Below are 57,671 nucleotides of genomic sequence, written 5' to 3' on the forward strand. Positions count from 1 at the left end.
TCCTCCGAGGACATACCCGCAGCGACCAATTCCCAGAACTGACGCTGCACCGCCACCAACGAATGATGAGTCGCCATCAACACCCCTACCTACGAAGTGTTGCAACCACCCCTTTAACCCAAGTCGCACTTTTGCGCGCTGGCGTCGATCTCGACGCTTCGACCAACCGCTAGCCTCGACGTCATGAGCGATCTCGTCGAGCGCGTACGCGAGTTGTTGCCGTCGGTGCGCGACGATTTGGAAAACCTGGTCCGCATCCAATCGGTGTGGGCCGACCCAGCACGTCGTGACCAGGTGCACCGCAGCGCCCAGGCCACCGCAGACCTGTTGTCGCAAGCCGGTTTTGGTGACGTGCAGATTGTCAGCGAAGGCGGTGCGCCCGCCGTCATCGCGCGGCACCCCGCACCGGCCGGAGCACCGACCGTGCTGCTGTACGCCCACCACGACGTGCAACCCGAAGGTGACCCGGACCAATGGGTGTCGCCGCCGTTCGAGCCGACCGAACGCGACGGGCGACTCTACGGTCGCGGTAGCGCCGACGACAAGGCGGGTATCGCAACGCATTTGGCGGCTTTTCGGGCCCACGACGGCAACCCGCCGGTGGGAGTGACGGTGTTCGTCGAAGGCGAGGAGGAGTCGGGATCGCCTTCGCTGGGCCGGCTGTTGGCCGCCCACCGTGACGCACTGAAGGCCGATGTGATCGTGATCGCCGACTCCGACAACTGGACCACCGAGATCCCGGCGCTGACGGTCTCGCTGCGCGGGCTGGCCGACTGCGTGGTCGAAGTGGCCACCCTTGATCACGGTCTGCACTCCGGTCTGTGGGGTGGGGTGGTACCCGATGCGCTGTCGGTGCTGGTGCGCCTGCTGGCCAGCCTGCATGACGACGACGGCAACGTTGCGGTAGCCGGTCTGCACGAAAGTACAGCTGCCGCAGTCGAATACCCTGCTGACCGGGTGCGTGACGAATCGGGACTGCTGGACGGGGTGAGCGAAATCGGCTCCGGCTCAGTGCCGCAACGCATGTGGGCCAAGCCCGCGATCACCGTGGTCGGTATCGATACCACTTCTATTGCGGCGTCGTCGAATACGCTGATTCCGCGCGCCCGGGCCAAAGTCAGCATGCGCGTCGCCCCGGGCGGTGACGCGGCCGGGCACCTCGAGGCGCTGACCGCGCATCTGAAGCAGCACGCGCCGTGGGGCGCCCACGTCACCGTGACGCCGGGAGACGTCGGGCAGCCCTATGCCATCGACGTGACCGGCCCGGTGTACGACGCCGCGCGCGCCGCCTTTCGCCAGGCCTGGGGGACCGAGCCGGTCGACATGGGGATGGGCGGCTCGATCCCGTTCATCGCCGAATTCGCCGCCGCCTATCCAGACGCGGCGATTTTGGTCACCGGAGTCGAGGATCCGGGGACGCAGGCGCACAGCGTCAACGAGAGCCTGCACTTGGGCGTGTTCGAGCGCGCCGCGACCGCCGAGGCACTGCTGCTGGCCAACCTGGCCTAGTACCCGGCGTCACCCGACTTTGGTCAGCTGAAACTGAAGTGGGGGAAGCTCGATGCTGCTGCTCGTCCAGGCCCGGGTACCGGTCAGCGAATCGTTGTCGATGGTGATCACTCCGCCGGTCCACGTGTTGCCGTGCAGATGGACATCGAGGTCCGGCGACGCGCCGTCGTTTTCGCTGAGACGCATACAGCCTGAGCCGCATGAGGTGACTGTCCAGGCCTTCGGCGGCATGTCGTGCACGCTCGTCGCCTGCCAGGTGTACGAACCGGGGGTCAGGGCGGCCGATGCGACGCCGGACAACCCGACCGCCGCGCCGGCAAGGACAGCGCACACCGCTAGTGCGCGTGGAATCGTCGTCATCGGTGTCTCGTCCTAGACGGACAGCTCGCGGCGCAGCTTGGCGACGTGCCCGGTGGCCTTGACGTTGTACTGCGCCTCGGCGATCTTGCCCTTCTCGTCGACGACGAACGTCGAACGAATGACGCCCTGGACCGTCTTGCCGTACATCTTCTTCTCGCCGTACGCGCCGTAGGCCGTCAAGGTCTTGCGCTCCGGGTCGGACAGCAGCGGGAAGGTCAGCTTCTCGGCGTCGCGGAACTTGGCCAGCTTCTCGGGCTTGTCGGGAGAGATGCCGACGACGTCGATGCCGGCCCCGCTGAGTTCGCTCAGGCTGTCCCGGAAGTCGCAGGCCTGCTTGGTGCATCCGGGCGTCGACGCCGCCGGGTAGAAGTACACGATCACGCGACGGCCCTTGTAGTCGGCCAGCGAGATCTTGTTGCCGTCGGCGTCGGGGAGGGAGAAGGCGGGCGCTTTGTCGCCCGGTGCGAGGCGGGTGGAGTCGGTCACGAAGCTACCTTTCTGTTCACCGGCAGGTGGGACGGGCGCCGGCTGATCTAGGGTAGGTCCGGCAGGCACCAACCTAGACCGCGCCTGGTCCGGGGTCGCCGACGACAGGGAGGACGAGCGTGGCGGAGCGGGATCCCGACACCATCAAGCAGGAGATCGACAAGGCCCGCGATCAGCTCGCGTCGACCGTCGACTCGCTGGCTGTGCGGGCCAATCCCCGCCGACTCGCCGACGACGCCAAGGCCCGCGCGATCGGCTTTGTCACCAAGCCCGCGGTGGTGATCTCGCTGGCCGGGATCGCGGCGTTGGCTGCCGCTCTGGCGGTACAGCGCATCCGCAACAGATAGTCGGCTAGGCGGCTCGAGCCGCGTTCCTCCACGCCAGCGGATTCAATTCACGGAACGGGTCATCGGCCCGAATGGCCAACAGGTCGGCGAGGATTGTCTCCACCGCGTCTTGGGTCTGTGCCTTCAGCGATGCCGTCCAGGCGTCGGCCGAAATGCCGCTCGGCTTGGCCGTGGTGATGGGCGGGCCGAAGCGCAGGTACATCCGTTGCGGACGGGGGAGCAGGGTGGGGCCGACGCCGCGCATCAGCGGCATCGCCAGCTCTGGATTCCCGGTCATCTTGTTGCTGACCGCCTGGCAGAGCCGGCCGAGCAGGCCGTTGCGGCTGACCATGCTCTTGTACACGTCGTCACCGCCGACCAGGCCTACCGGAATGATCGGATAGTCGTGTTCGGCCGCGATCCGCGCGAATCCGGACCGGCCCGTCCAATTCAGTTGATATTCCTCGCCTTTGAACTTGGCGATCTCACGACCCCCGCCCGGAAAAACCAGGATGGTCTCGTTGTTGCGCATCAGTTCGTGCGCCGTTTCGCGTTCCCCCACCACGCCGCCGTAGGCGAGCATCACGTCACGGCTCAGGCCCGGCTGTCCGCCGATTCGTCGGTCGGCCAAGGGCCGCACGCGTGCACCGATCGCACGCCGCACGAAGTGCGGGATCAACAGGACCTCACCGCCGATGAACTGGGTGTGGTTGCCCACCAACAGGAACCGGCCGTCGGCCGGTAGTTGCTCCAGCCCGCTGATGTGCGGTTGATACAGGTCGATGAGGGGAGCGATACGGCTCTGGAGTCCGTCCAGTGCGTAACGCAACGCCTGCACTCGCCGCGAGGCGAGTTCTGGGGTGGACGAATCGGTGGGCTGATCCACAGCGATCTCCGTTTGATCGAAAGTCATGGGTACACGCTACCAAACGAACTAGTTCGTATGGTTAGAATCTTGCTGTGCGAACCACCACAGAGTTGCGGGACTCGATCCTGGCCGCGGCACGCTCCGAGTTCGCCCAGTACGGGCTGGCGGGCGCCCGGATCGACCGGATCGCAAAAGCCGCCTCCGCCAGTAAGGAACGCCTGTACGCGCACTTCACCGACAAAGAGGCGTTGTTTCGCGGAGTGGTGGCCATCGACATGGCGGAGTTCTTCGCCGCGGTGACATTGCGCGGCGACGCGGTACCCGAATTCGTCGGCGACATCTACGACCTGGCGTCGCGGCGGCCCGAGCACCTTCGCATGATGACCTGGGCCAACCTCGAAGGATTGGCGCTCGAGCCGCCGCGGATCGAGGGAATCGAATCCGTCGCCCTGCGCGACGTCGCCGTCATCGAAGCAGCGCAAGCCGCCGGCGATGTGGACGCGTCGTGGAACCCGATGGACCTACTGGTTCTGCTCTTCGGCGTCGGGCTGGCCTGGGCTCAGTCGCCGCATCCTGATGCTTCAGCAGCGGACCCGGCTGTCGTCGCGGCCCGGCGGGCTGCCGCGGTGGAAGCGGCGCGCCGGATAGTTGCTCCGGCATCGTGATACGCGATGTGGTGGGTGATGGTGCGCCGTCAGGGTTTCGAACCCCGGACCCGCTGATTAAGAGTCAGCTGCTCTACCAACTGAGCTAACGGCGCGTGCGCCCTACAGGACTGCGTCTGAGACAATAACAGCCATTCCGTCGACCGACGAAATCGTTGGGTCCGGGATCGGTTGCGGGTCACTGTCGACAGTCGTCTACACCCTAGAATATTCCGCAGAATCGCAGCACTACAGGTCGCAAGGAGGAACAGCGCAGGTGGCAGGTCGCTTTACCGGACTTCAGCACGCATGCCGCCGGTCGCTGGCAGTGCTGATGGTGCCGATTGCCGTTTTCGGCGCGGCCGCGTGCAGCGGCAACGGCGGCGCGCCGGCGCCCAAGGCCATCATGGACAAAGCCACCCCCTTCGGTGACCTGCTCGTTCCCAAGCTCACCACGTCGGTCACCGACGGTGCCGTCGGTGTCGCCGTCGACACCCCGGTGACGGTGAGCGCCGACAACGGTGTGCTGGCCTCGGTAGAGATGGTGAACGAGAACGGCGGGACGGTCGATGGGCAACTCAGCCCCGACGGCGTGCACTGGGCCACCAGCGAGCGGCTCGGCTATAACCGGAACTACACGCTGACCGCCAAGGCGCGGGGGCTGGGCGGGGTCGCGACCCGGCAGCTGTCTTTTCAGACCCATTCGCCGCACAACTTGACGATGGCGTACCCCAGACCAAGCGATGGCGAGGTGGTGGGCATCGGACAGACTGTCGCCGTTCAATTCGATGAGAACATCGCGGACCGCCAAGCCGCTGAGAAGGCGATCCGCGTCACCACGGACCCGCCCGTCGAAGGGGCGTTCTACTGGCTGAACAATCGCGAAGTGCGCTGGCGCCCAGAGCATTTCTGGAAGCCGGGAACGAACGTCGACGTCGCGGTCAACACCTACGGGGTCGATCTCGGTGACGGATTGTTCGGGCAGGACAACGCCCGGACCCACTTCACCATCGGCGACGAGGTCATCGCGACCGCCGACGACAACACCAAGATGGTCACGGTTCGGGTCAACGGCGAGGTCGTCAAGACCATGCCGACATCAATGGGCAAGGACAGCACGCCGACCGCCAGTGGGACCTACTTCCTCGGCGTGCGGTTCGCGCACATGATCATGGATTCGTCGACCTACGGCGTTCCGGCCAACTCGCCCAATGGATATCGCACCGAGGTGGATTTCGCCACCCAGATGTCCTACAGCGGCATTTTCGTGCACTCGGCTCCGTGGTCGGTCGGCGCCCAAGGTCACTCCAACACCAGCCACGGCTGCCTGAACGTGAGTCCGAGTAACGCGCAGTGGTTCTTCGAGCACACCAAGCGGGGCGACATCGTCGAGGTGCTCAACACCGTCGGCCCGCCGCTCTCGGGCACCGAGGGTCTCGGTGACTGGAACATCCCGTGGGACCAGTGGCACGCCGGTAACGCCAAGGCGTGACACTGATTCGCAACGCCATATTGGTTACCCGGCAACCTCATTCGCGCTCAGTTAATCGGATGGACGCCTGACGCGCCGATCTCATCACTCGTGCGCCCTGACGGGCGTGGACGCACTTAGCCTGAGTGGTATGGGTGAATCTTCCAGGCATCGCGGGGCATCCGAAGCACGAGGCCGCCTCGCCGTTTTCGGCGGCATTGTGTTGTGGCAAGTGGTCGGTGCGGCGGCGGGCGCCATCGGCTACGCCGCCGAGGCGGGCGGATTCGAACTCGAGATGCGCCGAGCCGCCCTGCGCAGCCAACGCTAGACGGCGACCTCGCAGCGCGCGGCGCCCCATTCGGGGTGACTGACGGGACTCGAACCCGCGACATTCAGGATCACAACCTGACGCTCTACCAACTGAACTACAGCCACCATTGCCGCCAGTCGAGCAGCGGCGCCGTCGATACTAACCGGTCGTGTCCCCGGTGGCCGAATCAGTTTCCTCCGGCGTGGCCGGAACCACCCCGAGCCCGTCTGCCACAGCGGCGATCTCGCTGGTCGTGGGCCCAGGCGGGGCGACGAATGCGGTGCCCCGGTAATACTTCAGCTCACGAATCGATTCGTGGATGTCGGCCAGCGCGCGGTGTGCCAGGCCCTTCGCCGGTTGGCCGTAGTAGATCCGCGGGTACCACCGGCGGCTCAGTTCTTTGATCGAGCTCACATCGATCATGCGGTAGTGCAGAAACGAGTCCAGCGTCGGCATGTCGCGGGCGATGAAGCCGCGGTCGGTGGCGATCGAGTTACCGGCCAGCGGCGCCGTCTTGGCCTGCTTGACGTGTTGACGGATGTAATCCAGCACCGCCGCCTCGGCGGTGGCGATGTCGACCGTCGAGGTTCGCACCTCTTCGATCAGCCCCGAGCGGGTGTGCATCTCGGTCACCACGTCGACCATCGACGTCAGCGCGTCGTCGTCAGCGTGAATCACCACGTCGACGCCGTCGCCGAGAATGTTGAGGTCGCTGTCGGTCACCAATACGGCGATCTCGATCAACTTGTCCGAGCCCAGGTCCAGCCCGGTCATCTCGCAGTCGATCCACACCAGTTCGTCCCGCACGGAGTTCACAGTAGGCAAAGTTAGCTGGCGGGCTCACAGCCACCCCGCCTGAGCGCGACAGCCAGTAAGGTCGGGCGTGATCTCGGACCACGGAAAAGGGGAGAGGCAACCGTCCTATGAGCTCTGATTCGACCACGACCCCTGCGAAGCAAATCGCGGCCGGCTACGCCGTGGAGGGCCAGGCTTTGGAGCTGGGCACCGTTGTCGTCGACGGGAAGACCGATCCGGCCGCGCAGATCCGCATTCCGCTGGCGACCGTCAACCGGCACGGCCTGGTGGCCGGGGCGACCGGGACCGGAAAGACCAAGACTCTGCAGGTGATTGCCGAGCAGCTCTCGGCCGCGGGGGTGCCGGTGCTGCTGGCCGACGTCAAGGGTGACCTGTCCGGCCTGGCGAAGCCCGGTGAGAGCAGTGATCGGATCACCAAGCGGGCCGAGGAAACCGGCGACAAGTGGGAAGCGAGCGGCTTCCCGGTGGAGTTCCTGTCGCTGGGCACCAAGGGAGTTGGTGTCCCGGTGCGCGCAAGCATTGCCAGCTTCGGGCCGATCCTTTTGTCAAAGGTGTTGGGCCTGAACAACACTCAAGAGTCCACTCTCGGATTGATTTTTCGTTGGGCCGATCAGAACAACTTGCCGCTGGTCCGACTACAAGACCTGCGCGCTGTCATCAGCTATCTGACCAGCGACTTGGGCAAGCCCGAATTGAAAACTCTGGGTGGTGTGTCCGCGCAGACGGCCGGCGTCATCTTGCGCGCTCTGGTGAATTTGGAATCCGAAGGCGCCGAAACATTCTTCGGCAAGCCAGAACTCGACCCCAAGGCGCTACTCAACTCCGACCAAACTGAATCCGGGACCATCTGGCTGCTCGAACTGGGCGATCAAGCATCACGCCCCGTGCTGTTCTCGACTTTCTTGATGTGGATGTTGTCCACGCTCTTCAGATCGTTACCGGAAGTCGGGGACGTCGACAAGCCCAAGCTCGTGTTCGTCTTCGACGAAGCTCACCTGCTGTTCAGCGATGCATCAAAAGCGTTCTTGGAACAGGTCGAGCAGACGGTCAAACTGATCCGCTCCCGGGGCGTGGGTGTCTTTTTCTGCACCCAACTCCCCACCGATGTTCCGAATGAAGTGCTGTCTCAGTTGGGTGCTCGAATCCAGCACGCGCTGCGGGCATTCACTCCTGACGACCAGAAAGCCCTCACCAAAACTGTTCGGACATATCCCAAAACCGACGTCTACGATCTGGAGACGGCACTGACTTCGCTCGGTATCGGCGAAGCGGTGGTGACTGTGTTGTCGGAGCGAGGGGCGCCGACGCCCGTCGCGTGGACGAGGCTTCGTTCGCCCCGCTCGCTGATGGCCGCCGTCGAGACCAGTGAGATTGTCAAAGCAGCGAAATCCAGCCCGCTGCAGGAGAAGTACGGCAAAGACGACAACTCTCCTGCCGCTGCCGAAAAGGTGGAGGAGATCATCGCGAAGGCGAAAGCTCAGGCCGAAGCCAATCAGCCGGCTGCGAAGAAATCTACGAAATCCACACCGGCGCCTGCCCAAAAAGAGAGCTGGCTCAGGACTTACCTCAGAAGCCGGGAAGGCCGCAGCCTCATAACAAAGCTGTTGAACCTAGCGCTGCAGGCATTCTCCAAACGCCGCTAGGTCAGCTGCCCATCTTCTTGTAGAAGCTCCCGACGATCGGCGCGACGATCGCGCGCGGCGCGTATTGGCTGGCTGCCGACATGGCCTTGGACGTCACGCCGGGGACTACGCGCATTTTGTTGCGCGCCAACGCATCCAGCGACTTCTTGGCTGTGTACTCGGTGGAGATCCACAAGAAGTCCGGCACCAGCTTCTCGACGATGGACGCCTCCGACGCGTCGGGCAGTTCGGTGCGTACCGGCCCGGGAGCCAGAACCGTAACGTGCACACCGGTTTTGCGTAGTTCGCCGCGCAGCGACTCGCTGAAGGTGTTCGCAAACGCTTTGGTCGCCGCGTAAGTCGCGTTGTAGGGAATCGGCGAATTACCGGCCGCCGAGCCGGAAATCAGGATGCCACCGGCTTTGCGTTCGACCATGCCGCGTAGTACTGCGAGCACCAGATCGTGCACGGCGACCGCGTTCAACTGAACCTGCGCACGTTCCACCTCGGGATCCAACGTCGACACCGAACCGAACGTCGCCGTGCCGGCGTTGGCGCACAGGATCGAGATGTTCCGCGTCGCAAGCTCGTCGACCAGTTTCGCGCGGTCGCCTGCATCGGCGAGGTCGGCCGCCCGCACTTCGACAGTGACGCCGTACTGCTCGGTGAGGCGGCTGGCCAGGGTGTTGAGCTGATCTTCGCGCCGCGCCGTGATGATCAGGTTGTGGCCGCGCGCGGCCAATTCGACGGCCAGCGCTTCGCCGATGTTCTGTGAAGCTCCGGTGACAACTGCGCGAGCGTCGGGACTGGGGGCGGGTACCGGCATGGATTAATGGTAGACAGACCAACGATGTCGGAAATCAGCAGTGACGTTTCGCAGGGAGCCAAGCGGTCTCAGGTGCTGGCCTGGGCACTGTGGGACACCGGTTCAGCCGGTGTGACCGCGGTCGTCGTCACCTTCGTGTTCTCGGTGTATCTGACCACCGCTGTCGGTAAGGGAGCGCCGCTGGGCGCGACGCCGGCGAGCTGGCTCGGTCGCGCACTGGCCATCTCCGGGGTGATCGTCGCTCTCCTGGCGCCGATGATCGGGGTGTGGGTGGACGACCCCCGGCGGCGGCGCCTCACCTTGACCGTCTTGACCGGGCTGGTGGTGGCCTTGATCAGCGCGATGAGTCTGGTGCGCGAGAGCCCGGGATACCTGTGGCAGGGGCTGGCGCTCCTGGGTATCGGTGCGGCCTGTGGCGATCTCGCCAGCGTCCCGTACAACGCGATGCTGCGTCAGCTCTCCACACCGCAGAACTCCGGCCGGATATCCGGGTTGGGGTTGACGGCGGCGTTTATCGGCAGCGTCGGCCTGTTACTGGTCGTGCTGTTCGGATGTATCTCCGGCGACGGTCCCACCCGCGGATTGCTGCGGCTGCCCGCGGCCGACGGGATGAATATCCGGATCGCAATGCTGGTGGCCGCCGGATGGCTGGCGGTGTTTGCGTTGCCGCTGCTGCTGACTGCGTATCGGCTGCCCGCACGAGCCGATAGCCCCGCACCCTCGCACGGACCCTTCGGGGGCTACCGGAAACTCTGGCGCGATCTGGTCGGGGAGTGGCACCGCGATCGCAACCTCGTCTACTACCTGCTGGCTGCTGCCGTCTTCCGGGACGGACTGGCCGGCGTCACTCAGTTCGGTGGCGTGCTGGGGGTCAAGGCGTACGGCATCTCACCTTCCGAGGTACCGATGTTCGGTGTCGCGTTCTGCATCGTGGCGGCAATCGGGGCCGTCGTCGGCGGATACCTGGACGACAGGTTCGGTTCCAAGCCGGTAATCGTCGGATCGCTGAGCAGCATCCTCGCGGCGGGGCTGGCCATGATGCTGCTCTCGGGGCCGAAGGCGTTCTGGGTCACCGGGTTGCTGCTGTGCGTGTTCATCGGTCCGGCGCAGGCGTCCGCCCGCACGCTGCTGCTACGACTTGCCAGTGAGGGCAAAGAGGGCGTGGCGTTCGGTCTGTTTACTATGACCGGGCGGGCTGTGACTTTTGTTGCGCCACTGCTGTATTCGATCTTCGTCGACCAATTTCACGCCGAGCGGGCCGGCATGGGCGGGCTGCTTCTGGTGGTGGGCGCCGGCTTGCTGGGCCTGCTGATGGTGCGCGCCCCGTTCCGCCGGGTCTAGCCGTTGCCGGTGCAGTTGGTCAGGCCCACGCCGCTGCGTTGATTGATCTCGACCCCGTCGATGGTCACTGAACATGTCACGTCGTGCCCGATGTTGACGATCGTGACGTTCGGTGTCTTGCTGCCCGACTCGGGCAAGCTGACTTCCTTCGTCCACGGCAACCCGACGTTGAATTCGGTCTGCATCATGCCGTCGTTGTCGACGTAGGTGATGCTGATGGCCCGGCCGTCGCCGCTGACGTTGTAGATCACGGTCTGCATCGAGCCCGGATCGGCGGGCTGGCCAGGCTCGGTGGTCGCCGGCCCGGGCGCCTGGGCCGACCGAGACGGCGAACGGGGCACCACCGGGACGGGCCGCTGCGAGTTCGGTGTCGACGGCAACGCGGGCACGGCGGTCTGCTTGCTGGCCGTGCCGTTCGCGATCACCAACGCGACCACCAGGGCGGTCACCAGCAGTACGGCCGCGACGGCCGCGATCCACAGCCAACGAGGAGCTTTCGGCTTTTCCGGGTCAGGGTCATGGGGTGGCTGGCCGGTCGGCGACTGAGCCTGAGTCCAGTACTGCGGCAGCCTGTCGGTGGGGTTTGCGGCGTTGGGGTCTTGCGCCGAGCCGCCGTAATGCGGCGGCGGGTATGACGGCTGGCCGCCGTAGGCAGGATCGATGTACGGCTGGTGCAGCCGCTGGGTTTGCTCGTTCCGCTCACCGGTCGAACGGGTGTATCCGGGATGACGTCGATCGCTCATGCCCACCTCATTTCTGCAGGGTACCTGCAGCGCAACCGTCGGCGCCGAAACGTCCGATGAACAGTGCAAAAGCCGCTAGTCCGCCGCTCGATGGCCGGTCAACGCGGCGACCGTCATCGCCCGCATGACCGCCCGCGATCGCGCGGCACCGTCGGGCTTGAGGCTGTGCTGCGTGGAGTTGAGCAGTCCGAACACAGCGTGCGCCATCAACCGGGCGTCGGCCTCGGCGAGCCCCGGGTCGATGCGGCGCAGCACGCCCACCCACACCTCGACATATTGGCGCTGGGCCCGACGCACCTGCCGCTCGGCCGCGGTCGGCAGATACGCCAGGTCGCGGTCCTGGATACGAATCAGGTCCGGCTCGCCCAGCGCAAAATCGAGGTGGAAGTCGATCAGCCCATCGAGCGCCGCGGTGGCGTCCGCCGCCTGCTGCGCCTCGACCTCGCGGGCGCCGGCCAGCAGTCGGGTGCTGATCCCCACCAACAGCTCGACCAGCAGCGACTCTTTGTTGGGGAAGTGCCGATAGATCGCCGGCCCGCTGACGCCCGCCGCGGCACCGATGTCCTCGAGTCGCACCGCCAGGAAACCGCGCTCGGCGAAGAGCCGCTCGGCGGCAGCCAGAAGCTGCAGACGGCGATCCGATTTGCGCCGACTGCGAGGGCTCGGCACCGGTGGCTGTGCACCATGCTCGGCCGGGGCGGATGCTGCCATCCAGCCTCCCTAGACAGTTCGGTTAATGGCCACTAACATAACACGAGTTAGTGACCATTAACCGAAAATGGCGTGTAACCGATGACTTCACCGGCCGAAAACCGCACGGCGCACACAACCCTCGTCGAGGAGTTGCGTGGCAAGCTCGCGACCGCTGCGCTGGGCGGCCCGGAGAAGTCACGTGCTCGCCATGTCGATCGCGGCAAACTGCTGCCGCGCGACCGCGTCGACGGCCTGCTCGATCCCGGCAGTCCACTGCTCGAGATCGCGCCGCTGGCGGCCGACGGCATGTACGACGACCAGTGTCCCGGTGCCGGCATCATCACCGGAATCGGCCGGATTTCCGGCCGGGAGTGCATGATCGTGGCCAACGACGCGACGGTCAAAGGTGGTACCTACTACCCGATTACGGTCAAGAAGCATCTGCGTGCCCAGGAGATCGCCACACAGAATCGGCTGCCCTGCGTCTATCTGGTCGACTCCGGTGGCGCCTTCCTGCCCCGCCAAGACGAGGTATTTCCGGACCGCGACCATTTCGGCCGGATCTTCTACAACCAAGCCAATCTCAGCGCACGGGGCATACCCCAGATTGCCGCAGTGCTCGGATCATGCACCGCCGGTGGGGCTTACGTTCCGGCGATGAGCGACGAAGCGGTGATCGTCCGCAACCAAGGCACCATCTTTCTCGGGGGCCCGCCACTGGTGAAGGCCGCGACCGGGGAAGTGGTCTCGGCCGAGGATCTCGGTGGCGGAGCGCTCCATTCGAAGACTTCGGGTGTCACCGACCACCTCGCCAACGACGACCGCGACGCGCTGCGGATCGTGCGGCGCATCGTATCGACGCTGGGGCCGCGTGAACGACCGATCTGGGACGTGTTGCCCACCGTGGAACCGATCGCCGAGCAGTCTGAGTTGTACGACGTCGTCCCGGTCGACCCGCGAATTCCCTATGACGTGCACAACGTCATCAACCGGATCGTCGATGGTGGTGAATTCGCGGAGTTCAAAGCCGAATACGGCAGCACGCTGGTCACCGGATTCGCTCACATCCATGGCCACCCCGTCGGCATCGTGGCCAACAACGGCGTCTTGTTCTCCGAATCCGCGGTCAAGGGCGCACATTTCATCGAGTTGTGTGACAAGCGAATGGTGCCGCTGCTGTTCCTGCAGAACATCTCGGGGTTCATGGTCGGCCGCGAATACGAGGCCGGCGGCATCGCCAAACACGGCGCGAAAATGGTGACCGCGGTGGCGTGTGCGCGGGTGCCGAAACTCACCGTGGTGATCGGTGGGTCGTACGGAGCCGGCAACTATTCGATGTGTGGGCGGGCATACTCGCCGCGCTTTCTGTGGATGTGGCCGAATGCGCGTATCTCCGTGATGGGCGGTGAGCAGGCGGCGTCGGTGCTCGCGACGGTACGCGGCGAGATGACCCCCGACGAAGAAGAAGCGTTGAAGGCTCCGATTCGCGCCCAGTACGAGCACCAGGGCAACCCGTACTACTCGACGGCCCGGCTCTGGGATGACGGGGTCATCGATCCGGCTGACACCAGAACGGTTGTCGGGCTTGCACTCTCGGTGACATCCACCGCGCCGGTTGAGCCGGTCTCCTACGGCGTCTTCCGGATGTGAGTGTGATGGGTACCAGGGAATTGCGAACCGTTCTCATTGCCAACCGCGGCGAGATCGCCGTGCGGGTGATCCGCACGCTTCGCGCGATGGGCATTCGTTCAGTCGCCGTCTACAGCGACGCCGACGTCAACGCGCGCCACGTCACCGAGGCGGACGTCGCGATCAACATCGGCCCGGCCGCAGCGCGTGAGAGCTACCTCAATATTTCCGCGATCGTCGATGCGGCCTTACGCACCGGAGCTGACGCCGTTCATCCCGGCTACGGGTTCCTCTCGGAAAACGCCGATTTCGCGGCGGCACTGGCGGTGGCCGGCATCGCGTTCATCGGTCCGCCGGTGGGTGCCATTCAAACGATGGGCGACAAGATCGCCGCCAAGGCCACCGTGTCGGCCTTCGGTGTACCGGTGGTTCCCGGCCTTGCCCGGCCCGGACTCAGCGACGCAGACCTGATCGCGGCCGCCGAGGACATCGGATACCCGGTTCTGGTCAAGCCGTCGGCCGGCGGCGGAGGCAAAGGCATGCGCATGGTCGAGCGACCGGACGACCTTGCCGCCGCGCTACTCAGCGCCCGGCGCGAGGCATCCGCCGCCTTCGGCGATGACACACTGTTCCTCGAGCGATTCGTGCTGCGGCCCAGGCATATCGAGGTGCAGGTGCTGGCCGACGGACAGGGCAACGTCGTGCACTTCGGCGAGCGGGAATGCAGCCTGCAGCGCCGACACCAAAAGGTCATCGAAGAAGCCCCGTCACCGCTGCTGGATGCCGAGACCCGCGCCCGGATCGGCGCCGCCGCATGCGACACCGCACGCAGTGTGGACTACGCCGGCGCCGGCACCGTGGAGTTCATCGTCTCCGCCGACCGTCCCGACGAGTTCTTCTTCATGGAAATGAACACCCGCCTGCAGGTCGAGCACCCGGTGACCGAACTCGTGACCGGGTGGGATCTGGTGGAGTGGCAGGTCCGGATCGCCGCGGGGGAGAAGCTCACCGTCGACCAGTCCGAGATCGCCTTGAATGGTCACGCGATCGAGGCGCGCATCTACGCCGAGGACCCGGCACACGGCTTTCTGCCCACCGGTGGCGACGTCCTCGCGGTGACCGAGCCGGGTGCGCCCGGCGTGCGGATCGACTCGGGTCTGTCCGCGGGTATGGCGGTCGGAAGCGACTACGATCCGATGCTGGCGAAAGTCATTGGTTACGGCCAGGATCGGGCCACGGCGCTGCGAACCCTTGATCGGGCGCTGGCCGACACTGCGGTGCTCGGCGTCGTCACCAACATCGAATTCGTCCGCTTCCTGCTCGCCGACCCGGACGTGGTCGCGGGTCGCCTCGACACGGGTCTGCTCGACCGTCGCGCCGCTGACTTCCGCGCCCGAGAGGCCTCCAACGAACAGTTCATCGCCGCGGCGGCGTTGCACTGGCTGCGCCTTTTTCCCGCGGCGGCCGCCGATTTGTGGGGGGTGCCGTCCGGCTGGCGGGTCGGCAGTCATGCTCCGGTGAGCATCCGGCTGCGGGCGGGCGAACGCATCGACCACGTCCACATCGTCGGCAAGCCGGAGGCCGCCCGGGTGTGGATTGCCGACGGCGGATGCCGGTCATTGCAAGCAGCTTTGGTGCACGACCAGCTGACGGTTGGTCTGGACGGGCTGCGTGTCACCTATACCGTCGCCGTGCAGGACGGCAAGATCTGGCTGGCCGGCGATGGCGCCGTCGGTGTGCTCGAAGAGGTGCGCGAGGCATCGGTTCGCGAAGACGAGGAACACAGCGGTGACGCCGAGTTGACCAGCCCGATGCCCGGAACGGTCGTCGCGGTCAGCGTCGACGACGGCGCCGAGGTCGCCGCGGGCAGCGCCGTGATCACCGTCGAAGCGATGAAGATGGAGCACGCGTTGACGGCGCCCGTCGACGGTGTCGTCGAACTGCTCGTCCGGGCCGGAGACCAGGTCAAGGTCGGCCAGCCATTGGCCCGAATTGCCGCCACTACGAACTCAACACAACAAGAGGACAGCAACACATGAGTGATTTCCTGTCGACCGGGACGCTCCCGGACGAGTATCAGCAGCTGGCCAAGACGGTCCGCGACTTCGCCCAGACTGTGGTCGCCCCGGTCGCGGCGAAGCACGACGCCGAACACTCCTTCCCCTACGAAGTGGTGGCCGGAATGGCCGAGATGGGCCTGTTCGGCCTGCCGTTCCCCGAGGAGTGGGGTGGCATGGGTGGCGACTACTTCGCCCTGTGCCTGGCGCTGGAGGAGCTGGGCAAGGTCGACCAGAGCGTGGCCATCACCCTCGAGGCGGGTGTCTCGCTGGGCGCGATGCCCGTCTACCGATTCGGCAGCGACGCTCAAAAACAGGAATGGTTGCCGCAGTTGGCAAGTGGAGCCGCCCTGGGTGCGTTCGGTCTGACCGAGCCCGGCGGCGGAACTGATGCGGGTGCGACCAAGACGACTGCTCAGCTCGACGACGGCAGCTGGGTGATCAACGGCTCCAAGCAGTTCATCACCAACTCCGGCACCGACATCACCAAACTGGTCACGGTGACCGCTGTGACCGGTGAGCGGGATGGCAAGAAGGAGATCTCGTCGATCCTGGTTCCGGTGCCCACGTCGGGATTCACCGTCGAGCCCGCGTACGACAAGGTCGGCTGGAACGCCTCCGACACCCACCCGCTGAGCTTCGACGACGTCCGGGTTCCGGAGGAGAACCTGCTCGGCGAGCGCGGTCGTGGCTACGCCAACTTCCTGCGGATCCTCGACGAGGGCCGCATCGCGATCGCGGCGCTGGCCACCGGTGTCGCGCAGGGCTGTGTCGACGAGAGCGTCAAGTACGCGCGGGAGCGTGAAGCGTTCGGGCAGGCGATCGGCCGGTACCAATCCATCGCGTTCACGATCGCCCGGATGGAGGCGCGCGCGCACACCGCCCGTACGGCCTACTACGACGCCGCCGCGCTGATGCTGGCCGGCAAGCCATTCAAGAAGCAGGCGGCGATCGCCAAGCTGGTCGCCAGCGAGGCAGCGATGGACAACGCCCGAGACGCCACCCAGGTGCACGGCGGTTACGGCTTTATGAATGAATTCACCGTGGCCCGGCATTACCGGGACAGCAAGATTCTCGAGATCGGTGAGGGGACCACTGAAGTGCAGCTGATGTTGATCGCCCGCGAGGTGGGCCTGTGAAGCTGAGTGAGCGGAACGAACGCAGTGAGTGACGGGAACGAGGCGAACCAATCGCCTGTGAAGCTGAGTGAGCGGAACGAACGCAGTGAGTGACGGGAACGAGGCGAACCAATCGCCTGTGAAGCTGAGTGAGCGGAACGAACGCAGTGAGTGACGGGAACGAAGCGAACACTGGGCCTGTGACCGGTGGCGATGACTACCGCGAAGTAGTTCAGCGTGGGTTGTGGTTCGAGGAATTCGAAACCGGTGTGCGATATCTACACCGGCCGGGCCGCACCATCACCGAGGCCGACAACGTCTTGTTCACGACCCTGACGATGAACACCCAGGCGCTGCATCTCGACGCCGCGTTTTCCGACGCGCTACCACCGTTCAACCAACGGCTGGTCAACTCGATGTTCACGCTCTCGACTCTGGTCGGTCTGTCGGTTGCGCAACTGACCCAGGGCACCATCGTCGGCAACCTCGGGTTCTCCGACATCGCCTTTCCCAAGCCACTTTTCCACGGCGACACCCTGTATGCCGAGTCGGTGATCGTCGAGAAGCGGGAATCCAAAAGCCGACCGGGCGAGGGCATCGTCACGTTCGCGCACACCGGCCGCAACCAGCACGGCGACATCGTCGCGACCGCAAACCGCAAGACCATGGTGAGAAAGCAGCCCGCCGAGGCGGGTAACTGATGGGGTTGAGCAATCCCGGCCCCGCATGGCTGTTCTGCCCGGCCGATCGCCACGAGCGCTACCAAAAGGCCGCTGCCGCAGCCGATGTCGTGATTCTCGACCTCGAGGATGGCTGTGCGGCCGCCGACCGGCCTGCGGCCCGTCAGGCGTTGGTCGACGTCGCGCTGGACCCGTCGCGAACGGTGGTGCGGGTCAACCAGTTCGGTACCGAAGATCAGGAACTCGACCTGCAGGCTTTGAAGAACACGCCGTACGACACGGTCATGTTGCCGAAATGCGAAGCGGTGGAACAGGTCAGCGCTCTGGCGCCGCTCAACGTGATCGTCCTGGTCGAATCCCCGCTCGGCGCCCTGAAGGTCACCGAGACCGTTCAGGTGGACAACGCGATCGCCGTGATGTGGGGCGCCGAGGATCTTTTCGCTGTTCTCGGCGGCACGGCCAACCGCTACCCGGACGGCAGCTACCGGGAGGTCGCCCGACACGTCCGCTCGCAATCGCTGCTGGCGGCGAGGGCATACGGACGCCTCGCTCTCGATTCGGTCTACCTCGACATCAAAAACCTCGACGGTTTGCGTGGCGAGGTCGACGACGCGGTTGCAGTGGGCTTCGACGCGAAGGTCGCCATCCACCCGAGCCAAGTGCCGGTCATCCGGGCCGGCTACGCGCCGTCGCCGGAGCAGATCCATTGGGCGCGTGACGTTCTCGCGGCCGCGGTTGATCAGCGTGGTGTCTTCGCGTTCGAGGGCAACATGGTCGACGCGCCGGTGTTGCGGCGAGCCGAGCGGATCGTCCAGCTGGCAGGCGAAGCCGACTCGTAACGGGCCGCCGGCTATTTGCGTTTGGCCGCGGCGAGTCGAGCAGCGAACTCCGGCGACTGAATGGAGTGGGCCTGCGGGCCGAGTTCGGTGTTCTTGGCCTGTTCGTGCAGGTCGATGTCGACCGAGCCCGGACTCGCGGTGGCGCGCATGGTGGCCTTGGTGGCAAGCACCACCTCCCGCGGCGCGGCCGCCGGGCCGGCCGCCAGCTCCAGCGCCGCCGCCACCGGGTCGTCGGCAACGCTGAGCGCAAGGCCATGCCGCACAGCTGATTCAGCGTCGAAACGCATACCGAACAGCAGGGCGGCACGGGCTACCTGAGGCCCGACGCCGCGCTGCAGCATCCACGTGGCGCCGCCGCCGGGGTGGATACCCAGCTTCTGAAAACGCGCGTCGAACAACGCATTTGGGCCGGCGATACGCACATCCGCAGCCAGCGCCAGGTTCAGCCCGGCGCCTACGGCAGGTCCGTTGACGGCGGCGATCGTCGGCAATGTGCACTGGCCGACCGCCATGAATCCGTCGTAGAGCTGCCGCAAGCCCTCCTCGGCAGCACTGCCGAGGGCGCTCAGGTCGGCCCCGGCGCAGAACGCCTTGCCGGCGCCGGTGACCACAACCGCGTGCACCCCGGAATCGGCTTCGGCGCGTTCGACGGCAGCGCGCAATTGCGCTGACGATTCCCCGGTGACGGCATTTCGCCGGTCCGGATCGTTGATGGTGATCAGCGCGACGTGCTGGTCGACGCTGAACAAGACCAGATCGTGGGCCATTGGTTACCTCCGCAGATTCGCCGGCGACGGCACGTCGTATGCCGTTCGGGGACATGAGCCACAGGGATCACACCGGTCACAATGGCACCCGCCTGTTGTGCCCCCGGCAGGACTCGAACCTGCGACCACAAGATTAGAAGTCATGTGCTCTATCCAGCTGAGCTACGGGGGCCGAAGACTCCAGGGCCAGGTCAGTGTAGCCAACCGAGAAAGTGGGTATTCCCAGCGCCGCAACGCCGGAGCATCGTGCCCCGGCGTCACGAGTAAGTGGGCTAGTGTGAGGCCCGCCACACACGAACGCTGCCGACGGTCACGCCGCGCCAGCCAACGCGTGTGCTCAACGATGAGGAGTGGCAAGGGCATGACCGTCGCCTTTGATGTCAGAGCGCGGTACTCGCGCGCATGTGCCGAAATGCTGCGCCACGGCGTGCAGCTCGCCTCCGGGCCGGTCGGCGCGTATCGCACGGGTTCACTTTTGCTTCGCGGCTCGCCCACGGTTGCCAGCTTCCTGGCAGGGTGGCTGTCTACGGAATTCCCCCCGCACGTCGTCACCGGCCACGCGCTGTCCGGTGTGACGCCGTTGTCGAAGGTCGCGACCAGCTGGGCGGCCCAGCGCGCCGACCGGGTGCTCACCGACGCGCTGCACGACGCTTTCGGGGCCGACTACCGCGACTCGGTTCGCCATCCGATCAGTGACCGTCCTGGGCGTCGCGGCGGGATGTTGCATTCCGCTGGTGGTCACCGCCGCTACGCGGCGCAGACGTCCGACATCGTCTACGGCCCGAATGAGCGCGACAACATGCTGGACATCTGGCGTCATCGGGACGTCAAGGCCGGTGACCGGGCACCTGTACTGCTGCAGATCCCGGGCGGCGCGTGGACCGTCAACGGTCGGCGGCCGCAAGGCTATCCGCTGATGGGCCGGATGACCGAGCTGGGCTGGGTCTGTGTCTCGATCGACTACAGCAAGAGCCCGCGCAACGCGTGGCCGGCCCACATCATCGACGTCAAGCGTGCTCTGGCCTGGGTTCGGGAGAACATCGCCGACTACGGTGGCGATCCCGATTTCATCGCCGTCACGGGCGGCTCCGCCGGAGGCCACCTGGCCGCGCAGGTCGCGCTCACCGCCAACGATCCGCGTTTTCAGCCCGGCTTCGAGGATGCCGACACGACTGTTCAGGCCGCGGCGCCGTACTACGGCGTCTACGACCTGACTGATCCGGCCAAGATGCACGACATGATGATGGCGTTTCTCGAGCTGTTCGTGATGAAAGAGCCTTACGCCGACAACCCCGAGCTTTTCGAGTCGGCCTCGCCGATCACGCACGTCCACCGGAATGCGCCGCCATTTTTTGTCCTGCACGGCGAAAACGACTCGGTGATCCCGAGTGTGCAGGCGCGGGCCTTCTGCGGCGCGCTCCGCGAAGCCGGTGCCGCCACCGTCGGCTACGCCGAATTGCCCAACGCGCACCACGCTTTCGACTTGTTCGCCACCGTTCGGTCCCGGCTGGCGGCCGACGCGGTCGCCGACTTCTTGGGTGTGGTCCACGGTCAGCACGCCGGGGCTCTGGATACACGCGCGGTATCGACCGGCTAGGCCGCTGGCACCCGAGCATCAGCTCGTTCGAATTCGGATGCACAGCAGGATGATTCGCACGCCACCTGAGACGTGTTCGATCTCGCGTTCCGATCCGGACAATCGGCTACCACCGCCGCGCCAACCAGACTAGTTTGGAGTTTGCCTGTGGCGTCCCGGGGCCGGGGCGCGCGGCCCAGTCGATACGGGAGGTCTGAGTGGCGATGGCGGCGTTGACGCGAGGGGCGGTCAATGGCTGATCGGGTCGACGCAGCCGGGTTGCCCACGGCGCTGGGACCAGTCGATTACCTCTTACATCGCGGGGAGGCAAACCCTCGCACCCGCTCGGGAATCATGGCCCTGGAGATCCTGGACCGCACGCCGGATTGGGAGCGGTTCCGCACTCGCTTCGACTATGCGTCGAGAAAAGCGTTGCGGCTGCGGCAGAAGGTGGTCGTGCCGACGTTGCCGACGGCGTCGCCGCGCTGGGTGGTCGATCCCGATTTCAACCTCGACTACCACGTCCGCAGAATCCGGGTCTCCGAGCCGGGATCGCTGCGCCACGTGTTCGACCTGGCGGAACTGACGCTGCAATCGCCGCTGGACATTGCCCGCCCGTTGTGGACCGCGACCCTCATCGAGGGGCTTCAAGACGGCAAAGCCGCGACGTTGCTGCACCTCTCGCACGCCGTCACCGACGGAGTCGGCAGCGTGGAGATGTTCGCCCACATCTACGACCTCGAGCGGGACCCACCGTCGCAGCCGACACCTGACCAGCCCATTCCGGAGGATCTGACGGCGAACGACCTGATGCGAGAGGGTTTCAATCGGTTGCCGCTGACTGTGGCGAAGGGCGCAGGCGGTGCGTTGTGGGGCGCGGCCTCGGTAGTCGGGCGCGCCGTTTCCCGGCCGAGCGCCGCCTTGTCGGGCGCCTTGAGCTACGCGCGCTCCGGAGCGCGCGTGGTCGGCCAGGCTGCCGAGCCGTCGCCGTTGCTTCGCCGCCGCAGCCTGGCGACTCGAAGCGAAGCGATCGACATCCCGCTGTCGGACTTGCATCGTGCGGCGAAAGCCGGTGGCGGATCGATCAACGACGCCTACCTGGCCGGCTTATCTGGTGCTCTGGGGCGCTACCACGAGGCGCTCGGGGTGCCGATCTCGACGTTGCCGATGGCGGTGCCGGTCAGCCTGCGGGCAGAGTCCGACGCGGTCGGCGGAAACCGTTTCACCGGGGTGAATTTGGCGGCTCCGGTCGGCACCAAAGATCCGGTGAAGCGCATGCAGAAGATCCGATTGCAGATGACCCAGCGCCGTGACGAGCCGGCAATGGACATCATCGGTTCCATCGCGCCGGTCTTGAGTGTTCTGCCCGGGCCGCTACTGGAATCGATGACCGGATCGGTGGTGGGCTCGGACGTACAGGCCAGCAATGTGCCGGTGTACCCGGGCGACACGTTCATTGCGGGAGCAAAGGTGCTGCGGCAGTACGGGATTGGCCCGCTGCCCGGGGTGGGGATGATGGTGGTGCTGATTTCGCGTGGTGGCTACTGCACCATCACGACGCGCTACGATCGTGCCGCTGTGCGTGACGAGGCGTTGTGGGCCCGTTGTCTGCTGGACGGTTTCAACGAAATCCTCTCGCTGGCAGGCGATCCGGCTCCGCAGGCGGTGCCGTCGTCGTTCGGGGCGGACCAGTCGGAGGGCGCAAAGTGACCACCGATGACAATGGACGTTCCGCGCGCGACCTGCGGCTGCCGGGCTCGGTTGCGGAGATCATGGCCAGCCCTCCGGGACCGGAGATCGGTGCGTTCTTCGACCTGGACGGGACCTTGGTGGCGGGCTTCACTGCCGTCATCCTGACCCAGGAACGCTTGCGCCGCCGCGACATGGGCGTCGGGGAATTGTTCAGCATGGTCACCGCCGGCCTCAACCATCAGCTCGGGCGGATCGAATTCGAAGAGCTGATCGGCAAGGCGTCCGCGGCGTTGCGTGGCCGCATGCTCAGCGATTTGGAGGAGATCGGCGAGCGGCTGTTCGTCCAGCGCATCGAGTCTCGGGTCTACCCGGAGATGCGTGAGTTGGTCCGGGCTCATCTGGCTCGCGGTCACACCGTAGTGCTCAGCTCCTCGGCGCTGACGATTCAGGTCGCGCCGGTGGCCGCCTTCCTCGGCATCGTCAACACACTGACCAACAAGTTCGAGACCGACGACGATGGTGTCTTGACCGGCAACGTGGTCGCCCCGATTCTGTGGGGGCCGGGCAAAGCCGCCGCGGTGCAGAAGTTCGCCGGCGAGAACGGAATCGACCTCAAAGACAGCTATTTCTATGCCGACGGTGACGAGGACGTCGCGCTGATGTATTTGGTCGGCAATCCGCGGCCGACCAACCCCGAAGGCAAGATGGCTGCCGTCGCCAAGCGCCGCGGCTGGCCGATTCTGCGGTTCAGCAGTCGCAGTGGCGGGGGGATCACCGCTCAGCTGCGCACTTTGGCTGGCGTCGGGTCGGTGCTTCCGGTGGCCGCGGGCGCACTCGGGATCGGTCTGCTGACTCGCAGCCGGCGGCGCGGGGTCAACTTCTTCACGTCGACGTGGTCGCAGATGTTGTTGACCGCCAGCGGTGTTGAGCTGAACATCCTGGGCAACGAGAATCTCACCGCGGAGCGTCCGGCGGTGTTCATCTTCAACCACCGCAACCAGGTCGATCCCGTCATCGTCGGGGCGCTGATCCGCGACAACTGGGTCGCTGTCGGCAAGAAGGAGCTCGAGAGCGACCCGATCATGGGCACCCTCGGCAAGGTTCTCGACTCGGTTTTCATCGACCGCGACAATCCGGCCGCGGCGGTCGAGTCGTTGCACCAGGTGGAAGAGCGTGCCCGGCAAGGCCTTTCGATCATGATCGCGCCCGAGGGAACCAGGCTGGACACCACCACGGTCGGTCCGTTCAAGAAGGGCCCGTTCCGGATGGCGATGGCGGTGGGGATACCGATCGTGCCGATCGTCATCCGCAACGCCGAGATCATTGCCGCGCGCAACTCCACCACGATGAATCCCGGAACGGTGGATGTCGCAGTCTTCCCGCCGATCTCAGTCGCCGATTGGACGGTGGAGACGCTGTCGGACCGGATCGACGACGTTCGCCAGCTGTACCTGGACACGTTGGCCAACTGGCCCGAGGACGAGCTTCCCGATCACGACGTCTACCGACGTAAGCCGGTGGCGCGCAAAGCCGTTCCCGCGAAGAAGGCCGCGCCGGCAAAGAAGGCCGCGCCCGCAAAGAAGGCCACGCCGGCAAAGAAGGCCGCGGCTAAGAAGACCGCTGCGAAAAAGGCCGCGCCACGCAAAGCGACCAAGGCGCAACCAGATACGCCGCGGCCGAAGGGCCAGTCGTGACCGCCGACGCCGGCAACGGCTCGCTGGGCTCCGGCCGCAGCACGTTGGTGCTGGCGTCGGCGTCGTCACCGCTCGAATCGGAACTGCTCGCGACATGGCTGGACCAACAACGGGACCGCGACCCGAAGGTCAAGCTCGAAGTGCTGGCGCTGCCCGATCAGAACCCGTCGCCCGGTGAGCTGGCGCAACTCGTCGAGCAGCTCGAATTGGACGAGGACCGATCGATCGTTCCCGTGCGTGTCTTTTGGATGCCCCGGGCTGACGCTACGGCCCTGAACCGGGTTGCGGCACTGCTGCCCGGGTGGAATCCCTACCAGCCCAGTGAGCGTCGGCAGCGCCACATCCTCCGATCCGACCGCTCGCGAGCGCAGGTCGTGGCCGGCGAGTCTGCCAGGGTTTCAGAACTGCGGCAGCAGTGGCGCGACATCACCGTGGGAGACAATCCGCGTGAGTTCGCGCATTTCGTCACCCGCCGCGCGCTGTTGGCGATGGAACGTGCCGAGTATCGAATCCTGGGCCCGCAGTACAAGTCACCGCGGCTGGTGCGCCCGGAGATCATGGCGTCCGCGCGGTTCCGCGCCGGGCTGGAGAAGATTCCGGGCGCCGACCTCGAAAAAGCCGGAGAGATGCTCGACGAGCTCGCCACCGGCTGGAGCCGGGTCTCGGTCGACCTGGTGTCCGTCCTCGGCAGGATGTTCAGCCGTGGTTTCGATCGTGAAATCGACTACGACGAATACCAAGTGGCGGCGCTGCGGACTGCGCTGGAGGCGCACCCGGCGGTGCTGCTGTTCTCGCACCGGTCCTACATCGACGGTGCGGTCATGCCGGTGGCGATGCAGGAGAACCGGCTGCCGCCGGTACACGTATTCGCCGGCGTCAACCTGGCTTTCGGATTCATGGGGCCGCTGCTGCGTCGCGCCGGAACCATCTTCATCCGCCGCAACATCGGCAATGACCCGGTGTACAAATACGTGCTCAGGGAGTACGTCGGCTATGTGGTGGAGAAGCGGTTCAACCTGAGCTGGTCGATCGAGGGCACTCGTTCCCGCACCGGAAAGATGTTGCCGCCCAAGCTAGGCCTGATGAGCTACGTGGCCGACGCCTACCTCGATGGCCGCAGCGATGACATTCTGCTGCAGGGAGTCTCGATCAGTTTCGATCAGCTGCACGAGACGGCCGAATACGCCGCTTACGCCCGTGGCGGTGAGAAGCATGCCGAGGGCTTGAGCTGGATGTACAAATTCATCAAGGCCCAAGGCGAACGGAATTACGGCAAGATCTACGTCCGGTTTCCCGAAGCGGTCTCGATGCGCGAGTATCTCGGCCCGTGCCACGGTGGTATCGCCGACGATGAGGCGGCCAAACGGCTTGCGCTGCAGAAGATGTCGTTCGAAGTCGCCTGGCGGATCCTACAGGCCACTCCGGTCAACGCCACCGGCCTGGTGTCGGCGCTGCTGCTCACCACGCACGGTTTGGCTTTGACGCTCACCCAGTTGCACCACACCCTGCAGGACTCTCTGGACTACCTCGAACGCAAGAACACTCCGATGTCGACCAGCGCGCTACGGCTGCGCACACCGGAAGGTGTTCGGGCAGCAGTCGATTCGCTGTCCAACGGCCATCCGGTCACCCGGGTGGACAGTGGCCGCGAACCTGTGTGGCGCATCGCTCCAGAGAACGAGCACACCGCCGCGTTCTACCGCAACTCGGTGATTCACGCATTCCTGGAGACCGTGATCGTCGAGCTGGCACTGGCCTACGCCGCCCGGGTCGACGGTGACCGGCTCGACGCGTTCTGGACCCAAGCGATGCGCCTGCGCGATCTGTTGAAGTTCGATTTCTACTTCGCCGATTCGGCCGCGTTCCGCCAGAACATCGCCGATGAGATGGCCTGGAACGAGGGTTGGGAAGCGCAGGTTGCCGCGGGACCGGCCGAGATCGACGCGATGCTCTGGGCCAAGCGGCCGCTGATGTCGGACGCGATGCTGAGGGTCTTCTTCGAGGCCTACGAGATCGTGGCCGACGTGCTTCGTGACGCCCCGGCCGAAATCGGCGCCAAGGAGCTCACCCAGCTGGCCCTCGGAGTCGGCAAGCAGTACGTCGCGCAAGGCCGGGTGCGCAGCAGCGAGCCGGTGTCGACGCTGCTGTTCGACACTGCGCGACAGGTGGTCGCCGATCAGGATCTCCTCGAGCCCGGTCCGGATTTGGCCGAGCGACGCGTCGCTTTCCGCCGCGAATTGCAAGCGATTCTTCAGGATTTCGATCACGTCGCGAAGATCGCACGCAACCAGTTCGTCGCTCGCGAGGCCGAGGCGCGCGGTGCGAGCCAGGCATAGGTAACGCGCCCGTACTCTTTGGGTATGACGGGTCCTGCGGTCGCCACCCGGCGCGCGGCATGGCCGCTGCTCATCGCGGTGGCGGCGCTGGCCGGATGCACGGCCGCGGGTGTCGGGGTGCTGTCGTTGACGGCCGCGTTGACCGCCACCGGATTGCCCGATCCGGGCCCGGTGACCACGATCGGCCTGCCGTTCGTCCGGGCTGCCGGCGAGATCGCCGCGGTGGTGGCCGTCGGTTCCTTCCTGATGGCCGCGTTCCTGGTACCGCCGCAGGAGAACGGCGTGCTGGACGCGGACGGTTATCGGGCGCTGCGGGTCGGGACGGTAGCGGCCGGCGCATGGGCGGTGTGTGCCGCTCTGCTGGTGCCGCTGACCATCTCCGACGTCTCGGGCCAGCCGTTCACCGCGAACCTGAATCCGGCGACTCTGTGGTCGCTGGCCGGCATCATCAACATCTCGGCCGCCTGGCGGTGGACCGCGCTGCTGGCAGCGGTGCTGACGGTGGCCAGCCTGCCGGTGCTGCGCTGGTCATGGACGCCCTTACTGCTGGCCGGCTCGCTGGTCACGCTGGTCCCGCTCGGGCTCACCGGTCACTCGTCGGCGGGTGGCTCCCACGACTTGGCGACCAACAGCTTGTTGATTCACCTGTTCGCCGGGAGTTTGTGGGCCGGCGGTCTGCTGGCGCTGTTGACTCATGTCGTCCGTGGTGGGCAGCATGCCGACCTGGCCGCGCGGCGATTCTCGACGATCGCCCTGTGGTGCTTCGGTGCGATGGCGCTCAGCGGTGTCATGAACGCCGCCGTGCGGATCCGTCCGTCGGATCTGATTTCCAGTGAATACGGGCGACTGGTCGTCGCCAAATTCGTGGCGCTGTGCCTGCTCGGTGTCGTCGGCTGGCGTCAACGGCGAGCCGGAGTGGTTGCGCTGCAGGCGGATCCGACTTCGCGAGCGAGGCTGACCCGGCTTGCCCTGGTCGAGGCAGTGCTGTTCGGCCTCACTTTCGGTGTTGCCGTCGGTCTGGGCCGCACGCCGCCTCCGCCGCTGCCGATCGGCGTTCCCTCGATCGCCGATGTCAAGATCGGCTACGACTTCGCCGGGCCGCTGACCTTGCTGCGGGTGTTCGTCGACTGGCGGTTCGATCTGATATTCGGGACCGCGGCGATCGTGTTCGCCGGACTGTATGTGGCCGGGGTGCACCGGCTTCGTCGACGCGGTGACGCATGGCCGATGGGCCGGACGGTGTCCTGGATGCTCGGTTGCCTGACGCTGTTGTTCGTCACGTCGTCGGGGGTGGGCCGGTACATGCCGGCGATGTTCAGCATGCACATGGCGGCGCACATGATGCTGTCGATGCTGGTCCCGATCTTGCTGGTGCTGGGCGGGCCGGTCGGGTTGGCCCTGCGAGCGCTGCCGGCGGCCGGCCGGGGTGATCCGCCGGGTATGCGGGAGTGGTTGTTGGCCGCCCTGCACAGCAAGGTGTCGAAGTTTCTGACCAACCCGGTGATCGCGACGGCGTTGTTCGTTGCCGGGTTCTACGGGTTGTACCTCGGTGGCCTGTTCGACGCCGCGGTCGGCAGCCACATCGGCCACGTCGTGATGAACCTGCACTTCCTGGCCAGCGGTTACTTGTTCTATTGGGTCGTCATCGGTGTCGACCCGACGCCGCGCCCGATCCCACCGCTGGCGAAGGTCGCTGTGGTCTTTGCGTCGCTGCCGCTGCACGCGTTCTTCGCGGTCATCCTGATGAGCATGCAGCAGGTGCTCGGCGAGAGCTTCTACCGTGCGCTGCACCTGAGCTGGCATACCGACCTGCTGGGCGATCAACGGCTCGGCGGCGGAATGGCTTGGGCGGCAGGCGAAATACCGTTGGCGGTCGTGATGATCGCGTTGATGGTGCAGTGGTCGCGCAGTGACGAGCGCACCGCCCGTAGGTTGGATCGTGCCGCTGACCGTGACGAGGACGCCGAGCTGGCGGCCTACAACGCGATGCTCGCCGAGTTGGCCCACGGCGACCCGTCGGAGCATCGCTGAACCCCGCAGGCCACTTTCGCCTCGCCAGTCTCAGTCAGTCCGGGTGGTCGCTGTGCCCACCTTCGCGCGACAACTGACCCGACTCGCTGCGGCGTCGGCCCGGGGTGGTTCATCCACACCTGGAGCTTTGTCCACAACTCCGCCGTGCCGGCCACGAGAACCGGCCGCGATGTCGGCGGCCTCACGGTGAATGGGGGCAGCACAGGCGGCGCTGCGTCGCCATCGAAGAAAGGTGAACAAGAAATGTTCGAAACACCGCTGACCGTGGTCGGCAACGTCGTCAACGACCTGAAGCGCCGCAGAGTCGGCGATCAGGAGGTCTTGAAGTTCAGGGTGGCCAGCAATTCCCGCCGCCGGGCCGCCGACGGCACCTGGGAACCCGGCAACTCGCTGTTCATCACCGTCAACTGCTGGGGCCGGATGGTTTCCGGCGTCGGCGCATCGCTGGGGAAGGGCTCGCCGGTGATCGTGACCGGACACGTCTACACCAGCGAATACGAGGACCGTGACGGCAACCAGCGGTCGAACCTGGAAATGCGGGCCATCTCCGTAGGCCCCGACCTGTCCCGGTGCATCGCCCGCGTCGAGAAGACCGTCTCGTCTGGAGCGGCCGCACCCACAGCCGAGGCCGACGAGGTGCGGCAGGCGGACGGCGCGGACGGTGCCGACGGTGCGGAGGCACCCCTGCCGCTCTCGGCCTAGCTGCGCGAACGTGGTGGTGACGGTCCGGTTCCTCCCCTTGCTGCCCAGCAGCGCGGGGAGGACCCGGACAAGAGATGCCTAGGATGGGGCGCGAGCATTACCTCGCAATCAGAAAGGCAACACCGCCAAATGGCTGAGTTCATCTACACGATGAAAAAGGTCCGCAAGGCGCACGGCGACAAAGTCATCCTCGACGACGTGACCTTGAGCTTCTACCCGGGCGCCAAGATCGGTGTCGTCGGCCCCAACGGGGCTGGTAAGTCGAGCGTCTTGCGGATCATGGCCGGGCTGGACAAGGCCAACAACGGCGAGGCCTTCCTGGCCCCCGGCGCAACGGTCGGCATCCTGCAGCAGGAACCACCCCTGAACGAGGAGAAGACCGTTCGCGGCAACGTCGAGGAGGGGCTCGGCGATATCAAGGTCAAGCTGGACCGCTTCAACGAAGTCGCCGAGTTGATGGCCACCGATTACTCCGACGAGCTGATGGAGGAGATGGGCCAGCTGCAGGAAGAGCTCGACCACGCCAACGCGTGGGATCTCGACTCGCAGCTCGAGCAGGCGATGGACGCGTTGCGCTGCCCGCCTCCCGACGAGCCGGTGACGCACCTGTCCGGCGGTGAGCGGCGGCGCGTGGCGCTGTGCAAGCTGCTGCTGTCCAAGCCGGACCTGCTGCTGCTCGACGAGCCGACCAACCACCTCGATGCCGAGAGTGTCCAGTGGCTCGAGCAGCACCTGGCCGACTACGAGGGCGCGGTTCTGGCGGTCACCCACGACCGCTACTTCCTCGACAACGTGGCCCAGTGGATCTTGGAGCTCGACCGCGGCCGCGCCTACCCCTATGAGGGCAACTACTCCACCTACCTGGAGAAGAAGGCCGAGCGGATCTCGGTGCAGGGCCGCAAGGACGTCAAACTCCAGAAGCGGCTCACCGAGGAATTGGCCTGGGTCCGGTCCGGCGCCAAGGCCCGGCAGGCCAAGAACAAAGCCCGTCTGCAGCGCTACGAGGAAATGGCGGCCGAGGCGGAGAAGACACGCAAGCTCGACTTCGAAGAGATCCAGATCCCGACCGGCCCGCGGCTGGGCAACCTGGTTGTCGAGGTGGACCATCTCGACAAGGGTTTCGAGGGTCGCACGCTCATCAAGGACCTGTCGTTCACGCTGCCGCGCAACGGCATCGTCGGCGTGATCGGTCCCAACGGTGTCGGTAAGACCACGCTGTTCAAGACGATTGTCGGGCTCGAACAACCGGACAGCGGCGTCGTCAAGGTCGGTGAAACCGTGAAGTTGAGCTACGTCGACCAGTCGCGCGGCGGGCTCGACCCAAAGAAGAACGTCTGGCAGACCGTCTCCGATGGGCTGGACTACATCCAGGTGGGGCAGAACGAAATCCCCTCGCGCGCTTATGTGTCGGCGTTCGGCTTCAAGGGCCCCGACCAGCAGAAGCCGGCCGGAGTGCTGTCCGGTGGTGAACGCAACCGGCTCAACTTGGCCCTCACCCTCAAAGAGGGCGGCAACCTGATCCTGCTCGACGAGCCGACCAACGACCTCGACGTCGAGACGCTCGGGTCGCTGGAGAACGCGCTGGAAAAGTTCCCCGGCTGCGCGGTGGTGATCTCCCACGACCGCTGGTTCCTCGACCGGACCTGCACCCACATCCTGGCGTGGGAGGGCGACGGCGACCACGAGGCCAAATGGTTCTGGTTCGAAGGCAACTTCGGCGCCTACGAGGAGAACAAAATCGAACGTCTCGGAGCAGACGCGGCGCGGCCGCACAGGGTGACCCACCGAAGGTTGACTCGCGACTAGTGTCGGGCGTGCCAGCGTTGGTACGCGTCTGAGGAGCGGTCGTCATGACGGTTGATGCGCATGCCTGGACCCAGTTCAGCGACAGCGGCGAGATTCCCGAGTGGATCTCGAGTGCCTATTCCGACAGCTACCAAGGGCCCCATCCGGACGAGGCCGACGTCGACGGCGAGTCGGCGACAACTCCCTCGGTGACCCCGGCACTACTGACGGCGCATTACCGGCTCGGCTCCCATCGTCCTGCGGGGGAGAGCCGGGTGGCGATCTACCCGCCCGACGACCCCGCCGGCTTCGGGCCGGCGCTGCAAGTGGTCACCGACGACGGCGCAATGCTGATGGACTCGGTGACGGTGCTGCTGCATCGGCTCGGGGTCGCCTATGCCGTGATCATGAACCCGGTCTTCCGGGTCCGCCGCAACGACGACGGTGACCTGCTTGCCGTGGGTCCCCACGACTTCGGCGCAGGCATCGACGAGACCTGGATCCATGTCCAGCTGGCGCCGTCGGTGGATCGCAACGCGCTGCACGAGGCCGAACGTCTGCTGCCGGGTGTCCTCGCCGACCTGCGGCGGGTGGCCGCCGACGCGGCGGCGATGACCGCGGTACTCGATCAGCTGGCCAACGACGTCGAGTCCGACGCGAACGGCCACTATCCCGGTGACGACAACGCCGATGTCTCGACACTGCTGCGCTGGCTCTCCGCCGGACATTTCACCCTGCTGGGATATCAGCGCTGCCCGGTGCGCGACGGTCGGGTGTCCGGCGAAACGGCGAAGGCCAGTCTCGGAGTCTTGCGCCGCCGCAAGGGTTCTCGCCCGCGGTTGACTCTGGACAACGAGCTGCTTGCGCTCGCGCAGACCGACGTGGCCAGCTACCTGCGTTTCGGTGCCTACCCGTACGTCTTCGCCGTCCGTGAAAACGCCGACGGCGACGTCTTCGAGCATCGCCTCATCGGACTGTTCACGGTGGCGGCGATGAATGCCGACGTCCTGGAGATCCCGATCATCGCCCGGCGGGTGCACGAGGCGATCGCGCTGGCCGACCTCGACCCCGGCCACCCAGGTCAGCTGGTGCTCGATGTCATCCAAACTGTGCCCCGCTCTGAGCTTTTCGCGCGTAACGCCCAAGAGCTGCTGGCGATGGCCAAGTCCGTTGTCGATCTCGGGTCGGGCCGCCGCGCATTGCTGTTCCTGCGCGCCGACCGTCTCGACTACTTCGTTTCGTGCCTGGTGTATCTGCCGCGTGACCGGTACACCACCGCGGTGCGCCTGCAGATCGAGGACATACTGGTCCGCGAGTTCGGCGGCACCAGCCTCGAATTCACCGCCCGCGTCACTGAATCGCCCTGGGCGCTGCTGCATTTCATGGTCCGTCTGCGTGAAGACAACGCCACCAAGATCGACACCTCCGACGCGAACCGGGTTCGGCTTCAGTCGCTGCTGACCGAGGCCGCGCGTACCTGGTCGGACCGGCTGATCACCGAGGCGACCGCGGCCGGCGTCGACGCTATCGAGGCCGAGCACTACGCCGGTGTCTTCACCGAAGCGTACAAACAGTTCGTCACACCAGCCGACGCGATCAGCGACATAGCGATATTCGACGAATTGACCGACGATTCGGTCAAGCTCGTGCTCTCGGACCATGACTACGACGAAACCGTCCGGCTGACTTGGTATCTGGGTGGCCGCACCGCGTCATTGAGCGAACTGCTACCGATGCTGCAGTCGATGGGCGTCGAGGTTCTCGAAGAGCGACCGTTCACCGTGACCCGACCCGACGGGCTGCTGATCTGGGTCTACCAATTCAAGATCACTCCGCAACCGACCGTCCCGCTCGCCGGGCCGGGCCCGGAACGGGACGCCACCGCCCAGCGCTTCGCCGACGCGGTCACCGCGATCTGGGAAGGCCGCGCCGAGATCGACCGCTTCAACGAGTTGGTGATGCGCGCCGACCTGGCCTGGCAGCAGGTGGTGCTGCTGCGCGCGTATGCGAAGTATCTGCGGCAAGCCGGTTTTGCCTACAGCCAGTCGCACATTGAGTCGGTGCTCAACGAAAACCCGTCCACCGCAAGGGCGCTGGTGGCATTGTTCGAGGCGCTCTTCGATCCCGGCCCGTCGAGCGGCAAGACCCGTGACGCGCAGGCCGCCGCCGTCGCGGTGGCCCAGGACATAGACGCACTGGTGAGCATGGACACCGACCGCGTCCTGCGCGCCTTCGCCGAACTGATCCAGGCCACGTTGCGGACCAACTACTTTGTGGCGCACCAAGGTTCGGCGCGTGTCCAGAATGTGCTGGCGCTGAAACTGGATGCTCAGCTGATCGAAGAACTCCCGCTGCCGCGGCCCAAGTTCGAGATATTCGTCTACTCACCCAGGGTCGAGGGAGTGCACCTGCGATTCGGGTTCGTGGCGCGGGGCGGGCTGCGCTGGTCCGACCGCCGGGAAGACTTCCGTACCGAGATACTGGGTCTGGTCAAAGCCCAGGCTGTCAAGAACGCAGTCATCGTGCCGGTCGGCGCCAAAGGCGGATTTGTGGTCAAGCAGCCACCGCTGCCCACCGGTGACGACGCAGCCGACCGCGACGCGAACCGTGCCGAAGGCGTCGCCTGCTACAAGCTGTTCATCTCCGGACTGCTCGACATCACCGACAACGTCGACCACAACACGCGAGAAGTAAGGGCGCCAAGGGAAGTCGTGCGACGCGACGGTGACGATGCCTACCTGGTGGTGGCCGCCGACAAGGGGACCGCGACCTTCTCCGACATCGCCAACGACGTCGCCGAGTCCTACGGGTTCTGGCTGGGTGACGCTTTCGCTTCCGGAGGATCGGTCGGCTACGACCACAAGGCGATGGGTATCACCGCCAAGGGTGCCTGGGAGGCGGTCAAGCGTCACTTTCAGGAGATGGGCGTCGACACCCAGAGTCAAGACTTCACCGTGGTCGGTGTCGGCGACATGAGCGGCGACGTATTCGGCAACGGCATGTTGCTGTCCAAGCACATTCGGCTGCTCGCCGCCTTCGACCACCGGCACATCTTCCTGGATCCTGACCCGGACCCGGCATCCTCCTGGCGGGAACGGCAGCGGATGTTCGACCTGCCGCGCTCCAGCTGGGATGACTACGACACGTCGCTGATCTCTGCGGGCGGCGGCGTTTACAGCCGCGAGCATAAGTCGATTCCGGTCAGTGACCAGGTGCGCGCGGCATTGGGTATCGAAGGCGACGTGACCGAGATGACGCCACCCGATCTGGTGCGCGCGATCTTGCGGGCGCCGGTGGATCTGTTGTTCAACGGCGGTATCGGCACTTATATCAAGGCCGAAGCGGAATCCGATTCCGACGTCGGTGACCGCGCCAACGATGCGCTTCGGGTCAACGCGAACCAGTTGCGCGCCAAAGTCGTCGGCGAAGGCGGCAATCTGGGTGTCACGGCACTCGGCCGCGTCGAATTCGACCTGTGCGGCGGCCGGATCAACACCGATGCGATGGACAACTCGGCGGGTGTGGATTGCTCCGACCACGAGGTCAACATCAAGATCCTCGTCGATGCAGAGGTGACCGCGGGCAACATCGACGCGGGTGAACGTGGTGAGCTCCTCGAGTCGATGACCGACGAGGTCGCCGAATTGGTGCTCGCCGACAACGCCGATCAGAACGATCTGATGGGCACCAGCCGCGCGAACGCCCCGAGCCTGTTGCAGGTGCACGCCGACCAGATCAAGTATCTGGTCGCCGAGCGGGGGCTCAACCGCGAACTGGAGGCGCTGCCATCGGAGAAGGAGATCGCGCGCCGGCTCGAGATCGGCCTGGGGCTCACCTCGCCGGAGCTCGCAACGCTGATGGCCCACGTCAAGTTGACGCTCAAAGACGAACTGCTGGAAAGTGATCTGCCGGATCAGGAGGTGTTCGCGCGCAAGTTGCCGGAGTATTTCCCGTCAGCGTTGCGGACCCGGTGTGGGCCGGCGATCCGTACCCATCAACTGCGGCGCGAGATCGTGACCACCATGCTGGTCAACGATCTGGTGGACACCGCCGGAATCAGCTACGACTACCGCATCACGCAGGACACCGGGGTCAGCCCGGTGGATGCGGTGCGTACCTACGCGGCGACCGACGCCATCTTCGGGATCGGGGAACTGTGGCACAGCATTCGCGACGCCGGTCTGCCGATCACGGTGTCCGATCAGATGACGCTCGACACCCGCCGCCTGATCGACCGAGCGGCGCGGTGGCTGCTCAACTACCGGCCGCAGCCGCTGGCCGTGGGAGCTGAAATCAACCGATTCGCAGCGAAAGTCGCGGCGCTGACGCCGCGGATGTCGGAGTGGCTGCGTGGCGACGACAAGGCGATCGTCGAAAAGGAAGCCGCCGACTTCGCCCGGCAAGGTGCGTCGGACGACCTCGGCTACATGGTCGCCGTCGGGTTGTATCGGTACAGCCTGCTCGACATCATCGATGTCGCCGACATCGAAGATCGCGACCCCGCCGAGGTCGCCGACACGTACTTCGCGCTGATGGAGCGGCTGGGCACCGACGGACTGCTGACCGCGGTGTCCGAGCTGCCGCGGGCCGACCGCTGGCACTCGTTGGCGCGCTTGGCGATTCGCGACGACATCTACTCGTCGCTGCGCTCGCTGTGTTTCGACGTGCTCGCGGTCGGCGAGCCGGACGAGACCGGCGAGGAGAAGATCGCCGAGTGGGAGCACACCAGCGCGTCGCGGGTCGAGCGGGCACGCCGAACGTTGATCGAGATCCATGAAAGCGGCCAGCGTGATCTGGCCACACTATCGGTGGCGGCGCGCCAGATTCGCTCGATGACGCGGACCAGCGGGCGAGGAGCAGCGGGTTGAGCCAGCCGGCGACGATGCAGAGCATCGCGATGAGGAGGAGCGGCGCGTGACCCAGCCGGCGACGATGCAGAGCATCGCGATGAGGAGCGGCGCATGAACCAGCCGGGTTTTGTTGCGCCGGTACCGGTCCGGTGGTCCGACATCGACATGTATCAACACGTCAACCACGCGATCATGATCACGATCATGGAGGAGGCGCGTGTCCCGTTCCTCAAACCGGCCTTCGAGGCCGACATCCTCGAAGTGGGTCTGCTGATCGCCGACGTTCGGGTCACCTACAAAGGTCAACTGCGGCTGATTGATTCACCGCTGCAGGTGACGATGTGGACCAAGCGACTGCGGGCGGTCGATTTCACCCTCGGTTACGAAGTGCGCTCAGTCAACGCGGCCCCGGACTCCAAGCCGGCAGTGATCGGGGAGTCACAACTGGCCGCTTTCAACATCGACGAGCAGCGACTCGTGCGACTGGCGCCCCACCATCGGGAGTACCTGCAGCGGTGGCTGAGATAGCCGACCGGGGAGTGTGGCTGGGCCCCGACTCCATCGCCGCGCACCGTGCCGACCTGGCCGCATTCGCCGAGCGGGCGGTGCGACTCGATGCCGCCACCGTTGTCCGGCTGCGTGTGCGATCGGCCGGCGAGTTCACCGCCTGGGCGTCGACAGGCCTGGATGTGCTGGCCAGCAGGGTGGTCGCCGGAGTCGTTCGACCCGATGATTTGTCGGTCGGCGCAGACGAATTGGCCCGAGGGTTGGCCGCGGTAGACAGCGCCGGCTATGTCGATCCGGGCTTTCCGATGGACTCGGCGTGGCGGGGCGCGCTGCCCCCGGACGCGGGCTTCACCCATCTGGACGACGTGCCGGCCCGGCTGATGCTGGAGCTTGCGCAGCGCGGCTCTCAACTGGCCAAAGAGCACGGCAGCTCGCAGGGTCCGCCGGTGTCGCTGCTGGATCAAGAGGTGATCCAGGTCAGCGCGGGCAGCGAATCCGTCGGCGTGCCGATGCGGTGTGTGTTCGCTTTGACCGCAATGGGTTTCCTTCCCCAGGACGGCGATGCCGTCGATTCCGACGAGATTGTCCGGGTCCGCATGGCGAAGGCCTGGTTGCGCATCGATGCGCGGTTCGGCTCGGTGTACCGCCGCCTGGGCAACCCGGCGGTGGTGCTGCGCTGATCACACCCGCGCGGTTGCGGGTGCGACGAGAAGAAAGCGAGGCGGCCGATGAAGGTCGGAGTTCAGATTCACCCGCAGAACACTTCGGTGGCTGACCTGCGTGCCGCATGGCAGGAGATCGACGAACTCGGTGTCGACTCGTTGTGGACCTGGGACCACTTCTTCCCGCCGCTGTACGGCGACCCAGACGACTCCCATTTCGAGGGGTGGCAGCTGCTTGCTGCGATGGCGGTGACGACCCGACATGTCAGCCAGATAGGGATGCTGGTTACCGGCAACGGCTACCGAAACCCCGATCTGCTGGCCGATATGGCGCGGACTTTCGATCATCTGTCCGGTGGACGCGGTGTGCTGGGCATCGGCGCCGGCTGGAGTGAGAGGGATTGCGTGGAGTACGGCTATCCGGTGCCGACGGTCGCGGAGAGCTTCGATGCTCTGGAAGCCAGCATCACGCGAATTCGCCGCAGGCTCAGCGCGTTACGACCGGGCCCCCTTGGACCGCTTCCCATCTTGATCGGCGGCAACGGCGAGCGGCGAACGCTCCGGCTGGTGGCCGAGTACGCGGACATGTGGAACGGCTTCGGTGATCCGAAAACCTTCGCGGCCAAGAGCGCCGCCCTGGACCGCTGGTGCGACCAACTGGGGCGGGACCCGAGTTCGATCGAGCGGACGGTCTGGGTGCCGCGGGTCGACCAGGCGGAGATCTCGGAGTTCGTCAGCGCCGGGGCGACGCACATCATCCTGGGTCTACCCGCACCGTACGACCTGGGCAAGGTGCGCCGCCTTGTCGAGCTGCGCGGCTGAGCTTTGTGATGGTCCGGCGCGCAACATGTTTCGCGCCGACTACGTCGAGTACTTAGTCCACAGTGGTAGTACCTCGTGCAGGTATTCCATGAACTTCTTCAGGCCGACCCGGTATTCGACGTAGCCGTACGGATCGACCGCGCGCTGCGGAAAGGCTATTCCGACGCCGAAGAGTCCAGGGGCCAGAATGCCGCTGTCGGGGTTGTAATCAAGCTGACCCCATTGCGGAGTTTCGGGCGATGATCTGCGGTCGAGGCCGACGGTGTACACCGCGAGATCGCACTCGGCGAGTTTCCGGTCGAAGTCGGGTCCGTCGACCAGGCAGCGTTCCAGACGCTCCGGCAGCACGCCGTCGATGTTCTCCCTGGCCCAGACCGCTGCCCGCCCTTTGAGGCCGGTGTCGTCGTAGAAGATCCAATCATCTAGATAGACAGCGTATTTGACCGGACTGCGGTAGAAGTTGACCACCTTTGCCACCGGATGGCGAAGCAGGTGCGGAAGCGCGATCATCGACGAGTGTGACGACCCGAACACCGCGACCGTCGCGTTCTCCAGCGGTTCGTCGGCCAGCCTCTCCGGATCGAGGGCAACCTCGAGCGGAATCTCTTTGAGCTGCGGGTAATCGAGCGTATTCGGGGTTGCGCCCACTGCCAGGATCACGTTCGCCGACGTGATCGCCTGTTGTTCGGTCCCGATGTGCCACTGTCGGTTCTGCAGGGTCAGCGTCGTGGCGGTGGTTTCAAATGTGTCGACCCGCTGCCGCAGATGCTCGGTGATCCACAGCAGGGGATCGGCGACCAGCGCGAGGGCACACGTCTCCTCGGGATCGGTTTCGGTCAATGGCATCGGGGGCGCTTCGGAGAAGCGAAAAGCCTTGGCGCCATTCAGGTATTCCAGAAATGCGCTGACCTTCGTGTTGCTCGACACCGATCGCCACTTCGCGCCGAGGTCGCCGGCTCCGAACGCGGGGTCGATCCAGGCGATGTCGGAATCAGACACCCCGTGATCGAGCAGCTTGCCTACGGCCGCGATGCCTGCCGGCCCGGCACCGATGACCGCCCATGCATAAGTCATGCGTTATGTATAGAGATTCGCGCAGTCATGCGCTACTCGCGGGGGCCAGAGGACGGCACGATCCACGCGGCCGCGTTCGGTGCGAGCTCGCCGTCGACCAACGGTGCACTCGTGAGAATCAGCTCGCCATCAGGCAGCGGTATCGGGTTCGTGCCGGCGTTGAGCACGCAGCGCAATCCGTCCGCACCGCGGGCGAAGGCAAGCGTGCCCTGCGGTGCGTCCAGCCAATCGACGCTGTCTCCACTGAATTCGATTCGACTACGCCGTATTTCAAGGGCCTGTTGAAAAAACGACAGCGTCGAGGCGGCGTTGAGTAGCTGCTTCTCCACGGTGAGTGATTCCCATTCCGGTGGTATCGGCAACCAGGTGTCGGCCGAGGTGGAGAAACCGAACGGGGGAGCGTCACCGCGCCACGGGATCGGAATGCGGCACCCGTCGCGGCCGCGGACGGTGTGCCCGGAACGCTCCCAGGTCGGATCGCGCAGCGCCTCGTCGGGCAGCTCGACATTGGGCAGACCCAATTCCTGACCGTTGTAGAGGAACACCGCCCCGGGCAGCGCGAGAGTCAGCATCGCGACGGCGCGGGCGCGGTCCAATCCGACCTCACCGCCGCCGTAACGGGTGGGCGAGCGAACGACGTCGTGGTTCTCCAACGTCCATGTGGGCGTTGCATTTTCCAGCGCGGCCGCAGCCAGCGTGTTCTCGATCGCATCGTGAATCTCGACCAGGTCGAACTCCGCGCGCACCAGGCGAAAGTTGAAGCCCAGGTGCAATTCGTCGGCACGGACGTATTCGGCCCAGCTGGCGTTGTCGAAGACCCACACCTCGCCGATCGTCACCGCATCGGGGAAGTCGTCCATCACCCGACGGATATTGCGATGGATCGCATGCACATTGGGATGGTTGAACCGGGGATCGCCGTCGCTGAGCATCCGCGGACGCATCTCGACGTCGGTATCCGGCAGGCCCGGCGGCTTGGCCATCCCGTGCGCGACATCGATGCGGAAGCCGTCGACCCCACGCTCGAGCCAGAACCGCAGGGTCTTCTCGAGATCGTCGAAGACCTCGGGGTTGTCCCAGTTGAGGTCCGGCTGCTCGACATCGAAGAGATGCAGGTACCACTGGCCCGGCCTACCGTCCGCCTCGACGACCCGCGTCCAGGACGGCCCACCGAAGACCGACTGCCAATTGTTGGGCGGTTCAGCCCCTTCGGGTCCGCGCCCGTCGCGGAAAATGTAGCGGTCCCGCGCGGCGCTGCCCGGGTCGGCGGCCAGCGCCTCGTGGAACCACGGATGCTCGGAACTGGTGTGGTTGGGCACCAGGTCCATCGTGATCTTGATGCCGCGTTGATGCGCCGCGGCGATCAGACGCTCCAGTGCGGCCAGGCTGCCGAACAACGGATCGATGTCGCGGGGGTCTGATACGTCGTAGCCGTGATCGGCCATCGGCGACACCATGATCGGGCTGAACCAGATCGAGTTGACGCCGAGCCGGCCCAGATAGTCCAGCCGCTCGGCCACACCGTCGATGTCACCCACGCCGTCGCCGTTGCTGTCGGCGAAGGAGCGCGGATACACCTGGTAGAACAGGGCGTCCGCCCACCACGGTCGCTGCTGTCGGGTGCTCATCAGAAGGGCGAGTTGACCATTGAGTGTGCCGCCATTTCCAGGTAGTCGAGCAGCGCCTTGCGGTGCGCGTCGTCAAGAGTTGTCGAGTCGATGGAGGCGACCGCGGTGTGCATGCATCGCAGCCACGCGTCGCGTTCGAACGGGCCGATCTGAAAGGGGGCGTGCCGCATCCGGAGCCGGGGATGCCCGCGCTGGTCGGAGTACGTCCGCGGGCCACCCCAGTACTGCTCGAGGAACATCCGCAGCCGTACCTCGGCACCCGCGAGATCATCCTCGGGGTACAGCGGCCGCAGGATCTCGTCCTCGGCGACCAGCTCGTAAAAGCGCGCCACGATCGCATGGAACGTATCCGCCCCGCCGACGGCATCGTAGAAAGTCTCTTGTGGTTGTTCCATCGTCTCCATTGTGGGCCATGGCCGAAGCCGGCCGCCGAGCGACATGTGAACCTTGGGCGAGCGCTGCGCTACCCGGTGTTCACCGGATTGACCAGCGAACACTCGGCAATTTGGCGTGCGCTCGCAAGCGAATCGTGGTGGACTGGTCAGCGGAGGACGTATGGCGCAGCGCACAAAACGCCGCAGCCACCACAGTTCAGGTGCCGCGGCTGGCCTCACCGGGCCCGCAAACGGCTCCACCCTGCACAGCGTTCCCACCGTCGATGGGCACCCGCCGGGACCGCACGACGGCGGATCGGTCTGGAATCGGCGCCGGGTGCTCCTGCTGAACTCCACGTACGAGCCCCTCACCGCACTGCCGGTCCGGCGGGCGATCGTGATGCTGATCTGCGGCAAGGCCGACGTCGTCCACGATGATCCAACCGGGCCGGTCGTCCACTCGTCGACCAGGTCGATCGCGGTGCCGTCGGTGATCCGGCTACGCACCTTCGTCCGGGTGCCGTATCGCGCCCGCGTCCCGATGACCCGCGCGGCCCTGATGCACCGCGATCGGTTCTGTTGCGCCTACTGCGGCGCCAAAGCCGACACCGTCGACCACGTGGTGCCACGCAGCCGAGGCGGTGAGCACTCGTGGGAGAACTGCGTCGCCTGCTGCTCGACCTGCAACCACCGCAAGGGCGACAAGTTGCTGGCCGAGCTGGGCTGGTCGCTGCGGATGGCGCCGACTCCGCCGAAAGGTCAGCACTGGCGGCTGCTGTCGACGGTCAAGGAGCTCGACCCGGCCTGGGCGCGGTACCTCGGCGAAGGCGCGGCCTGACCGGACCGGCCATCGTGTGTGGCCCCCCGACTGCCGGTGGGATACGGTTTGCGTCGTGAACACCATGGAAATTCACGCACTTTTCCTGGCTGTCCCGTTGGTGCTGACGATCCTGCTGGCCGCAGCGATCTGGTCACGCAAGGGGCCCCACCCGGCGACCTACAAGCTGCCGGATTCCTGGACACACGCGCCGATCCTGTGGGCCGCGACCGACGAGTCCGTCGGCCACGGTCACGGGCACGGCCACGACGACTTCAGCGTGGGGGGTGGCGCAAGTGGCAAGTGGTGAATTGGCGACGATCACTCCCGCCGAACTGCCGCACGGCTCGGCGATCACCACCAGCGGCCGGATCTCGGGTGTCACCGAGCCGGGCGAACTGTCGGTGCACTATCCGTTCCCGATCAACGACCTGGTCACCCTCGACGACGCGCTGACTTACGGATCGCGTGCCGCGGGTGCGCGCTTCGCGGTCTACGTCGGCGACCTGGGTGCTGACACCGGGGCGAAAGCACGCGAGATCCTGGCGAAGGTGCCGACCCCGAACGACGCCGTGCTGATCGCCGTCTCACCGGATCAGCGCGTGATCGAGGTGGTCTACGGCTCAGCCGTGCGCGGACGCGGAGCCGAGTCGGCCGCACCGCTCGGCGTCGCCGCCGCCGCGGCGTCCTTCAAGGACGGCAACCTGATCGACGGTCTGGTCAGCGCGGTCCGGGTGACCAGCGCCGGGATCTCACCCGCCTGATCCCGCGCTTCACCCCGCGTGCGTGCGTGTTCGCACACGACACGCCGATGGACTCCGTATGACTCCGCACGTCCCCGATGGGACGGCGGGTCAGGCTTCGCCGCCGCCGTCGAATCGTCGCGCCCGCAAAGACCTTTCGATGCCGGCCCGGCCCTCGAGCACCAGTCGTCGCAGCGCCGGAGGCAGGTCGGTGTCGGCCAGGAAGGCGTCTGCGGCCTCGATGCCGTCGTCGCTGACGTCCCACGACGGGTAGAGCCCGACCACGACGGTCTGGGCGACCTCGCTGGACCGCCGCTCCCAGATGCCGGGGATCGCGGCGAAGTACTTGGCGCCGAAGGGCTTGAGCAGCTCACCCTGTCCGGGCTGGGCGAATCCGGCGATGATCGACCGGGTGGTGATGTTGGCCAGGGTGTCGTCCTCGGTGGCCGAAGTCCAGGCCTGTTCCTTCACCGCTGCCTGCGGCCGCGCCGTCGCGGCCTGCGCCCCGTGGCGCTTGCCGGCCGCTGTCGGGTCGCGCTTCACCTCGGCGTCGATGAACGGCGTCGCCGGCCCATCGCCGTCGATCTCGCCGGCTGCTGCCAGCGCGGTGACGATCCGCCAGCGCAGATCGGTGTCGACGGTCAGACCGGCCAGACCCAGGTCGGCGGGGTCACCGTCGAGAAGGTCGGTCAGCACCGACACGTGCGGCGCCGACAGCAAGGACGTGCACAACGCGTTGACGAAGGCCAACTGGTGATCCGAACCCTCCACCGCACCGCGGGCCAGCTCCAGCAGCCGGTCGGCGAACGCCGGCCAGCCCTCGGTGCGGGCCCACTCGGGGTCGGCGTAGGACCCGAGCGCGGTCTGTGCCTGCAGCAGTAGGCGCTGCGCGACACCGACCTCGGTCTCGGCCTGGATGCCGCCGGACACCAGCGACACGAAGTCGCGGGCCTTCAGCTCGGCGTCGCGGGTCATCTCCCACGCCGCCGACCAGACCAATGTCCGCGGCAGTGGCTCGGCGATGTCGGCGATGCGACCCAGTGCGGTGTTCAGCGAACCGGGATCCAGTCGCAAAGAGCAGTACGTCAGGTCGTCGTCGTTGACCAGAACCAGGCTGCCCGCCGAAACCCCGACCAGTGCAGCTACTTCCGTACTCGGGCCGTCGATGTCGAGTTCTTCGCGATGCGAGCGGGTCAGCTTGCCGGTGCCGTCGTCGTCGTAGATGCCGACGGCGAGGCGATGCACCCGGGTCTCTCCGGCGCCGGGTGCGGCGCCGCTCTGGGTCAACGCGAAGCGGGTGAACTTGCCGTCGGCGTCGACGTCGAAGTCCGCTCGAAGTGTGTTGAGCCCAGTCGTTTTCAGCCACTGCCGGCCCCAGTCGGACAGGTCGCGGCCCGACGCCTTCTCGAGAGCGGACAGCAGGTCGTCGAAGGTGGCGTTGTCGAAGGCGTGGGCGCGGAAGTAGTCCCGCAGGCCGGTCAGGAAGTGCTCCAGTCCGACGTAGGCAACCAGCTGCTTGAGCACACTGGCGCCCTTGGCGTAGGTGATGCCGTCGAAGTTGACCTCGACGGCGGCCAGGTCCGGGATGTCAGCGGCCACCGGATGCGTGGACGGCAGCTGGTCTTGGCGGTAGGCCCACGATTTCTCGGAGTTGGCGAAAGTGGTCCAGGCCGTGGTGAATTCGGTCGCTTCGGCTTGGCAGAGCACCGACGCGAAGGTGGCGAAAGACTCGTTGAGCCACAGATCATCCCACCACCGCATGGTGACCAGGTCGCCGAACCACATGTGCGCCATCTCGTGCAACACCGTCTCTGCACGGCGCTCGTAGGACGCCCGGGTCACCTTGCTGCGAAAGACGTAGTCCTCCAGGAACGTGACAGCGCCGGCGTTCTCCATCGCGCCCGCGTTGAACTCCGGTACGAACAGCTGGTCGTATTTGCCGAACGCGTAGGGGACCCCGAAGTTGTTGTGGTAGAAGCCAAACCCCTGCTTGGTCTGGGTGAAGAGCCGCTCGGGATCCATGAATTCCGCGAGCGTGGCCCGGCAGAACAGGCCCAGGGCGATCTCGCCGTGCTGGTCGCGGTAGACGTCGTCCCAGCGGGCGTAGGGCCCGGCGATCAGCGCGACCAGATAAGTGCTCATCTTCGGGGTGGTGGCGAACGTGTGGACACCGTCGACGGCGCTCACCGTGCTCCCGTTGGACACCACCTGCCAGTGCTGCGGAGCGGTCACCGAGATGTCGAAGGTGGCCTTCAGATCCGGCTGGTCGAAGCACGCGAACATCCGCTTGGCGTCGGCGGTTTCGAACTGCGAGTACAGGTAGACCTCATCGTCGACCGGGTCGACGAATCGGTGCAGGCCCTCGCCGGTGTTGGAGTAGCGGCAGTCGGCGTCGACGACGAGGACGTTGTGTTCGGCCAGTCCGGTGAGGGCGATGCCGGTCGACTCGTTGTAGCCGGAGACGTCGAGATCGTTGCCGTTGAGTGTCGCGCCGCGCACGGTCGTGGCGGCGATGTCGACGACGGTGTCGGCGCCGGCAAGAGCGTCGAAGGTGACGGTCGTGGTGGAGCGGAAGGTGTGTTCGCCGGGCCGGCCGTCACCGTCGGTGAGGTCCAGGGCGATTCGGTAGTTGTCGACGGTGACCAGTGCGGCGCGTTCGGCAGCCTGGTCGCGGGTGAGGTTGGGGAGAGCCACGTGTCCAACTTAGGCGGTTCGAACCACGGGCCGGAGAGTGGCCTGATCATGGGGGCGCGGTCACATCTTGCGGCGGCGGTTCAAATGCGGGCGGGCAGGATGCAGAAGTGGGTGCACGGCCGAAATTCGGGACTATTGTCATCTGGCAACCGGTGATGCAGTCGGGGATGCGGTATCTGCGTCACGGTTCGTCTAAAAACTTCGGACGTCGCTCACGCGTCGATTTCGACGCGGCACGAATGCATGGGAAAAACCGATGGCTCCTGAACACACCACCATTCGCAGGACCCGGTTGCCGATCGTGCGGCGACGTCGCAGGTCCGTTGCCGGAGCCTTGTTGGCCTGTGGGATTGCCACGTTGGTGTCTGCGCCGAGCAGCAACGCCGATGCCTACGACCTCGTCATCAATCCGGTCGTCGACAGTGCTTCCGGTCTCTTCACTGCGTGGGCCGACCCGCTCGGGGGAGTAGATCTCAACATCCTGAATTGGGCCACCGAAGCATCGGGTAGCAGCGGATTCGGCTCTGGTGCAGCTGATCTCACGTCAGCGCTGCCGGCAAGTCAGCTGGTTGCAATGGATTTGTCGCCGGCCGGCTCGGGGCTTTCAGACGCCTCCGGCGGACAGCTCTTCGAGCGGATGATGCAGGAGTGGATCGCCAGCCCGTTGGGCCAGACACTGGACCCGATGATCAACAGGCCCTTCGAAGCGCTGTTCGGGCAGGAACTGATCGGAAACGGCGCCGACGGCACCGTCCTTGATCCCAACGGTGGTGCCGGCGGGTTTTTATTCGGTGACGGCGGGGATGGTTACAGCAGCACAGCGGTCGGTGTGGATGGCGGCAACGGCGGAGCTGCCGGACTTTTCGGTAACGGCGGCGACGGTGGTGACGGCGGTGCTGGAGCCAGCAGCGGGTCAGGTGGCACGGGCGGGTTGCTGCTCGGCAACGGCGGCGAGGGAGGCGCTGGTGCCAGCGGTGGCAACGCGGGCATTTTCGGTGACGGTGGCAACGGCGGCGCCGCCACGCTGACCGGTCAGGCTGGCGGAAACGGCGGCAACGGCGGTGCGCTCGCCGGCAATGGCGGAAACGGTGGCACCGGGGGCGTCTACGGCAGCGGGGGCGCCGGAGGCAGCGGTGGTGCCATCGCAGGCACCGGTGGAAACGGTGGCGCCAGCACGTTCGGCGATGGCGGAGACGGCGGCGCCGCGGCAGTGATGTTCGGCAACGGCGGCAATGGCGGCGGTTCTACGTTCTTCGGCCAAGGTGGCGACGGGGGCGCCGGCGCGTCGCTGGCGGGCAGCGGCGGCAGTGGCGGTGCCGGCGGCGACGCGCCTGACGGCGGGATCGCCGGGGCCGGCGGAAACGGTGGTGCCGCCGGTGATTTCGGTAGCGGCGGTGCCGGTGGGAACGGCGGACAGAGTGGCAGTGCAACCAGCGTGGGCACCTCGATCGGCGGCAGTGGCGGCAGTGGCGGTGCCTCGGTAATCGGCAACGCCGGTGCCGCGGGCAACGGTGGCGCGGCTCAGACCGCACTCGGCACCGCAGCCGGCGGCAACGGTGGGAACGGTGGCAGTTCTGCAGGCTCGGGCACCGGCGGCTACGGCGGACGTGGCGGTGACGCGGTGTCGACCGGCGGCGACGCTCAAGGTGGTCAGGCCGGCAGCGGCGGCAGCGGCGGACTGACCGGCAACGGAGGCATCGGCGGTGACGGCGGCAATGCGACGGCCAGCGGGGCCGCGTCAGGCGGTAACGGAGGCGACGGAAATAACGGCGGCCTTGTCGCTCCCGGTGGCAATGGCGGTAACGGCGGCGACGCCCTGGGTGGGGTTTCCGCGACCCCCGGTCTCGGGGGCGCCGGCGGCGACGGCTTCGGCGACGCCGACGGTCTGCCGGGCATGAACGGCATCGGTCTGATCGGTCCCCGTCCGGCGGCGTAGTCGCACGGCGCTGTCGACCGGGAATTGGACCGCCGCGGCTAGGGTTGTGCTGGACGGCTAGCGTCCGTCGAGGAGAGGATCCCGCATGTCCGAGAAGTCAGTCGCCGATTTCTGGTTCGACCCGCTGTGCCCGTGGGCGTGGATCACCTCCCGCTGGATCCTGGAAGTAGAGAAGGTCCGCGACATCACGGTGAACTTCCAGGTGATGAGCCTGGCGGTGCTCAACGAGAACCGCGAAGGCCTGCCCTCGGAATACAAGGAGAAGCTGGCCAAGGCGTTCGGCCCGGTGCGGGTCGCGATCGCGGCCGAGCAGGCCCACGGCTTCGAGATCTTGGCGCCGCTCTACGAGGCGATGGGCACCCGGATCCACAACGAGGGCAACAAAGACCTCGACGACGTCATCAAACAGTCGCTCAAGGCGCTGGACCTACCGGTCGAGTTGGCCGACGCCGCCACCACCGACGCCTACGACGAAGCGCTGCGGAAGAGTCACCACGCCGGGATGGACGCCGTCGGCGACGACGTGGGCACGCCCACCATCCACATCAACGGCATCGCATTCTTCGGTCCGGTGTTGTCGCGGATCCCGCGCGGCGAAGAGGCCGGCAAGCTCTGGGACGCGTCGGTGACGTTCGCGTCCTACCCGCACTTCTTCGAGCTCAAGCGCAGCCGCACCGAGGGCCCCGAGTTCGACTAGTTCCGTTCGGCGGTGCAAAGATCACCGTCATGCGCGTCTACCTCGGCTCCGACCACGCCGGTTACGAACTCAAACAGCAGATCATCGAGCACCTCACGGCGACCGGTCATGAGCCGATCGACTGCGGCGCCTACACTTACGACGCCGAGGACGACTACCCGGCTTTCTGTATTGCCGCAGCAGCCAAGACCGTCGCCGACCCAGACAGCCTCGGCATCGTGCTGGGCGGATCGGGCAACGGTGAGCAGATCGCGGCCAACAAAGTCCCGGGCGCACGCTGTGCGCTGGCATGGAGCGTGGAGACCGCGTCGTTGGCCCGCCAGCACAACAACGCCCAGCTGATCGGCATCGGCGGACGCATGCACACCGCGGCCGAGGCGCTCGCCATCGTCGACGCGTTCTTGACCACGCCGTGGTCGAAAGCCGAACGCCACCAACGGCGTATCGACATTCTCGAGGAATACGAACGCACCCACCAGGCGCCACCGGTGCCCGGCGCCGGCAGCGAGTAACCGGCCGTGCCCGAGGGGCATACCCTGCACCGACTGGCCCGGTTGCATCAGAAGCGTTACGCCGGTGCGCCGGTAGCGGTCTCGAGCCCGCAGGGCCGATTCGTAACGGCGGCGGCCAATGTCGATGGTCGCGTGCTGGAGAGTGCCAGCGCTTGGGGCAAGCATCTGTTTCACCACTACTCCGGCGGCGCAATCGTGCATGTGCATCTCGGTTTGTACGGCACCTTCCGGGAATGGGCGCGACCGGACGACGGGGAGATACCCGCCGCGGTGGGGCAGGTCAGAATGCGTATGGTCGGCGCCGAGTACGGCACCGATCTCCGGGGTCCGACGGTGTGCGAGGTCATCGACGAGGCCCAAGTCGACGACGTCGTCGCTAAGCTAGGGCCCGACCCGCTGCGACGCGACGCCGACCCGGCCTGGCCATGGAAGCGAATAACGAAGTCGCGCAGATCAATTGGTGCCCTCTTGATGGACCAGACCATCATCGCCGGGGTAGGCAATGTCTATCGCAGCGAGCTGCTTTTCCGGCACGGCATCGATCCTTACCGGCCCGGTCAGAAAATCGACGAGTCGGAGTTCGCCGACGCCTGGAGCGACCTGGTGGACCTGATGAAGGTCGGGGTTCGCCGCGGCAAGATCATCACCGTGCGACCCGAGCACGATCATGGCGAGGCCCCGCGGGGCCGCGGACAGGGGCGGGCGCGCAAATACGTCTACCGCCGCACCGGCGACCCCTGTCGGGTATGCGAAACCCCCATTCGCACAGCTGAATTGGAGGGCCGCAACCTCTTTTGGTGTCCGACCTGTCAGACCTGACCGTAGTGTCTTCCCAGCCGGTCGACAGCATCTTCTGACTGCGGGCATAGCCGGCGCGCGTAGGCATGGGCTATGAACAAGCTCGCCGGGTGTGCGATCGCGTCGGCAGCGATGGCGGCAGCTCTTGGATTCGGCGGCGGCGCCGATGCTCATGCGCTGCCCAGGCGGCACAGGTGACCCCGGAGGCCACGACGCGGGCGGGCACGATTCCGGGGGCCTGGCCCCCGATGGCGGCGGGCCGGGACCGGGAGTAGGCGGTCCAGCCGACAATGGGTCAGGCGGCCCCGACGTTTCGGGCGGAGGTGACGCCGGGGGCGGCGGTGATTCCGGTGGCGGGGCCGGCGGGGCGACTCGTGAGCAGGTTTAGGCCGGAGCGACGCTGATTCGTGCACCGATCCGGTCGATACCGGCACGGAAAGGTCGGGAAGCGAATTTATTTTGAATCCAACGTTTTTCGTGCGCGCGAAGAGAAGCGGGTGTCAATCCTCCGAGATCGAATTGGAAGAAGCTGACGTAAATTGCTGCAGTTGAACATTATTGGCGCGACCGGACGACGAAAGCCGCTGCTGCCACATCGGCGCGATAGCGAATTTTATTTGGCCGCAACGGCACAACGCGAGGTTGTCGCGCACTCCTCACACGGTTTACACACTATGCAGTGGTATCGAGGAGGTATGAAGAGAGTCGCTCGTCTTGTCGCAGCAACAGCAGTAATGGCGTCAGGTTTAGGCCTGGCCGGTATGGGTGTCGGGACGGTGGCTCAAGCTCAGCCCGGCCCGTTCCCGCAGTGGTGTCCAGGCGACTTCTGGGACCAAGGTTGGGGCAACAACTGGGACTCGGGTCGGTGCCACGACAATTGGCGCGGCCCCGGAGATCGTGGATTCGGTGACCGCGGTGGGTTCTACGACCGCGGCGGACCGGGCAACCACGGATGGGACCGTGGCGGACCGGGTGACCGTGGCGGGTTCGGTGGCCCCGGCGATCATGGTGGCCACGGCGGCCCCGGTGGCGGTCGCCACTAATACCAAGCTCGAGTGAGCAACGGGGTCGTCGGGAAGCTCAGCGCACGTCGACGCCGAGCACCCGGTAGATCTCGTTGCTCATCACGACGCTGCGCGGGTCGGCATTGGCCTTGGTCGGGTCGAAGTGGTTCATCACGTAGGCGTAGCCGATCCGGTTCTCAAGGTCGACGAAGCCGAACGACCCGCCGAGCCCGCCGTGGCCGAATATCGAAGGATTTGGGCCGTTCACCCGGCGCTGGTTGAGCATGTAACCCAGGCCCCAGCCGTGGTCGGCGACGCGGGGGCCGAGGACCAGGTCGGTGTCGAGCCCGCCCTGGCAGACCCGGATCAGATCCATGTGCGCGCGGGTGAGCAGTTTCTCCTCGGCCAGCGCGTTGTAGAACGTCGCCAATCCCAGAGCGGAGACCTGACCGTTGGTGCCGGGGAATTCGAGTTCGCGCCACAGGTCCAGATCGTTCGAACTCACCTCGTCGTCAGGCGCGAAGCCCATCGACACCGACAAGCCCGCCTTCGGGTGCTCGGACAGCGAGGTGGGGTAACCGGGCGCGTTGACGTCGGCGAGCATGTCGCGGATGTGCGGCTTGGCGATCCGATCTGCGCACCGCTGCTGCACGTCGCGGGGAGTGCCGATGTGGATCTCGGCGCCGAGTGGCTCGGCGATCTCGGTGCGTAGGTAGTCACCGACCGTGCGGCCGGTGACCCGGCGGAAGATCTCGCCGAGGATGAAGCCGAACGTCGTCATGTGGTAGCCCTGCGCGGTCCCCGGCGCCCACCATGGCTCGGCCTCGGCGAGGCGTTCGCACACATAATCCCAGTCGGTGACGTGTTTCCAGTCCATCCGTTGACGCGGCCCGATCACACCCGACCGGTGGCACATCACCATCGCCAGGGTGATGTCTTTCTTGCCCGCTTGCGCGAACTCGGGCCAGTAATGGGCCACCGGCGCGTCCAGATCGAGCTCGCCGCGCTCGACAAGCTGGTGCACGCACGTGCTGGTCAGGCCCTTGGTGCCGGACAGCACCGTCGACAGGGTGTCTTCTTTCCACGGGCGGTTGCCGGCTTCATCGGCCGAGCCGGCCCACAGATTGACCACCAATTCGCCGTCCACCCAGGCCGCGACGGCTGCGCCAACTTCCTTGCCCTGCACGAAGTTTTCCGCGAAAGCGTCCTGCACACCCTGGTAGCGGGGCACACAGGTGCCGTGGATCTGTATGTCGGCCGTGGCGCCTGAATGCTGAATGGTCAGCCTCCTCGGCTTGCCGGTCCAGCTTTGTCGGCCACCGGGCCGACGCAGCCGCTGCGAGCGTCCTCAGCGTAGCCCGCGGGCCACTGACGCCGGTATGGAGCGGAATGTGCGAACGATCGCTCTCACAGTAAGGCCCGTTCGGGCTCTGCCGATATCGCCACGCCCGCACCGGGCGCAGAGCGATCAGTAGAAGGACACGGGCGGCAGCGGGCGAATATTGCCGCCGGAGTGACCAGCTGCGAACTCCAGGTCGCCGGCCGCGTCGTCCCGGCCTTGCAGAGTGATGGTTCCGACCCTGCGAAATCTACCGATGGGTGCGCTGACGCAGAACTCGATGACGTCGCCTTCGCCGAGTTCAACATCGTCGGCGCGGAGACCGAACAGGGTCGGGACCACGCCGACGAGGTAGAGCCACAGCGACGAATACAGCACCGGCTGCCCTGTCGCGACCGGCACCGTGACGTGGTGCAGGGGAGCGCCGTCGCCGGACGAAGCGAGCAGGAAGTCTTGGTCGTGGCCTGATCCGTAGGCGTCGGGAAACTTCAGGCTGACAGATCGAACGGCGGAGCGCCCCGACTCGGCAATTCCGAGCCGAACGTAGATCTCTCGTGGCACCCCTTCGGTGAACAGGGGAGCAGACCCGGGCGTTCGTGCGTGCTCGTCAACCGCAAAGAGTGCCTGGTGCACCACCGAATCGCCGGTGAACAGATCGCCAGTTCGTCCGACGATTGCGCCCACGGTTGCCTGCGCTGCCAGCAGCGTCCTACGGAGGTTCATTGGCTCCAACGTACCCAATTACGTCGCCCCGGTTGTCGCGCAGCCGAGGGTCCCGAGGTCACCTCGACAGGGTGCCGCCCCTGACAGGCGAAAAGCAGCACAGCGCAGAGAAATCCGGGCGGCTTGCCGGCGGAGCAAGCCGGGTGTGGGTCCGTGACGGCCGTCCCGCACGACACCGCACCCAGCGTCGTCCATGGTTGTTCTACGCACGATGACTTATGAGGTTTCCCAGAGTTGTGGATGAGATAGGCCAGGAATGACGGTCTCCTGCAAGGCTGTTCACATGTCTCGTCCTCGATGTCCGCGTTCCCCGGAGTGTCTGCTCCGGGGTACTGACCCGAGGACCGCTGGCAGAAGTGAATCCGCCGGCAACAGCCACCGACTTCGGCCGCTGAGGCCGGCCGATCACTCGGTCATGGCGACGCCGCACCGCTTTGACCTGTCGAGCGTGCCGAGTTGATTCGGCTGCAGGCACCGGGGTCCCAGCAGTCCAAGGACAGCGCGTTCTTGGAAGCCCAGGCGTACGTTGCCGACAAGCATCCCCGGTGAAGCGGTTCGAGATCAGGGCGACCGAGTGCGCCGGCCTCGACGTCACGCGGACGGCCGAGCGGCTTCCGCTGTTTTCGTTCGCGACTCCAAGCCTCTGCACAAACCCCCCTTCCCCGGTCGGTTGTCAAGGGCAGCTAGCGGCGACGACGCCCACTGCGGTGATGTGAAGGAGTAACGAGCCATGGATTTCGTCAGCTATCCGCCGGAGGTCAACTCGGCCCGGATGTATGCCGGCGCCGGGGCTGGACCAATGTTGGCCGCGGCCGAGGCGTGGGACGCACTCGCCAAAGAACTTCATTCGGCGGCGAATTCGTACCAATCGGTCATATCGGAACTGACCACCGGCCCCTGGTTGGGCCCGGCGTCGGCGTCGATGAGTGCGGCGGCGGCGCCGTACGCGGCGTGGTTGCGGGTCACCGCCACACAGGCCGACGAGAGTAGCGCTCAGGCCAAGTCTGCGGCCGTTGCCTACCAGACCGCGTTTTCGGCGACAGTGCCACCAATGATGGTGGAGGCCAACCGCATTCAGCTGGCAACCCTCGTCGCCACCAACGTGCTCGGAATCAACACCCAGGCGATCGCAGCTACCGAGGCGGAATACGGCGAGATGTGGGCCCAGGATCTCGCGGCCATGTACGGCTACGCCGCCTCGTCGGCGTCTTCGACGGCGCTGACGCCGTTCGACCCGCCCCCGCAGACCACCAACCCGGCCGGCTTGGTCGACCAGGCCGCCGGCCAGGGCGGCGGCGTCGTGGAAAGCACGGTTCAGCAAGCCGTCTCCGCCGCCGCCAGCGGGCTGCAAAGTGCGGCTGCCACTCCCGAAGAGGAATTCCTCATCCTCCTGGCCGATATTTTGACCATTCTGTTGGCCGGGCCGGCCCTCTTTTCACTGTTCATCGCCGTGCCCGCCAGCGTGGTCGGCGTCGTCGGGTTTCCGGTGAGCCTCATCGGTGTCGGGGCCGGCTTGCACACCGACGAGATCATCAGCGGCTGGAACGGCGAAGAGCCCTATCCGGGCACTGACCCCGCGCCGGTGAAGCCGTTCCCGGCGCCACTGCTCAACCTGCCGGAAGGCACGCTGCCGCCGCCACGCGTGGCGGCCGGCCTAGGCGAGGCCAAGATCGTGGGAAACCTGTCCGTGCCGCCGACCTGGGCCGTTGCCACCCCCGCGGTGCAGCCGGTCGCCTACACATTGCCCGGGACCGTCGCGGCTGCCAACGCCGTTCCAGAGGCCGGGGCCGACTCCAACAACACGTTCAGCGAGATGGCCCTGGCCGGGATGGCCGGGCGGGTCATGGCCGGAACGGTGAGCGCGGGTGCGGACCGGGTGGCACAGGGCGCGCGCGGCGCGGTGCGGGCCGGTGCAGGGGCGGTGAGTCAGGCGCGGACGACCGCGGCCGGCGACGAGTCCGCCGCGCAGGAAGTTCCCCGCCCGGTGGTGACCGGTGTAGCGGCCGAACTCCGTGAGTTCGCCAAGCTCGTCGACGAGGGACTGTTGACCAAAGACGAATACCTCCACCAGAAGAAGCGGTTGCTCGGCACCTGAAACGCCCACCGGACTCCTCGATTTTCTGGAAGAAATAAGCGTGCCAACAGATTTCGCGATCTATCCGCCGGAGATCAACTCCCTGCGGATGTACACCGGCCCGGGGCCGGGGCCGATGCTGGCCGCTGCGCAGGCCTGGGCTGCCCTGGCCGACGAGCTGTACGCGGCGGCGACGGCGTCCCAGTCGGTGGTGTCGGACCTGACCCAGACAGCATGGTCGGGCCCGTCCTCCGAAGCCATGAGCGCCTCCGCCGAGCGTCATGTCCAGTGGCTGAGCGCCAGTGCGGCGCAGGCCGAGCACACCACCTTCCAGGCCCAGATGGCTGCTGCCGCATACGAGGCCGCGTTCGCGGCGACAGTGCCGCCAGCCGTGGTTGCCGCCAACCGCAGCTTGCTCGCGCTGCTGGTGGCCACCAACTTTCTGGGGCAGAACACGCCGGCTATCGCTGCCACCGAGGGGCTTTATGCCGAGATGTGGGCACAGGACGCCATGGCGATGTACACCTACGCCGGCTCGTCGGCGGCAGCGGTCATGCTGACGCCGTTCAGCTCCCCGCGCCAAACCGTTGACCCGGGTGCGATCGCCGGCCAGGCCGCCGCGGTCGCCGGCAACGTCGCTGGGCAAGCGCAGAACGCTATATCCGTTGTGCCGCAGGCATTGTCGGTGTTGGCGGCGCCGGCCGAGAGCGGCGATTTCGGCTTGCTCGCCGCCTTGGTCACGCTGCTCTTGGTTGCGCCAGGCGACTTCGCAGGCGTCATCGTGCTGGCACCGATTGACGTGCTGACCGGATTCGCCGAAGTCCCAGGCGCTAGTTTCACCACCCTGTCGGGTCTGCTCGACGACAAAACCTTCTCCCACTACAACGGCGAACAACCCTGGCCGGGTGATGGACCGGCACCGTTGTGGGCTTTTCCGGCGCCGCTGTCGAACCCGCCCGCCGGCGTACTTTCCGCACCGGCGACGACTGCGGCGTTGGGCGAGGCGAACCTGGTCGGGAAACTGTCGGTGCCGGCGGGCTGGACCGTCGCCGCACCCGAGGTCCGCGCCGTCGCGTTCAGCACCCCGCTCACTGCGGTGCCGCCCGCAGCGGCGGCGTTGGAAGGCGGGGCGCCGGGGTTCGGACAGGCTTTGGCTGGGCAGGCCATGGTCGGACAGGCGATGGGTGGATCGGCACCGTCGAACAGTGAACGAAACGCGAAACCCGTGACCCACGCGCGGCGTTCGGGGCACACCGCCGCCACTTCGGCCGTTGATCGCGTCGCAGTCTCGCCCGCGCCACCGCGCAAGGTCGTGACCGGTGTGGTGGCCGCGATCCGTGACATCGCCAGGCAGCGTGCCGAAGGACTGCTCACCGACCAGGAATACGACGAGCGCAAGAAGGTCCTGCTCGACGGCGCTTCAGAGGATCCGACGCTGATCTGAGAGCCGGCGTGCGGTCCAGCTGGGCGGCGCGATGCCGTTCCCGCGCTGGTCCGTGTGGAGCGGGCGACGGGAATCGAACCCGCGTAGCTAGTTTGGAAGACTAGGGCTCTACCATTGAGCTACGCCCGCGTGTGTGTTAGTCGAGCGCGACTTTACGGCTCGGCAGACGTCAAATCCAAATGTTGCCGTCCCGCGATCTGGTCGCGAGGCCGCTACAAGGCTGGCTAGCCGTGGCCGTAGGATCGCGTGGTCACCGCGGGGTGTAGCGCAGCTTGGTAGCGCATCCGCTTTGGGAGCGGAAGGCCGCAGGTTCAAATCCTGTCACCCCGACTGGCACGCCACACCCCATGGGCTTGAGCACGACAAGACCGTCAGTAACAACCGAGGAGCACACCCGTGAAGAGCACCGTCGAGAAGCTGAGCCCCACCAGGGTTCGGATCAACGTAGAGGTGCCATTCAACGAACTGAAGCCAGACTTCGACCGCGCCTACAAGGAGCTCGCCAAGCAGGTGCGGCTGCCCGGCTTCCGTCCCGGCAAGGCCCCCGCCAAGCTGCTGGAGGCACGCGTCGGCAAAGAAGCGATTCTCGATCAGGTGGTCAACGAGGCGCTGCCGAGCCGCTACGGCCAGGCCGTCACGGAGTCCGAGGTCCGACCGCTCGGTCAGCCCGAGATCGAGGTGACCAAGAAGGTGTACGGCGACGATCTCGTCTTCACCGCTGAGGTCGACGTGCGACCCGACTTCTCCCTTCCGGACCTGAGCGCGCTGAAGATCACCGTCGACCCGATCAAGGTCAGCGACGAGGACGTCGACACCGAGTTGCAGAACCTGCGCGCCCGGTTCGGCACACTGACCGGCGTCGAGCGGCCCGTCGCGACGGGTGACTTCGTCTCCATCGACCTGTCCGCCACCATCGACGGCGAGGACGTGCCGGACGCCGCGACACAGGGCCTGTCACACGAGGTCGGATCCGGTCAGCTCATCGATGGTCTCGACGACGCCATCGTCGGCCTGTCGGCCGGCGAGTCGAAGGTCTTCACCACCGAGTTGGCCGCCGGGCCGCATGCCGGCAAAGAGGCCGAGGTCACCGTCACCGTCGGCTCGGTCAAAGAACGCGAGCTGCCGGAGCCCGATGACGAATTCGCGCAATTGGCAAGCGAATTCGACACCATCGACGAATTGAAGGCCAGCCTGTCCGAGCAGGTCAGCCGCGTCAAGCGGGTCCAGCAGGCTGAAGAGATCCGTACGGCTGCGCTGGAGGCGTTGCTCGAAGGCGTCGAGATGCCGTTGCCGGAAGCGATCGTGCAGGCCCAGGTGGACAACACCATCCACAACGCGCTGCACGGGCTCGACCACGACGACGCCAAGCTTGCCGAGGCTCTCGAGAAGCAGGGCACGACCCGCGAGAAGTTCGACGCCGATGCTCGCAGCGAGGCCGAGAAGGCCATCAAGACGCAGCTTCTGCTCGACGCGCTCGGAGACGATCTGGACATCCAGGTCGGCCAGGACGACCTGACCGAGCGGTTGGTGATGACCTCGCGGCAATACGGCATCCAGCCGCAGGAACTGCTGGGCTACCTGCAGCAGCAGAACCAGCTGCCGGCAATGTTCGCCGACGTGCGCCGGGGCAAGACCATCGCCGCGGCCGTCGAAGCGGCCACCGTCAGCGACACCGACGGCAACGTGATCGACACCTCGGAGTTCTTCGGCGGCCGCAACGCCGAGGATGAAGAAGACTCAGAGGACGCAGAAATCGACGACGCCGACACATCGTCGGAGGAGCCCTCGGGCGACACGAAGTGACGCTGTGAGCGAACGCCGGGACTTCAGGGAGTCCTCGGCGCTCTTGTTTGGTTAGTGTCGGTGAATAAGGAACTCGAAGCCGCCGGCGACGATGCAGAGCGCAGCGATGAGAAGGAGCGGCGACATGAAGAAAGCAGGTAACCCACTGTGAGCCGTGGGACGGAAATGCGCGCCAGCGCGCTGGGTCTGAACCTCACCGATTCGGTCTATGAGCGATTGCTCTCCGAGCGCATCATCTTCCTGGGGTCG

General features: G+C 66.0%; 49 protein-coding genes and 5 tRNA genes (1 of these 54 running past the window's edge). 36 read left to right on the forward strand and 18 right to left on the reverse strand.

Features of this window, described 5'->3' with window-relative positions; genetic code table 11:
- Nucleotides 1-183: 183 nt before the first annotated feature.
- Nucleotides 184-1,509 (forward strand): dipeptidase, encoded by a 1,326-nt coding sequence (locus CYU59_RS12460; RefSeq protein WP_292989791.1) that lies wholly within the window; start codon nt 184-186, stop codon nt 1,507-1,509.
- Nucleotides 1,510-1,518: 9 nt separating this feature from the next.
- Here the strand turns inward: CYU59_RS12460 and CYU59_RS12465 are convergent, their stop codons facing one another.
- Nucleotides 1,519-1,869, reverse strand: coding sequence for a hypothetical protein (locus CYU59_RS12465; RefSeq protein ID WP_292989793.1), 351 nt, complete (start codon nt 1,867-1,869; stop codon nt 1,519-1,521).
- A 12-nt stretch (nt 1,870-1,881) separates the two neighbouring features.
- Nucleotides 1,882-2,355 (reverse strand): thioredoxin-dependent thiol peroxidase, encoded by a 474-nt coding sequence (gene bcp / locus CYU59_RS12470; RefSeq protein WP_292989795.1) that lies wholly within the window; start codon nt 2,353-2,355, stop codon nt 1,882-1,884.
- A 119-nt stretch (nt 2,356-2,474) separates the two neighbouring features.
- Between bcp and CYU59_RS12475 the strand changes: the two genes are divergently transcribed.
- Complete coding sequence (locus CYU59_RS12475; RefSeq protein WP_292989797.1) at nt 2,475-2,702, forward strand: DUF3618 domain-containing protein; 228 nt, start codon at nt 2,475-2,477, stop codon at nt 2,700-2,702.
- 4 nt (nt 2,703-2,706) lie between these two features.
- On the opposite strand, the gene CYU59_RS12480 is transcribed toward CYU59_RS12475, so the two are convergent.
- A complete protein-coding gene (locus tag CYU59_RS12480) occupies nt 2,707-3,594 on the reverse strand; it encodes a lysophospholipid acyltransferase family protein (protein ID WP_292989800.1) in 888 nt (295 codons plus the stop codon).
- 47 nt (nt 3,595-3,641) lie between these two features.
- Here CYU59_RS12480 and CYU59_RS12485 point away from each other — a divergent pair, with 47 nt between their 5' ends.
- Nucleotides 3,642-4,214 (forward strand): TetR family transcriptional regulator, encoded by a 573-nt coding sequence (locus CYU59_RS12485; protein ID WP_292989802.1) that lies wholly within the window; start codon nt 3,642-3,644, stop codon nt 4,212-4,214.
- Nucleotides 4,215-4,233: 19 nt separating this feature from the next.
- Here CYU59_RS12485 and CYU59_RS12490 read toward each other — a convergent pair.
- A tRNA-Lys gene (locus CYU59_RS12490) sits at nt 4,234-4,309 on the reverse strand.
- A gap of 218 nt (nt 4,310-4,527) precedes the next feature.
- Between CYU59_RS12490 and CYU59_RS12495 the strand changes: the two genes are divergently transcribed.
- Together CYU59_RS12495 and CYU59_RS12500 are read left to right on the forward strand one after the other, a co-directional pair.
- The gene (locus tag CYU59_RS12495) at nt 4,528-5,685 is read left to right on the forward strand and encodes an Ig-like domain-containing protein (protein WP_292990280.1); all 1,158 of its coding nucleotides are present in this window, start codon (nt 4,528-4,530) and stop codon (nt 5,683-5,685) included.
- A 130-nt stretch (nt 5,686-5,815) separates the two neighbouring features.
- Nucleotides 5,816-5,992, forward strand: a complete 177-nt coding sequence (locus tag CYU59_RS12500) for a hypothetical protein (RefSeq protein ID WP_292989804.1) — start codon at nt 5,816-5,818, stop codon at nt 5,990-5,992.
- Nucleotides 5,993-6,026: 34 nt separating this feature from the next.
- Here the strand turns inward: CYU59_RS12500 and CYU59_RS12505 are convergent.
- Nucleotides 6,027-6,099: transfer RNA gene (locus CYU59_RS12505), tRNA-His, on the reverse strand.
- Between the two features lie 34 nt (nt 6,100-6,133).
- On the reverse strand, nt 6,134-6,781 hold the full coding sequence (gene orn / locus CYU59_RS12510) for an oligoribonuclease (protein ID WP_292989807.1): 648 nt from the start codon (nt 6,779-6,781) through the stop codon (nt 6,134-6,136).
- A gap of 116 nt (nt 6,782-6,897) precedes the next feature.
- On the opposite strand from orn, the gene CYU59_RS12515 reads away from it, so the two are divergent.
- Entirely contained in the window at nt 6,898-8,433 is a 1,536-nt protein-coding gene (locus CYU59_RS12515) for a helicase HerA-like domain-containing protein (protein WP_292989809.1), read from the forward strand.
- A 1-nt stretch (nt 8,434) separates the two neighbouring features.
- On the opposite strand, the gene cmrA is transcribed toward CYU59_RS12515, so the two are convergent.
- Nucleotides 8,435-9,238 (reverse strand): mycolate reductase, encoded by an 804-nt coding sequence (cmrA, locus tag CYU59_RS12520; RefSeq protein WP_292989812.1) that lies wholly within the window; start codon nt 9,236-9,238, stop codon nt 8,435-8,437.
- Nucleotides 9,239-9,262: 24 nt separating this feature from the next.
- On the opposite strand from cmrA, the gene CYU59_RS12525 reads away from it, so the two are divergent.
- Nucleotides 9,263-10,579, forward strand: a complete 1,317-nt coding sequence (locus CYU59_RS12525) for an MFS transporter (RefSeq protein WP_292989815.1) — start codon at nt 9,263-9,265, stop codon at nt 10,577-10,579.
- Here the strand turns inward: CYU59_RS12525 and CYU59_RS12530 are convergent.
- Nucleotides 10,576-11,322 carry an MmpS family transport accessory protein gene (locus CYU59_RS12530; protein WP_292989818.1) on the reverse strand — a complete coding sequence of 249 codons (747 nt, stop codon included), beginning with the start codon at nt 11,320-11,322 and terminating at the stop codon, nt 10,576-10,578. The genes CYU59_RS12525 and CYU59_RS12530 overlap by 4 nt on opposite strands.
- Nucleotides 11,323-11,397: 75 nt before the next feature.
- Complete coding sequence (locus CYU59_RS12535; protein WP_292989820.1) at nt 11,398-12,033, reverse strand: TetR/AcrR family transcriptional regulator; 636 nt, start codon at nt 12,031-12,033, stop codon at nt 11,398-11,400.
- 81 nt (nt 12,034-12,114) lie between these two features.
- On the opposite strand from CYU59_RS12535, the gene CYU59_RS12540 reads away from it, so the two are divergent.
- The 5 genes from CYU59_RS12540 (at nt 12,115) to CYU59_RS12560 (ending at nt 18,338) form a co-directional block, all read left to right on the forward strand.
- Nucleotides 12,115-13,665, forward strand: a complete 1,551-nt coding sequence (locus tag CYU59_RS12540) for a carboxyl transferase domain-containing protein (protein ID WP_292989823.1) — start codon at nt 12,115-12,117, stop codon at nt 13,663-13,665.
- Nucleotides 13,666-13,670: 5 nt separating this feature from the next.
- On the forward strand, nt 13,671-15,683 hold the full coding sequence (locus tag CYU59_RS12545; RefSeq protein ID WP_292989826.1) for an acetyl/propionyl/methylcrotonyl-CoA carboxylase subunit alpha: 2,013 nt from the start codon (nt 13,671-13,673) through the stop codon (nt 15,681-15,683).
- Entirely contained in the window at nt 15,680-16,840 is a 1,161-nt protein-coding gene (locus CYU59_RS12550; protein WP_292989827.1) for an acyl-CoA dehydrogenase family protein, read from the forward strand. Before CYU59_RS12545 ends, CYU59_RS12550 begins: the two co-directional genes overlap by 4 nt.
- A 179-nt stretch (nt 16,841-17,019) precedes the next feature.
- Nucleotides 17,020-17,520 (forward strand): MaoC family dehydratase, encoded by a 501-nt coding sequence (locus CYU59_RS12555; protein WP_292989829.1) that lies wholly within the window; start codon nt 17,020-17,022, stop codon nt 17,518-17,520.
- Entirely contained in the window at nt 17,520-18,338 is an 819-nt protein-coding gene (locus CYU59_RS12560; RefSeq protein ID WP_292989832.1) for a CoA ester lyase, read from the forward strand. Before CYU59_RS12555 ends, CYU59_RS12560 begins: the two co-directional genes overlap by 1 nt.
- Before the next feature lie 11 nt (nt 18,339-18,349).
- On the opposite strand, the gene CYU59_RS12565 is transcribed toward CYU59_RS12560, so the two are convergent.
- Entirely contained in the window at nt 18,350-19,105 is a 756-nt protein-coding gene (locus tag CYU59_RS12565; RefSeq protein ID WP_292989835.1) for an enoyl-CoA hydratase, read from the reverse strand.
- A 98-nt stretch (nt 19,106-19,203) separates the two neighbouring features.
- Nucleotides 19,204-19,277 (reverse strand) — tRNA-Arg (locus CYU59_RS12570).
- 189 nt (nt 19,278-19,466) lie between these two features.
- Between CYU59_RS12570 and CYU59_RS12575 the strand changes: the two genes are divergently transcribed.
- From CYU59_RS12575 to CYU59_RS12625, 11 genes are all read left to right on the forward strand, one after another.
- Nucleotides 19,467-20,702: an alpha/beta hydrolase gene (locus tag CYU59_RS12575; RefSeq protein WP_292989838.1), complete on the forward strand. Its 1,236-nt coding sequence runs from the start codon at nt 19,467-19,469 to the stop codon at nt 20,700-20,702.
- A 231-nt stretch (nt 20,703-20,933) separates the two neighbouring features.
- On the forward strand, nt 20,934-22,391 hold the full coding sequence (locus CYU59_RS12580; RefSeq protein WP_292989841.1) for a wax ester/triacylglycerol synthase family O-acyltransferase: 1,458 nt from the start codon (nt 20,934-20,936) through the stop codon (nt 22,389-22,391).
- Between the two features lie 62 nt (nt 22,392-22,453).
- Complete coding sequence (locus CYU59_RS12585; RefSeq protein WP_363114545.1) at nt 22,454-24,067, forward strand: HAD-IB family hydrolase/lysophospholipid acyltransferase family protein; 1,614 nt, start codon at nt 22,454-22,456, stop codon at nt 24,065-24,067.
- Nucleotides 24,064-26,403, forward strand: a complete 2,340-nt coding sequence (locus tag CYU59_RS12590) for a glycerol-3-phosphate 1-O-acyltransferase (RefSeq protein WP_292989844.1) — start codon at nt 24,064-24,066, stop codon at nt 26,401-26,403. The genes CYU59_RS12585 and CYU59_RS12590 overlap by 4 nt, the downstream gene beginning before the upstream one ends.
- 24 nt (nt 26,404-26,427) lie before the next feature.
- Entirely contained in the window at nt 26,428-28,434 is a 2,007-nt protein-coding gene (locus CYU59_RS12595; protein WP_292989847.1) for a cytochrome c oxidase assembly protein, read from the forward strand.
- A 243-nt stretch (nt 28,435-28,677) separates the two neighbouring features.
- The gene (gene ssb / locus CYU59_RS12600; protein WP_292989850.1) at nt 28,678-29,136 is read left to right on the forward strand and encodes a single-stranded DNA-binding protein; all 459 of its coding nucleotides are present in this window, start codon (nt 28,678-28,680) and stop codon (nt 29,134-29,136) included.
- 129 nt (nt 29,137-29,265) lie between these two features.
- Nucleotides 29,266-30,942, forward strand: a complete 1,677-nt coding sequence (gene ettA, locus CYU59_RS12605) for an energy-dependent translational throttle protein EttA (RefSeq protein ID WP_292989852.1) — start codon at nt 29,266-29,268, stop codon at nt 30,940-30,942.
- 44 nt (nt 30,943-30,986) lie between these two features.
- Complete coding sequence (locus tag CYU59_RS12610; protein WP_292989855.1) at nt 30,987-35,789, forward strand: NAD-glutamate dehydrogenase; 4,803 nt, start codon at nt 30,987-30,989, stop codon at nt 35,787-35,789.
- Between the two features lie 93 nt (nt 35,790-35,882).
- Nucleotides 35,883-36,299 carry a thioesterase family protein gene (locus CYU59_RS12615; RefSeq protein ID WP_292989858.1) on the forward strand — a complete coding sequence of 139 codons (417 nt, stop codon included), beginning with the start codon at nt 35,883-35,885 and terminating at the stop codon, nt 36,297-36,299.
- Nucleotides 36,287-36,958, forward strand: coding sequence for a hypothetical protein (locus tag CYU59_RS12620; RefSeq protein ID WP_292989861.1), 672 nt, complete (start codon nt 36,287-36,289; stop codon nt 36,956-36,958). The genes CYU59_RS12615 and CYU59_RS12620 overlap by 13 nt, the downstream gene beginning before the upstream one ends.
- Before the next feature lie 48 nt (nt 36,959-37,006).
- Nucleotides 37,007-37,762, forward strand: a complete 756-nt coding sequence (locus tag CYU59_RS12625; RefSeq protein WP_292989864.1) for an LLM class F420-dependent oxidoreductase — start codon at nt 37,007-37,009, stop codon at nt 37,760-37,762.
- A gap of 39 nt (nt 37,763-37,801) precedes the next feature.
- On the opposite strand, the gene CYU59_RS12630 is transcribed toward CYU59_RS12625, so the two are convergent.
- The 3 genes from CYU59_RS12630 to CYU59_RS12640 are packed head-to-tail and all read right to left on the reverse strand — an operon-like array spanning nt 37,802 to nt 40,859.
- Nucleotides 37,802-38,836 carry an FAD-dependent oxidoreductase gene (locus tag CYU59_RS12630; RefSeq protein WP_292989866.1) on the reverse strand — a complete coding sequence of 345 codons (1,035 nt, stop codon included), beginning with the start codon at nt 38,834-38,836 and terminating at the stop codon, nt 37,802-37,804.
- Between the two features lie 32 nt (nt 38,837-38,868).
- Entirely contained in the window at nt 38,869-40,464 is a 1,596-nt protein-coding gene (locus CYU59_RS12635) for an alpha-amylase family glycosyl hydrolase (protein ID WP_292989869.1), read from the reverse strand.
- Nucleotides 40,464-40,859: a globin gene (locus CYU59_RS12640; RefSeq protein WP_292989872.1), complete on the reverse strand. Its 396-nt coding sequence runs from the start codon at nt 40,857-40,859 to the stop codon at nt 40,464-40,466. The genes CYU59_RS12635 and CYU59_RS12640 overlap by 1 nt, the downstream gene beginning before the upstream one ends.
- Before the next feature lie 160 nt (nt 40,860-41,019).
- On the opposite strand from CYU59_RS12640, the gene CYU59_RS12645 reads away from it, so the two are divergent.
- From CYU59_RS12645 to CYU59_RS12655, 3 genes are all read left to right on the forward strand, one after another.
- Nucleotides 41,020-41,676 (forward strand): HNH endonuclease, encoded by a 657-nt coding sequence (locus CYU59_RS12645; protein ID WP_292989875.1) that lies wholly within the window; start codon nt 41,020-41,022, stop codon nt 41,674-41,676.
- A 64-nt stretch (nt 41,677-41,740) separates the two neighbouring features.
- A complete protein-coding gene (locus CYU59_RS12650; RefSeq protein WP_292990283.1) occupies nt 41,741-41,965 on the forward strand; it encodes a hypothetical protein in 225 nt (74 codons plus the stop codon).
- Nucleotides 41,952-42,419 (forward strand): DUF5130 domain-containing protein, encoded by a 468-nt coding sequence (locus tag CYU59_RS12655; RefSeq protein ID WP_292989878.1) that lies wholly within the window; start codon nt 41,952-41,954, stop codon nt 42,417-42,419. The genes CYU59_RS12650 and CYU59_RS12655 overlap by 14 nt, the downstream gene beginning before the upstream one ends.
- A gap of 90 nt (nt 42,420-42,509) precedes the next feature.
- On the opposite strand, the gene pepN is transcribed toward CYU59_RS12655, so the two are convergent.
- Nucleotides 42,510-45,092 carry an aminopeptidase N gene (gene pepN, locus CYU59_RS12660; protein WP_292989880.1) on the reverse strand — a complete coding sequence of 861 codons (2,583 nt, stop codon included), beginning with the start codon at nt 45,090-45,092 and terminating at the stop codon, nt 42,510-42,512.
- A 256-nt stretch (nt 45,093-45,348) separates the two neighbouring features.
- Here pepN and CYU59_RS12665 point away from each other — a divergent pair, with 256 nt between their 5' ends.
- The 5 genes from CYU59_RS12665 to CYU59_RS12685 all read left to right on the forward strand — a co-directional run bounded on the left by CYU59_RS12665 (nt 45,349) and on the right by CYU59_RS12685 (nt 50,078).
- A complete protein-coding gene (locus CYU59_RS12665) occupies nt 45,349-47,028 on the forward strand; it encodes a PGRS repeat-containing protein (RefSeq protein WP_292989882.1) in 1,680 nt (559 codons plus the stop codon).
- Between the two features lie 85 nt (nt 47,029-47,113).
- Nucleotides 47,114-47,725 (forward strand): DsbA family protein, encoded by a 612-nt coding sequence (locus CYU59_RS12670; RefSeq protein ID WP_292989884.1) that lies wholly within the window; start codon nt 47,114-47,116, stop codon nt 47,723-47,725.
- A 29-nt stretch (nt 47,726-47,754) separates the two neighbouring features.
- Complete coding sequence (locus tag CYU59_RS12675) at nt 47,755-48,237, forward strand: ribose-5-phosphate isomerase (RefSeq protein WP_292989886.1); 483 nt, start codon at nt 47,755-47,757, stop codon at nt 48,235-48,237.
- 6 nt (nt 48,238-48,243) lie between these two features.
- Complete coding sequence (locus CYU59_RS12680; RefSeq protein ID WP_292989888.1) at nt 48,244-49,056, forward strand: DNA-formamidopyrimidine glycosylase family protein; 813 nt, start codon at nt 48,244-48,246, stop codon at nt 49,054-49,056.
- Between the two features lie 713 nt (nt 49,057-49,769).
- Entirely contained in the window at nt 49,770-50,078 is a 309-nt protein-coding gene (locus CYU59_RS12685; RefSeq protein ID WP_292989890.1) for a hypothetical protein, read from the forward strand.
- Between the two features lie 37 nt (nt 50,079-50,115).
- Here CYU59_RS12685 and CYU59_RS12690 read toward each other — a convergent pair whose 3' ends face one another.
- Together CYU59_RS12690 and CYU59_RS12695 are read right to left on the reverse strand one after the other, a co-directional pair.
- Nucleotides 50,116-51,291, reverse strand: a complete 1,176-nt coding sequence (locus CYU59_RS12690) for a serine hydrolase domain-containing protein (protein WP_292990285.1) — start codon at nt 51,289-51,291, stop codon at nt 50,116-50,118.
- Between the two features lie 216 nt (nt 51,292-51,507).
- Entirely contained in the window at nt 51,508-52,101 is a 594-nt protein-coding gene (locus CYU59_RS12695; RefSeq protein ID WP_292989892.1) for a hypothetical protein, read from the reverse strand.
- A gap of 730 nt (nt 52,102-52,831) precedes the next feature.
- On the opposite strand from CYU59_RS12695, the gene CYU59_RS12700 reads away from it, so the two are divergent.
- Together CYU59_RS12700 and CYU59_RS12705 are read left to right on the forward strand one after the other, a co-directional pair.
- Nucleotides 52,832-54,196, forward strand: a complete 1,365-nt coding sequence (locus CYU59_RS12700; protein ID WP_292989894.1) for a PPE domain-containing protein — start codon at nt 52,832-52,834, stop codon at nt 54,194-54,196.
- Nucleotides 54,197-54,236: 40 nt separating this feature from the next.
- Nucleotides 54,237-55,619, forward strand: a complete 1,383-nt coding sequence (locus CYU59_RS12705; protein ID WP_292989896.1) for a PPE domain-containing protein — start codon at nt 54,237-54,239, stop codon at nt 55,617-55,619.
- 55 nt (nt 55,620-55,674) lie between these two features.
- Here the strand turns inward: CYU59_RS12705 and CYU59_RS12710 are convergent.
- A tRNA-Gly gene (locus tag CYU59_RS12710) sits at nt 55,675-55,748 on the reverse strand.
- A gap of 127 nt (nt 55,749-55,875) precedes the next feature.
- Between CYU59_RS12710 and CYU59_RS12715 the strand changes: the two genes are divergently transcribed.
- The 3 genes from CYU59_RS12715 to CYU59_RS12725 form a co-directional block, all read left to right on the forward strand.
- Nucleotides 55,876-55,949 (forward strand) — tRNA-Pro (locus tag CYU59_RS12715).
- A gap of 66 nt (nt 55,950-56,015) precedes the next feature.
- The gene (tig, locus tag CYU59_RS12720; RefSeq protein WP_292989898.1) at nt 56,016-57,422 is read left to right on the forward strand and encodes a trigger factor; all 1,407 of its coding nucleotides are present in this window, start codon (nt 56,016-56,018) and stop codon (nt 57,420-57,422) included.
- Between the two features lie 147 nt (nt 57,423-57,569).
- Nucleotides 57,570-57,671, forward strand: the beginning of a protein-coding gene (locus CYU59_RS12725) for an ATP-dependent Clp protease proteolytic subunit (protein ID WP_292989900.1). It continues 504 nt past the right edge of the window; 102 of the gene's 606 nt are visible here — the first part of the coding sequence; it begins with the start codon at nt 57,570-57,572; the stop codon falls past the right edge of the window.

The organism is Mycobacterium sp. (assembly GCF_002863225.1).
Classification (GTDB): domain Bacteria; phylum Actinomycetota; class Actinomycetes; order Mycobacteriales; family Mycobacteriaceae; genus Mycobacterium.

Coding starts and splice junctions, on each gene's coding strand:
- CYU59_RS12460 (WP_292989791.1), top strand. CDS start 184: ATGAGCGATCTCGTCGAGCGCGTACGCGAGTTGTTGCCGTCGGTGCGC.
- CYU59_RS12465 (WP_292989793.1), bottom strand. CDS start 1,869: ATGACGACGATTCCACGCGCACTAGCGGTGTGCGCTGTCCTTGCCGGC.
- CYU59_RS12480 (WP_292989800.1), bottom strand. CDS start 3,594: ATGACTTTCGATCAAACGGAGATCGCTGTGGATCAGCCCACCGATTCG.
- CYU59_RS12495 (WP_292990280.1), top strand. CDS start 4,528: ATGGTGCCGATTGCCGTTTTCGGCGCGGCCGCGTGCAGCGGCAACGGC.
- CYU59_RS12500 (WP_292989804.1), top strand. CDS start 5,816: ATGGGTGAATCTTCCAGGCATCGCGGGGCATCCGAAGCACGAGGCCGC.
- CYU59_RS12515 (WP_292989809.1), top strand. CDS start 6,898: ATGAGCTCTGATTCGACCACGACCCCTGCGAAGCAAATCGCGGCCGGC.
- cmrA (WP_292989812.1), bottom strand. CDS start 9,238: ATGCCGGTACCCGCCCCCAGTCCCGACGCTCGCGCAGTTGTCACCGGA.
- CYU59_RS12525 (WP_292989815.1), top strand. CDS start 9,263: ATGTCGGAAATCAGCAGTGACGTTTCGCAGGGAGCCAAGCGGTCTCAG.
- CYU59_RS12530 (WP_292989818.1), bottom strand. CDS start 11,322: ATGAGCGATCGACGTCATCCCGGATACACCCGTTCGACCGGTGAGCGG.
- CYU59_RS12535 (WP_292989820.1), bottom strand. CDS start 12,033: ATGGCAGCATCCGCCCCGGCCGAGCATGGTGCACAGCCACCGGTGCCG.
- CYU59_RS12540 (WP_292989823.1), top strand. CDS start 12,115: ATGACTTCACCGGCCGAAAACCGCACGGCGCACACAACCCTCGTCGAG.
- CYU59_RS12545 (WP_292989826.1), top strand. CDS start 13,671: ATGGGTACCAGGGAATTGCGAACCGTTCTCATTGCCAACCGCGGCGAG.
- CYU59_RS12550 (WP_292989827.1), top strand. CDS start 15,680: ATGAGTGATTTCCTGTCGACCGGGACGCTCCCGGACGAGTATCAGCAG.
- CYU59_RS12560 (WP_292989832.1), top strand. CDS start 17,520: ATGGGGTTGAGCAATCCCGGCCCCGCATGGCTGTTCTGCCCGGCCGAT.
- CYU59_RS12565 (WP_292989835.1), bottom strand. CDS start 19,105: ATGGCCCACGATCTGGTCTTGTTCAGCGTCGACCAGCACGTCGCGCTG.
- CYU59_RS12575 (WP_292989838.1), top strand. CDS start 19,467: ATGACCGTCGCCTTTGATGTCAGAGCGCGGTACTCGCGCGCATGTGCC.
- CYU59_RS12580 (WP_292989841.1), top strand. CDS start 20,934: ATGGCTGATCGGGTCGACGCAGCCGGGTTGCCCACGGCGCTGGGACCA.
- CYU59_RS12585 (WP_363114545.1), top strand. CDS start 22,454: ATGGCCAGCCCTCCGGGACCGGAGATCGGTGCGTTCTTCGACCTGGAC.
- CYU59_RS12595 (WP_292989847.1), top strand. CDS start 26,428: ATGACGGGTCCTGCGGTCGCCACCCGGCGCGCGGCATGGCCGCTGCTC.
- ssb (WP_292989850.1), top strand. CDS start 28,678: ATGTTCGAAACACCGCTGACCGTGGTCGGCAACGTCGTCAACGACCTG.
- ettA (WP_292989852.1), top strand. CDS start 29,266: ATGGCTGAGTTCATCTACACGATGAAAAAGGTCCGCAAGGCGCACGGC.
- CYU59_RS12610 (WP_292989855.1), top strand. CDS start 30,987: ATGACGGTTGATGCGCATGCCTGGACCCAGTTCAGCGACAGCGGCGAG.
- CYU59_RS12615 (WP_292989858.1), top strand. CDS start 35,883: ATGAACCAGCCGGGTTTTGTTGCGCCGGTACCGGTCCGGTGGTCCGAC.
- CYU59_RS12625 (WP_292989864.1), top strand. CDS start 37,007: ATGAAGGTCGGAGTTCAGATTCACCCGCAGAACACTTCGGTGGCTGAC.
- CYU59_RS12630 (WP_292989866.1), bottom strand. CDS start 38,836: ATGACTTATGCATGGGCGGTCATCGGTGCCGGGCCGGCAGGCATCGCG.
- CYU59_RS12635 (WP_292989869.1), bottom strand. CDS start 40,464: ATGAGCACCCGACAGCAGCGACCGTGGTGGGCGGACGCCCTGTTCTAC.
- CYU59_RS12640 (WP_292989872.1), bottom strand. CDS start 40,859: ATGGAACAACCACAAGAGACTTTCTACGATGCCGTCGGCGGGGCGGAT.
- CYU59_RS12645 (WP_292989875.1), top strand. CDS start 41,020: ATGGCGCAGCGCACAAAACGCCGCAGCCACCACAGTTCAGGTGCCGCG.
- CYU59_RS12650 (WP_292990283.1), top strand. CDS start 41,741: ATGGAAATTCACGCACTTTTCCTGGCTGTCCCGTTGGTGCTGACGATC.
- CYU59_RS12665 (WP_292989882.1), top strand. CDS start 45,349: ATGGCTCCTGAACACACCACCATTCGCAGGACCCGGTTGCCGATCGTG.
- CYU59_RS12670 (WP_292989884.1), top strand. CDS start 47,114: ATGTCCGAGAAGTCAGTCGCCGATTTCTGGTTCGACCCGCTGTGCCCG.
- CYU59_RS12675 (WP_292989886.1), top strand. CDS start 47,755: ATGCGCGTCTACCTCGGCTCCGACCACGCCGGTTACGAACTCAAACAG.
- CYU59_RS12685 (WP_292989890.1), top strand. CDS start 49,770: ATGGCGTCAGGTTTAGGCCTGGCCGGTATGGGTGTCGGGACGGTGGCT.
- CYU59_RS12695 (WP_292989892.1), bottom strand. CDS start 52,101: ATGAACCTCCGTAGGACGCTGCTGGCAGCGCAGGCAACCGTGGGCGCA.
- CYU59_RS12700 (WP_292989894.1), top strand. CDS start 52,832: ATGGATTTCGTCAGCTATCCGCCGGAGGTCAACTCGGCCCGGATGTAT.